The organism is Pseudomonas sp. ASL4 (genome assembly GCF_056680395.1).
This window is the reverse complement of record NZ_CM155280.1, coordinates 4,227,147-4,284,817: the sequence shown is the minus strand read 5'-3', so window position 1 is coordinate 4,284,817 and position 57,671 is coordinate 4,227,147. Positions and strand designations below refer to the sequence as shown.

The 57,671-nt window shown below is 57.2% G+C and carries 47 protein-coding genes and 4 pseudogenes; 30 read left to right on the top strand and 21 right to left on the bottom strand.

The window, feature by feature from the left end:
* Nucleotides 1-315: 315 nt before the first annotated feature.
* The 3 genes from AC1MEW_RS19220 (at nt 316) to AC1MEW_RS19210 (ending at nt 3,983) form a co-directional block, all read left to right on the top strand.
* Nucleotides 316-1,560 (top strand): malic enzyme-like NAD(P)-binding protein, encoded by a 1,245-nt coding sequence (locus AC1MEW_RS19220; RefSeq protein WP_201257466.1) that lies wholly within the window; start codon nt 316-318, stop codon nt 1,558-1,560.
* A gap of 302 nt (nt 1,561-1,862) precedes the next feature.
* Entirely contained in the window at nt 1,863-2,624 is a 762-nt protein-coding gene (locus tag AC1MEW_RS19215; protein ID WP_201257465.1) for a YoaK family protein, read from the top strand.
* A 345-nt stretch (nt 2,625-2,969) separates the two neighbouring features.
* Nucleotides 2,970-3,983, top strand: coding sequence for an isocitrate dehydrogenase (locus tag AC1MEW_RS19210; RefSeq protein ID WP_201257464.1), 1,014 nt, complete (start codon nt 2,970-2,972; stop codon nt 3,981-3,983).
* 190 nt (nt 3,984-4,173) lie between these two features.
* On the opposite strand, the gene map is transcribed toward AC1MEW_RS19210, so the two are convergent.
* Both map and AC1MEW_RS19200 read right to left on the bottom strand, forming a co-directional pair.
* On the bottom strand, nt 4,174-4,965 hold the full coding sequence (map, locus tag AC1MEW_RS19205; RefSeq protein WP_201257463.1) for a type I methionyl aminopeptidase: 792 nt from the start codon (nt 4,963-4,965) through the stop codon (nt 4,174-4,176).
* A gap of 390 nt (nt 4,966-5,355) precedes the next feature.
* Nucleotides 5,356-5,586, bottom strand: a complete 231-nt coding sequence (locus AC1MEW_RS19200) for a hypothetical protein (RefSeq protein ID WP_045060682.1) — start codon at nt 5,584-5,586, stop codon at nt 5,356-5,358.
* A 428-nt stretch (nt 5,587-6,014) separates the two neighbouring features.
* Between AC1MEW_RS19200 and AC1MEW_RS19195 the strand changes: the two genes are divergently transcribed.
* Nucleotides 6,015-6,281, top strand: a complete 267-nt coding sequence (locus AC1MEW_RS19195; protein ID WP_322268603.1) for a hypothetical protein — start codon at nt 6,015-6,017, stop codon at nt 6,279-6,281.
* Between the two features lie 286 nt (nt 6,282-6,567).
* A pseudogene (locus AC1MEW_RS19190) lies at nt 6,568-6,882 on the top strand (transposase); the annotation flags it as partial.
* A 56-nt stretch (nt 6,883-6,938) separates the two neighbouring features.
* Here the strand turns inward: AC1MEW_RS19190 and AC1MEW_RS19185 are convergent.
* Complete coding sequence (locus AC1MEW_RS19185) at nt 6,939-7,853, bottom strand: LysR substrate-binding domain-containing protein (protein ID WP_480423190.1); 915 nt, start codon at nt 7,851-7,853, stop codon at nt 6,939-6,941.
* Between the two features lie 106 nt (nt 7,854-7,959).
* On the opposite strand from AC1MEW_RS19185, the gene AC1MEW_RS19180 reads away from it, so the two are divergent.
* Both AC1MEW_RS19180 and AC1MEW_RS19175 read left to right on the top strand, forming a co-directional pair.
* On the top strand, nt 7,960-8,748 hold the full coding sequence (locus AC1MEW_RS19180; protein ID WP_480423189.1) for a HalD/BesD family halogenase: 789 nt from the start codon (nt 7,960-7,962) through the stop codon (nt 8,746-8,748).
* 94 nt (nt 8,749-8,842) lie between these two features.
* Nucleotides 8,843-9,700 carry a transporter substrate-binding domain-containing protein gene (locus AC1MEW_RS19175; protein ID WP_201257459.1) on the top strand — a complete coding sequence of 286 codons (858 nt, stop codon included), beginning with the start codon at nt 8,843-8,845 and terminating at the stop codon, nt 9,698-9,700.
* A 120-nt stretch (nt 9,701-9,820) separates the two neighbouring features.
* Here the strand turns inward: AC1MEW_RS19175 and AC1MEW_RS19170 are convergent.
* Nucleotides 9,821-9,907: pseudogene (locus tag AC1MEW_RS19170) on the bottom strand (CBS domain-containing protein); the annotation flags it as partial.
* Nucleotides 9,908-10,412: 505 nt separating this feature from the next.
* Between AC1MEW_RS19170 and AC1MEW_RS19165 the strand changes: the two are divergent.
* From AC1MEW_RS19165 to potE, 5 genes and pseudogenes are all read left to right on the top strand, one after another.
* On the top strand, nt 10,413-11,843 hold the full coding sequence (locus AC1MEW_RS19165; RefSeq protein WP_480423187.1) for a GGDEF domain-containing protein: 1,431 nt from the start codon (nt 10,413-10,415) through the stop codon (nt 11,841-11,843).
* 218 nt (nt 11,844-12,061) lie between these two features.
* Nucleotides 12,062-12,312: pseudogene (locus AC1MEW_RS19160) on the top strand (alpha/beta fold hydrolase); the annotation flags it as partial.
* A gap of 235 nt (nt 12,313-12,547) precedes the next feature.
* On the top strand, nt 12,548-14,863 hold the full coding sequence (locus tag AC1MEW_RS19155; RefSeq protein ID WP_480423186.1) for an Orn/Lys/Arg family decarboxylase: 2,316 nt from the start codon (nt 12,548-12,550) through the stop codon (nt 14,861-14,863).
* 32 nt (nt 14,864-14,895) lie between these two features.
* The gene (speF, locus tag AC1MEW_RS19150; RefSeq protein ID WP_480423183.1) at nt 14,896-17,079 is read left to right on the top strand and encodes an ornithine decarboxylase SpeF; all 2,184 of its coding nucleotides are present in this window, start codon (nt 14,896-14,898) and stop codon (nt 17,077-17,079) included.
* A 90-nt stretch (nt 17,080-17,169) separates the two neighbouring features.
* A complete protein-coding gene (gene potE / locus AC1MEW_RS19145; RefSeq protein WP_480423182.1) occupies nt 17,170-18,504 on the top strand; it encodes a putrescine-ornithine antiporter in 1,335 nt (444 codons plus the stop codon).
* A 208-nt stretch (nt 18,505-18,712) separates the two neighbouring features.
* Here the strand turns inward: potE and AC1MEW_RS19140 are convergent, their stop codons facing one another.
* The gene (locus AC1MEW_RS19140; protein ID WP_201255133.1) at nt 18,713-19,648 is read right to left on the bottom strand and encodes an AraC-like ligand-binding domain-containing protein; all 936 of its coding nucleotides are present in this window, start codon (nt 19,646-19,648) and stop codon (nt 18,713-18,715) included.
* Between the two features lie 383 nt (nt 19,649-20,031).
* Here AC1MEW_RS19140 and AC1MEW_RS19135 point away from each other — a divergent pair, with 383 nt between their 5' ends.
* The 7 genes from AC1MEW_RS19135 (at nt 20,032) to AC1MEW_RS19105 (ending at nt 26,639) form a co-directional block, all read left to right on the top strand.
* On the top strand, nt 20,032-20,193 hold the full coding sequence (locus tag AC1MEW_RS19135) for a hypothetical protein (protein WP_201255134.1): 162 nt from the start codon (nt 20,032-20,034) through the stop codon (nt 20,191-20,193).
* Nucleotides 20,194-20,236: 43 nt separating this feature from the next.
* Entirely contained in the window at nt 20,237-21,295 is a 1,059-nt protein-coding gene (gene oxdA, locus AC1MEW_RS19130) for an aliphatic aldoxime dehydratase (protein WP_201255135.1), read from the top strand.
* Nucleotides 21,296-21,383: 88 nt separating this feature from the next.
* The gene (locus AC1MEW_RS19125) at nt 21,384-22,250 is read left to right on the top strand and encodes a transporter (RefSeq protein ID WP_201255136.1); all 867 of its coding nucleotides are present in this window, start codon (nt 21,384-21,386) and stop codon (nt 22,248-22,250) included.
* A gap of 260 nt (nt 22,251-22,510) precedes the next feature.
* Complete coding sequence (locus AC1MEW_RS19120; protein ID WP_201255137.1) at nt 22,511-24,025, top strand: amidase; 1,515 nt, start codon at nt 22,511-22,513, stop codon at nt 24,023-24,025.
* A 93-nt stretch (nt 24,026-24,118) separates the two neighbouring features.
* Nucleotides 24,119-24,718: a nitrile hydratase subunit alpha gene (gene nthA, locus AC1MEW_RS19115; protein ID WP_201255138.1), complete on the top strand. Its 600-nt coding sequence runs from the start codon at nt 24,119-24,121 to the stop codon at nt 24,716-24,718.
* A 41-nt stretch (nt 24,719-24,759) separates the two neighbouring features.
* Nucleotides 24,760-25,422, top strand: a complete 663-nt coding sequence (nthB, locus tag AC1MEW_RS19110) for a nitrile hydratase subunit beta (RefSeq protein ID WP_322268611.1) — start codon at nt 24,760-24,762, stop codon at nt 25,420-25,422.
* Nucleotides 25,419-26,639, top strand: coding sequence for a GTP-binding protein (locus AC1MEW_RS19105; protein WP_201255140.1), 1,221 nt, complete (start codon nt 25,419-25,421; stop codon nt 26,637-26,639). The genes nthB and AC1MEW_RS19105 overlap by 4 nt, the downstream gene beginning before the upstream one ends.
* A 96-nt stretch (nt 26,640-26,735) precedes the next feature.
* On the opposite strand, the gene AC1MEW_RS19100 is transcribed toward AC1MEW_RS19105, so the two are convergent.
* The 11 genes from AC1MEW_RS19100 to AC1MEW_RS19050 form a co-directional block, all read right to left on the bottom strand.
* Nucleotides 26,736-26,819 carry a hypothetical protein gene (locus AC1MEW_RS19100; protein WP_480427290.1) on the bottom strand — a complete coding sequence of 28 codons (84 nt, stop codon included), beginning with the start codon at nt 26,817-26,819 and terminating at the stop codon, nt 26,736-26,738.
* A 720-nt stretch (nt 26,820-27,539) separates the two neighbouring features.
* Nucleotides 27,540-28,193: a dTMP kinase gene (locus tag AC1MEW_RS19095; RefSeq protein WP_323570017.1), complete on the bottom strand. Its 654-nt coding sequence runs from the start codon at nt 28,191-28,193 to the stop codon at nt 27,540-27,542.
* 244 nt (nt 28,194-28,437) lie between these two features.
* Nucleotides 28,438-29,571 (bottom strand): alpha/beta hydrolase family protein, encoded by a 1,134-nt coding sequence (locus tag AC1MEW_RS19090; RefSeq protein ID WP_480423178.1) that lies wholly within the window; start codon nt 29,569-29,571, stop codon nt 28,438-28,440.
* Nucleotides 29,572-29,789: 218 nt separating this feature from the next.
* Complete coding sequence (locus AC1MEW_RS19085; RefSeq protein ID WP_480427287.1) at nt 29,790-29,924, bottom strand: hypothetical protein; 135 nt, start codon at nt 29,922-29,924, stop codon at nt 29,790-29,792.
* Between the two features lie 48 nt (nt 29,925-29,972).
* Nucleotides 29,973-30,722, bottom strand: a complete 750-nt coding sequence (locus AC1MEW_RS19080) for a proteasome-type protease (RefSeq protein ID WP_322268613.1) — start codon at nt 30,720-30,722, stop codon at nt 29,973-29,975.
* Between the two features lie 84 nt (nt 30,723-30,806).
* Nucleotides 30,807-31,604 carry a transglutaminase family protein gene (locus AC1MEW_RS19075; RefSeq protein ID WP_201255144.1) on the bottom strand — a complete coding sequence of 266 codons (798 nt, stop codon included), beginning with the start codon at nt 31,602-31,604 and terminating at the stop codon, nt 30,807-30,809.
* Nucleotides 31,601-32,551: an alpha-E domain-containing protein gene (locus AC1MEW_RS19070; protein WP_322268615.1), complete on the bottom strand. Its 951-nt coding sequence runs from the start codon at nt 32,549-32,551 to the stop codon at nt 31,601-31,603. Before AC1MEW_RS19070 ends, AC1MEW_RS19075 begins: the two co-directional genes overlap by 4 nt.
* Before the next feature lie 3 nt (nt 32,552-32,554).
* Nucleotides 32,555-33,964, bottom strand: coding sequence for a circularly permuted type 2 ATP-grasp protein (locus AC1MEW_RS19065; protein ID WP_201255146.1), 1,410 nt, complete (start codon nt 33,962-33,964; stop codon nt 32,555-32,557).
* A gap of 712 nt (nt 33,965-34,676) precedes the next feature.
* Nucleotides 34,677-36,164 (bottom strand): L-asparagine permease, encoded by a 1,488-nt coding sequence (ansP, locus tag AC1MEW_RS19060; RefSeq protein WP_322268618.1) that lies wholly within the window; start codon nt 36,162-36,164, stop codon nt 34,677-34,679.
* Between the two features lie 593 nt (nt 36,165-36,757).
* Complete coding sequence (locus tag AC1MEW_RS19055; RefSeq protein ID WP_480423174.1) at nt 36,758-38,059, bottom strand: MFS transporter; 1,302 nt, start codon at nt 38,057-38,059, stop codon at nt 36,758-36,760.
* Nucleotides 38,060-38,113: 54 nt separating this feature from the next.
* A complete protein-coding gene (locus AC1MEW_RS19050) occupies nt 38,114-38,395 on the bottom strand; it encodes an ectoine synthase (protein WP_480423173.1) in 282 nt (93 codons plus the stop codon).
* A 302-nt stretch (nt 38,396-38,697) separates the two neighbouring features.
* Between AC1MEW_RS19050 and AC1MEW_RS19045 the strand changes: the two genes are divergently transcribed.
* Nucleotides 38,698-39,357, top strand: coding sequence for an MliC family protein (locus tag AC1MEW_RS19045; protein WP_201255150.1), 660 nt, complete (start codon nt 38,698-38,700; stop codon nt 39,355-39,357).
* 41 nt (nt 39,358-39,398) lie between these two features.
* On the opposite strand, the gene AC1MEW_RS19040 is transcribed toward AC1MEW_RS19045, so the two are convergent.
* The gene (locus tag AC1MEW_RS19040) at nt 39,399-40,052 is read right to left on the bottom strand and encodes a peroxiredoxin (protein ID WP_480423171.1); all 654 of its coding nucleotides are present in this window, start codon (nt 40,050-40,052) and stop codon (nt 39,399-39,401) included.
* Nucleotides 40,053-40,147: 95 nt separating this feature from the next.
* Nucleotides 40,148-40,663, bottom strand: a pseudogene (locus AC1MEW_RS19035) (response regulator transcription factor); the annotation flags it as partial.
* 182 nt (nt 40,664-40,845) lie between these two features.
* Here AC1MEW_RS19035 and phaR point away from each other — a divergent pair.
* Nucleotides 40,846-41,367 carry a polyhydroxyalkanoate synthesis repressor PhaR gene (gene phaR, locus AC1MEW_RS19030; RefSeq protein WP_201255152.1) on the top strand — a complete coding sequence of 174 codons (522 nt, stop codon included), beginning with the start codon at nt 40,846-40,848 and terminating at the stop codon, nt 41,365-41,367.
* A gap of 35 nt (nt 41,368-41,402) precedes the next feature.
* On the opposite strand, the gene phaP is transcribed toward phaR, so the two are convergent.
* On the bottom strand, nt 41,403-41,972 hold the full coding sequence (phaP, locus tag AC1MEW_RS19025; RefSeq protein WP_480423170.1) for a TIGR01841 family phasin: 570 nt from the start codon (nt 41,970-41,972) through the stop codon (nt 41,403-41,405).
* Between the two features lie 242 nt (nt 41,973-42,214).
* On the opposite strand from phaP, the gene AC1MEW_RS19020 reads away from it, so the two are divergent.
* Entirely contained in the window at nt 42,215-44,596 is a 2,382-nt protein-coding gene (locus tag AC1MEW_RS19020) for a DUF3141 domain-containing protein (protein WP_480423169.1), read from the top strand.
* A gap of 100 nt (nt 44,597-44,696) precedes the next feature.
* On the opposite strand, the gene AC1MEW_RS19015 is transcribed toward AC1MEW_RS19020, so the two are convergent.
* Nucleotides 44,697-45,734: an AraC family transcriptional regulator ligand-binding domain-containing protein gene (locus AC1MEW_RS19015; protein ID WP_201255155.1), complete on the bottom strand. Its 1,038-nt coding sequence runs from the start codon at nt 45,732-45,734 to the stop codon at nt 44,697-44,699.
* A 241-nt stretch (nt 45,735-45,975) separates the two neighbouring features.
* Here AC1MEW_RS19015 and phbB point away from each other — a divergent pair, with 241 nt between their 5' ends.
* The 5 genes from phbB to AC1MEW_RS18990 all read left to right on the top strand — a co-directional run bounded on the left by phbB (nt 45,976) and on the right by AC1MEW_RS18990 (nt 51,933).
* Nucleotides 45,976-46,722, top strand: a complete 747-nt coding sequence (gene phbB / locus AC1MEW_RS19010; RefSeq protein ID WP_201255156.1) for an acetoacetyl-CoA reductase — start codon at nt 45,976-45,978, stop codon at nt 46,720-46,722.
* Nucleotides 46,723-46,779: 57 nt separating this feature from the next.
* Nucleotides 46,780-47,958: an acetyl-CoA C-acetyltransferase gene (locus AC1MEW_RS19005; RefSeq protein WP_201255157.1), complete on the top strand. Its 1,179-nt coding sequence runs from the start codon at nt 46,780-46,782 to the stop codon at nt 47,956-47,958.
* 95 nt (nt 47,959-48,053) lie between these two features.
* Nucleotides 48,054-49,757, top strand: coding sequence for a class I poly(R)-hydroxyalkanoic acid synthase (phaC, locus tag AC1MEW_RS19000; protein ID WP_480423167.1), 1,704 nt, complete (start codon nt 48,054-48,056; stop codon nt 49,755-49,757).
* Between the two features lie 143 nt (nt 49,758-49,900).
* Nucleotides 49,901-50,554 carry a hydrolase gene (locus AC1MEW_RS18995; RefSeq protein WP_201255159.1) on the top strand — a complete coding sequence of 218 codons (654 nt, stop codon included), beginning with the start codon at nt 49,901-49,903 and terminating at the stop codon, nt 50,552-50,554.
* Nucleotides 50,555-50,646: 92 nt separating this feature from the next.
* Entirely contained in the window at nt 50,647-51,933 is a 1,287-nt protein-coding gene (locus AC1MEW_RS18990) for an OprD family porin (RefSeq protein WP_480427285.1), read from the top strand.
* A 154-nt stretch (nt 51,934-52,087) separates the two neighbouring features.
* On the opposite strand, the gene AC1MEW_RS18985 is transcribed toward AC1MEW_RS18990, so the two are convergent.
* Nucleotides 52,088-53,053, bottom strand: coding sequence for an isopenicillin N synthase family dioxygenase (locus AC1MEW_RS18985; RefSeq protein ID WP_201255161.1), 966 nt, complete (start codon nt 53,051-53,053; stop codon nt 52,088-52,090).
* A 411-nt stretch (nt 53,054-53,464) separates the two neighbouring features.
* Here AC1MEW_RS18985 and hutH point away from each other — a divergent pair, with 411 nt between their 5' ends.
* From hutH to AC1MEW_RS18970, 3 genes are read left to right on the top strand one after another with little or no spacing between them, the layout of a single operon-like run.
* Nucleotides 53,465-54,994 (top strand): histidine ammonia-lyase, encoded by a 1,530-nt coding sequence (hutH, locus tag AC1MEW_RS18980; protein ID WP_201255162.1) that lies wholly within the window; start codon nt 53,465-53,467, stop codon nt 54,992-54,994.
* A 58-nt stretch (nt 54,995-55,052) separates the two neighbouring features.
* Nucleotides 55,053-56,255 carry an alpha-hydroxy acid oxidase gene (locus AC1MEW_RS18975; RefSeq protein WP_480423164.1) on the top strand — a complete coding sequence of 401 codons (1,203 nt, stop codon included), beginning with the start codon at nt 55,053-55,055 and terminating at the stop codon, nt 56,253-56,255.
* Nucleotides 56,255-57,631, top strand: coding sequence for an FAD-binding oxidoreductase (locus AC1MEW_RS18970; RefSeq protein ID WP_480423163.1), 1,377 nt, complete (start codon nt 56,255-56,257; stop codon nt 57,629-57,631). Before AC1MEW_RS18975 ends, AC1MEW_RS18970 begins: the two co-directional genes overlap by 1 nt.
* Nucleotides 57,632-57,671 lie beyond the last annotated feature (40 nt).

The following is a 57,671-nucleotide window of genomic DNA, read 5'->3' as shown; positions in this document are numbered from 1 at the left end:
TTTTGATTACCGCGATCACTTGAGCCACGCCCATAACTTCAGCATCTTGACGCTGGGGACATTCGAGCGCGCAAAAAAATGGCCACACGAGGTGGCCTAAGACGGGTTCAAGCATAGGAGGATCTCTATTGACCACCAGATACAGGCCCGCCCTGAAGTCTTAGGGTCAATAGAGTGGGTCCGCTGGCTGACAAACCCCTTCATCAGCAGCGTTCAGCCGGCAATTTGTGCCTGGTCTCGGGGGCAGGACTTCGTTGCCTTGCATTATAATAATGTTAACATGCAGTTGTAATCAACGTCTAATTAGGGGCTCGCATGACTACCGACTTCAAGAAGGCTGCACTGGATTACCACGAATTCCCGACTCCTGGGAAAATCAGCATCGCGCTGACCAAGCCTGCCGACACAGCCGCCCAACTCGCGCTGGCCTACAGCCCGGGCGTAGCGGAGCCCGTACGCGAAATTGCGAAGAATCCAGAGAATGCCTACCGCTTCACCGGTAAAGGAAATCTGGTGGCCGTAATCACCAACGGCACGGCCATTCTGGGCCTCGGCAATCTAGGCCCCTTAGCCAGCAAGCCGGTCATGGAAGGCAAAGCATTGCTGTTCAAGCGTTTTGCCGGAATCGATTCGATCGATATCGAAGTCAATGCCGAGAGCTCCCAAGCCTTTATCGATACAGTCGTGCGCATTGCCGACACCTTTGGCGGCATCAACCTGGAAGACATCAAAGCGCCTGAGTGCTTTGAAATCGAAGAAGCACTGATCGAACAGTGCAGCATCCCAGTCTTCCATGACGACCAACACGGTACTGCCATCGTCACTGCCGCCGGCATGCTCAATGCACTGGAGATTCAGGGCAAAACCCTGGGGAATGCGAGAATTGTTTGCCTCGGCGCCGGTGCAGCCGCCACTGCCTGCATGCGCCTGCTGCTTAGTCTTGGCGCTCAAAAAAGCAACCTATACATGGTCGATCGTGTCGGTGTTATCCACTCCGCTCGGGAAGGCCTCAATCAATACAAGGCACAGTTCGTTAACGACGGTGGCCCTCGTACGCTGATGGAAGCCATGACCGGTGCTGACGTGTTTGTCGGCCTGTCTGGAGCCAATCTCCTCCCGGCAGAAGCACTGGCAGCGATGGCACCTAACCCGATCGTGTTTGCCTGCTCGAACCCGGACCCTGAAATCAGTTACGAGCTGGCCATGGCCACACGTGATGACCTGATCATGGCAACCGGTCGCTCTGATTACCCGAACCAGGTCAATAACGTGCTGGGCTTTCCGTTCATTTTCCGCGGGACGCTGGATGTTCGCGCAACCCGGATCAACGAAGCGATGAAAATTGCTGCGGTGGAGGCTCTGCGCCAATTGGCCAAAGAGCCGACACCGGTGCAAGTGCTGCAAGCGTTCAACGTCGATAAGCTTGAGTTTGGCCGCGATTACATTCTCCCCAAAGCGCTCGATGCTCGCCTGCTCGGAGCAATAGCCGGTGCAGTGGCCAAGGCCGCTATCGACACCGGCGTTGCGAAGCTGCATTACCCGGCGCACTACCCGCTTTAAGCAGACGTCAATCATGCAGATGTGCCGCAGTTGCACGACCTGTTTCACGGTTGGCAGCTGTCGCACCTGGGGTTGTCCAGCCGCTGCACCTCCTGAATATCGACAGTCCGCCTTTTTGCAAAATTACCCGCTTTTGGCCGATCGCCAAGTGAAGCTTTCGCGATCCCCGTCTACTTCCCCGGCAGGTAATCAGCACTCAACTCAACGAGCTGACCCGTCTAAATCGCGAGAACCTGGTGATATCAGATATGCATAATCGGTTGGCTTTTTGCCCCTCCTTCCCTTGGAACAGGGGCGAATAAATGCCGATCAAATATGTCAGGAGCCTCACCGGGCGAAGGCGTACCACAGCCGCAAACCGACATCTTGGGTTTGCCTTGGCCTTCGTCGCGGGAGCAATCAACGCTGGCGGTTTCCTGGCGGTGCATCAGTACACCTCACATATGACAGGCATCGTCTCTTCGATGGCAGACAACAGTGTACTGGGAGCCTACGATCTGGTGCTTGGTGGCGCCGGCGCATTGTTGTCCTTTCTGGTTGGGGCCGCGTGCTCTGCGGTCATGGTCAATTACTCCCGACGCAGACGGTTGCACAGTGAGTTTGCAGTGCCCCTCCTGTTCGAAGCCTTTCTGCTTATCTGCTTTGGCTTTCTGGGTGCTCAACTATCCACAGTGGATGGTTTGTTCGTGTCCGTCACCGTGATGCTGCTGTGTTTCATCATGGGACTACAAAACGCGGTGATCACCAAAATTTCCAAAGCCGAAATCCGAACGACTCACATCACCGGCATCATCACGGATATCGGTATCGAGTTTGGAAAACTGTTTTATTGGAATGCCGTCAGCACATCGACCCATCCAAAAGTTCTCGCCAATCGGACCCGGCTCAAAATACTGATACTGCTGGCGCTGAATTTCTTCTTCGGCGGCGTGATGGGGGCATTTGGGTTCAAGCACATTGGTTACATCTCAACGGTACCGCTCGCGATGGTGCTGGTGACGCTGGCAATTGTGCCTGCCTTTGACGACGTCAGGCTTTTTGTCCGCCGCGTCATGCGAAAGTGAGCCAATGACTTTTGCTGAGCGCGTCTGCCGCATAACAATTAACATTGTATGTTAATGTTATGCGCATACTCGGTGGAGCAGTGACAGCACGCTTGATCCGGTAGCTCGCCCCGTAACAGCAGCATCCTTGAGTAGTTCTGTGCGGCGCGAGACCTGACACCCGTCTCAGGACGCCCGTCATTTGATCCGCGATGACCTGCGCAGTCACGGCGCGGAGGATGAAACACAGCACACTGGCGCGGTGAAAGCCGTCAGACAGTCAATGCCTATCAGCAGACTCGTGACACCAGTCTCAATGACCCAATCAATACAGCAGGCTGACAAAGCTCTGTTAAGGAAGAGACCATGAGCAGAACAATCGCAATCATCAAGGGCGACGGCATCGGCCCCGAGATCATGCAAGCGACGCTACGCGTACTCGACGCCCTTGACTGCAATCTTCGCTACGACTTCGTTGAGGCCGGCCTGGAGGCGTTGCAGCAACATGGACAGCTGATGCCACCCGCCTCTATCGATACGATCGCCAAACATGGCATCGCACTTAAAGGCCCTCTGACGACACCGATCGGCCGTGGGTTTTCATCGATCAACGTTCACCTTCGCCGCCATTTCGATCTCTACGCCAATGTCCGACCGGCGATCAGTTTCCCAGGGACCCGTTCGCGCTTCGAAGATATCGACATCATCACGGTGCGCGAAAATACCGAGGGCGCTTACTTACCCGAAGGACAAAGTATTTCAGAGGACGGCGAAGTCGCTTTGGCGAGCATTCGTGTAACACGCACAGCCTCCGAACGCATCGTGCGATACGCGTTCGAGCTGGCTCGTAGCAAAGGCCGCAAGAAAGTTACCGCGGTGCACAAGGCCAATATCATCAAGTCTTGCTCCGGTTTGTTTCTTGAGGTTGCGCGTGAGGTCGCTGCGGACTATCCGGAAATCGAATTCCACGAAATGATCGTCGATAACGCCTGTATGCAGTTGGTAATGAATCCCCATCAATTCGATGTCATTGTCACCACCAACCTGTTTGGTGACATCCTTTCAGACTTGTGCGCAGGCCTGGTGGGTGGATTGGGCTTGGCGCCCGGGTCTAACATCGGAGCCGATGCGGCGATCTTCGAAGCGGTCCACGGTTCGGCACCGGACATCGCAGGCAAGAACATTGCGAACCCTTGTGCATTGTTGTTGGCTGCCGCGGACATGCTTGATTATCTGGGCATGGTGGACAAGGGGACACGCATTCGTACCGCTATCCGCGTTGTTCTGAAAACCTCCTGCGATCAGGTAACACCGGATATGGGGGGAACCGGAACGACCGAGTCCTTCGCTGACGCCTTGGTGGCCTACTTGCGTGACTAGATAGACGTAATCGCCAGCTCAGTCAGAGCTGGCGTTTTATATCCTGAGGCCCCGCCTACCGACCTTCTTTGATTGAAGAGAAATCAAAATGCCCAAGAGCGGGAGATCTTTACCCATCAGCACCGACTCCAGGCAAAAACGCACAGGAATCACTGGCGCCCGCTGCGCAAAAGGAAGACTGGCCACGCGATTAAAAAATCTCCTGGTACTCTTCTGATTGGTCTGGCCAGGGAGTCAAAACCTCGAAACCATCATTAGTGACCAGGACCATATGCTCCCACTGGGCCGAGAGCGAAAGGTCCTTGGTGATCACCGTCCAGCCATCACCAAGCGTTCTTACATCGTGTTTTCCAGCATTGAGTATTGGCTCAATGGTGAAAATCATGCCCGGTTTCAGATTCAGACCTTCACCAGGGTTCCCATAATGAAGGACCTGCGGCTCATCGTGGTAAACCTTGCCGATGCCATGTCCGCAGTATTCGCGCACAACGCTGTAGCCCTCACGGTGCGCCACAGTTTGAATGGCATGCCCGACATCACCGAGCGTGGCACCAGGACCTACTGCATAAATGCCGGCACACATTGCCTCATAGGTGGTGTCCACTATCCGGCGAGCCTCAGCGCTTGGCTCACCCACAAAGTACATGCGACTTGTGTCACCGAACCAACCATCCTTGAGAACTGCGATGTCGATATTGATGATATCGCCATCCCGAAGCTTTTTATCCGATGGAATTCCGTGGCACACCACATGATTGACAGAGGTGTACAAGGTTTTAGGGAAACCGTGATATCCGACATTGGCTGGAATGGCCTTCTGCACGTTGACTATGTAGTCATGGCACAGCCTATCAAGCTCATCGGTAGAAACACCTGGCTTGACATGCGGCGCGATCATGCTCAAAACCTCCGCAGCCAGTTTGCCAGCAGCCCGTGACAGGGCAATTTCCGCTGGCTTTTTAGCGGGCACTTTCACCCTCATTATGCGACTCCAGATACTGAATGAACGGGCATTCACTTGTCGAATAGATTCGACATAAGTTCAAAGATGTTTACTTATAGCTCGCCGACTCATGCATCGCCCGCAAGCAGGGTATTTTGTTATTTTTGTTATGTTTCAATCTTTATAATAAAACAAGGGCAACACATTTAATTACTTGCGGCAATTTCTGTCACCGGTTGCCGGCACTGCATACGGGTATATATGCGGAGCTTCTATACGCTCTTTCAGCTTTGCTGCGTAGTCCTTTGCACCCTGCTCATTGCGGAACTGAATTCGCCGGGCACCTACACACACGGACCATAGATCTTCACTCTGACTAGACAGATGTTCGACCCTGACAGACATGACGACACTCCAAGGGAAAAGAATTCAAAAATGAATTTCAGCCACCTTGATGCCGATTTCACGCAGTTCATGAATCAAATCATCAAGGTGTCGGAAGGGTTCAATCTCTTCGTTGTCATTGACCAGGAAAAAGCTTCGTCCTGCTTCCTTTTTAAAGAAGGCAATCCACTCCTGGGTGTTGGCCGGATTGGCAATTAAATGGGTGTCAAACTGAATGCCTTCAGCGTGTTTGATTTTTACGTCCTCACGTTTCATGCAGCTCTCCAAGCGCTCACGTATTTCCGTTCTCATGCGTGATTTTGCCTCCCGGCAATTGAGCAAAAAACTTCGCCCCTGCCTGAGGCAAGGGCGAGCAGACTGCCCTTTTATTATCACTGCATGATAATATTATGCACATATGAACCCTCCGAGGCTAGTCATGAGCAGAACCACCGAACCCCATGAGGTACGCAGGCCCGAGCGCCCCCGCCCACTGCTTTGTCTTTGAAAGCACACAACCTTGCGGGTGAGCGTCAGTGATAAAAGGCTCTGACGGCCAGATCGAGAACAAAACCGAACCCAAAAAGCTCTCGCGATCAGCAATGAGCTATCAGCTCCACGCCGATGAGTCCCTCGCCGCAACGGATCGCCTTTGCTTTTGATTTGACGCGTACGGTTTCTGAATTTTAAGGACGAAAGTCATCATGCGAAAAACAGAAATTAAGATGTGTGTCCCGCTCAATGCGCCAACACTGGAGCCCGGGCAGCGATTGTTGGTTTGCCTTGAGCAATGCGTCGTCGTCCAGCAGCGAGAAACAAAAATCTATCAGGTTGTTTTTGACTGCAAAGCACCTAAAACAACACGAATTCTTTGGACAGAGGACGAGTGGATTTTCATCGGCAGGCACAAACAAAATGCTGAAAAAGATCCGTCGCTGGCAGCATTTGTATTCACACTAAAAACTGAATAGAGGGTTTCGTACATAGTTAAAAATTACTTTCGGCGCAGAGTATTAACTGCTTCAAGCTGCTCAGCGCCGAGTACTTACATGGGGTCCTCCTTTAAATATCCCTCTCTAACGTGTTTTCGCCCATCAACACTCGATCACTTTGGGGGAAATGACTATTTTCAAAAGAATCGGTCGATTGCCGCCCATCGCTCGGCAGCTCTCGGCACACTTACTCCAATAAGGGAAACTCTGAAGAAGACTTCCAGATTTTGGCAAAATACCCAGATTCCACCCGACGAGTTTTCCGATAAAGCAGATGACCTTCGCCGATGCCGAGTACGCCGGCAAGCGTAAGCAGACCCGCAAAGAGTTGTTCCTGATCGAGATGGATCGGGTGGTGCCCTGGAAGGGACTGATTACTCTGATCGAGCCGTACTACCCGAAGGGTGATGGCGGTCGTCCGGCCTATCCGCTGATGGCGATGCTACGTGTTCATCTGATGCAAAACTGATTCGGTTACAGCGATCCAGCGATGGAAGAGGCACTGTACGATACGACTATTCTGCGCCAGTTTGCGGGGCTGAGTCTGGAGCGCATTCCCGACGAAACCACCATCCTCAACGAACCTAGCGCGATGTTTCAGATACACCGCGTTGGATTTCGCTGATACATCCGCTCCTACAGGCCCGCCTCAACTTTTGAAAGCTGCAACAACCCAATCAGCCTCTGCACATCCACCCGCCCCCGCTTGGCCGCAGGCACAAACGCACAATAAGCATGCCCCAGCTTCAACGACGCAGTAGAAAGCGCAATCAAACGGCCCGCCTCCAAATCCCGCTTCGCAATCACCTTCTGCCCCAAAGCAATCCCCATCCCCAGCTTGGCAAGGGTCACCGATAGGCTCGACAACCCCGAGCGACGGCCATGTGCGGGGTCCGGTGAATAGTCCCCGACTTCGCTGGTGAACCAATCACTCCACGTAGGATGCGACGCATAGTTGGGGCCCCATTGAGTATGGATAAACAAACTTTCGTGAATCTGTGTGAGATCGAAGTCCTTGTTGCCGTGCCGATACCAAATTTCCGGCGCACAAACCGGCAGCACTTCGTCATGGAACAAGGGAATGGCCTCAAACGAGGGGTAGTGATAACTCCCATAGCTGACCCGAAGATCCACGTCATGCCGGGCGAGGTCGACCGGGTCATCTTCCACACGAACATCCACCGACAGTTGTGGGTAGATCTCCAGCAGCTCTGAGAGCTTTGGGGCTAGCCAGCATTCGGCCAGGGAAAACGGAACGCTGACAATAAGCCGTGTGCGCATTTCACCTTCGAGTATGCGCACGGTCATCGCGGCGATGTCACCCAGCGCCCGAGAGGTTTGTGGATAGACCGCCAGGCCGGCGTCGGTGAGGGCCAAACGGTTGCCGTTGCGTACGAAGAGTTTCTTGCCGAAGTAGTCTTCCAAATGGCGAATCTGCTGGCTGACGGCCGCCGATGACACGCCCAGTTCTGCACCCGCCAGCACAAAGCTGCCCAGCCGTGCGGCGACTTCGAAGGTCCGAACGGCATTGAGGGGCGGCAACCGTTGCATGAGCGCGTCTCCCATAAGTTTTACTAGGGGGATCCTAACAATTTATGCCGTTGTTGCGAAGATTTTCATGGGATACGTTGGAGCCATCTACAACGAGAGGGTCATCATGAACAACGTCATTGATCTTGAGCGCTATCCACTCGACCGTGAAGGCAGCGATGAATGGAACCGCCTGGTTGAGAAGTCCCGCAACGAGCTGAACCTGAACGGCATGTTCAATCTGGAAGGCTTTATCGCAGCGGACAAAGTACGCCTGGCGGCCAAGCAAATTCAGCCGACCATGAACAGCGAATCCCATACCCACAGCCGCACGCACAATATCTACTTCAAACTGCAGATCGAGGGCTTGGCGGCGGATCATCCGGCATTACGCAACGTCGAGACGGTCAGTCATACCCTGTGCGCAGACCAACTCAAGGGCAGCCTAGTCAGTGACATCTACGAGTACCCTCCCCTGGCGGCCTTTCTGGCTTCCGTCATGGAGAAGCCAAACTTGCACGTGATGGCTGACCCCTTAGCCCGCGTCAATGTGATGAGTTACCGCCAGGGCGAGACCTTGAATTGGCACTTCGATCGGTCCGAATTCACCACCACGCTTATGCTGCAGGCCCCCGAAGAAGGTGGCGAATTCCAGTACCGCAGCGACTTGCGAACTAGTGATGATCCCAACTACGCCGGTGTGGCCGAACTGCTTGAGGGGCGTGATCCCCAGGTGCAGACTCTGAAGTTACGCGCCGGCACGCTCAATGTGTTTCGCGGTAAAAACACGGCGCACCGCGTCACCCCAGTCAAGGGTAGCCGCGAACGGATGGTGGCTGTTTTCTCGTACTACGAAAAACCCGGCGTGCTGTTCAGCGCTGAGGAACAACTGGGCTTTTACGGCCGAACGGCCTGACTCGTACGCAACACTCTAATAAAAAGGCCCTCGACTCGCCTTGGCTGTCATTGCTTGCCCCTGCCGATCCTTTTCGAACTCTTTGGGGAAACACATGCATTCCATCACTCGCTTTACCCGAAACCTGCTCGCCTGTACCGCCTTAGGCGGCAGTCTGTTGTTTACTGGCATGGCCGCTGCGAAGGACTGGACAACGGTTCGTGTGGCCACCGAAGGGGCTTACGAACCCTGGAATACCACACTACCCAACGGCGAGATTTCCGGTTTCGAACCTGAACTGCTGAAGGACCTGTGCTCGAGGATCCAGCTTGAGTGCAAGCTTCAAGCTCAGGACTGGGATGGGATGATCGCGGGGCTTAATGCCAACAAATTCGACATGCTGATGGATGCCATCGTGATTACCCCGGAGCGTGAGGCCATCGTCGCTTTCTCAACGCCGTATGCGGCCACGCAGGGTGTGTTTGTCAGCTCAACGCCAGCGGTGATTTCAAGCACCCCGAGCGATGAAGTGATCAAGCTCAGCGGTGATCAGAACAACGACCAAACCACCATCGATCAGCTGCGCTCGCTGGTCAAAGATAAGGTCATTGGTATTCAGTCCGGCACTGCTTACACAGACTTTGTGGAGAAAAACTTTAAAAATGTCGCAACCATCCGGACCTATAAAAAGTCCGGTGAGCACATGATGGACCTGAACGCAGGCCGCATTGATTTTGCTTTCGATGACGTGACGTTTTTCTCCTCCGCGCTGCAAAACCCGGAAAACCAGACGGTGCACATGGTCGGCCCCAAGATAGGTGGGCCCATCTGGGGCCCGGGCGAGGCCCTGGCGTTCAGGAAGGGGGATACTGACTTAAAGGAAAAATTCAACCATGCCCTGAGCGCAGCCCTGATGGATGGGACGGTCAAACGGCTTTCGGAGAAGTGGTTTAAGGCTGACATAGCACCTTAAGGAAGGCCGTTCGCCACGGAGTGACGATCCGTGGCGCACTAATGGTCACCGCGAGCTCCGCTTCCTTGGGCCAACGTTTCAGCGCATTTGCTTTCAGGATTTAGTCTCCGCGAATACCTATATCACTGGCGAACTCATAATCTCCCTAACGGGCGTACCTGCTGAGGAGCGCCCCTGTAGCACCATCTTCCGCGCGTAGTCTCGCTCACCCTACATGTACATAAACACGCGGACGCAGGGTGATATATGCAGACTGCCCGCCATTTTTTGGCGAGCATCAAAGTACCTCAGGCATTACTGCATGGAGGTTGCCTTGAGCGATTAGCTTCGTTTCGAGGGCCAACGGAGCATCGGAAAGCTACTCATATTCGCCGATCCTACGAGCGCGGAATATTGATCTCCGTGTTCGAAATAATAGAGCTTAGTGTGGTGCCCCCCGTGCGTAAGCGTCTGACCGATACCGGCTGACGACGAACGGCACTGAAATGATTTGGGCCATCTGCCGGTCGTATCGACTTCACATGATTTTATAACCTCGGCAGCACAGCAATTGCTCGACTAGGCTATAAATTTCCAAGGAGCCAAAGCCAATGGAAGACCAGAATCCGGCTTATTTCGCACCCTATAATCCAAATCTAACGCAGCGTGTATGCGGTTCCGGAGCCAATACCGGTCCGATTTTGACAAAATAGATTCAAAATTGGAGGGAGCCATGAGCAATATCATCGCCACCGGCGAGCCACCTGAAGCAGTCCGTCTCATCATCAAGGTTTATGCCAGCTTGCTGCTCGCAGGATTTGCGTTTATTCCGGCCTATCTGATTGGCTACTTATTCTTCTTTCAAGACCCCACTCTTTTATTCGAGAACCACGCGTTCCATATAATTGCGATCACGGCAGCCACCTTGGAAGGCTTGTTTGTTACTTACGTAACGTGGCGCTGCTACCAGTCATCGGGAGAACCACTGCTGCGATGGATGACGCTTGGCTTTCTCGGCTTTGTACTGATTTACGCGCTGCATGGTGCGTTCACTGGGCTCGCACACCACAATATCTGGCTCTTTCTCCTGTATGGACCGGCCTCTCGACTGGTCATGGCGATTCTGCTGTTAGTCGGAATACTGTCGTACCACCGCCCACCTGATGCCGCGGACCAACGAACGAAGCCCCGCCCGTGGCTGATCTGGATAGGACTGTTTCTGCTGGTTGACCTGGCAGTGGCATACATCGCCAACTCGTCAATCGCCAGCAATCTCGCGGTGCGCCTCTCGCTGGAAGGTGGCGCCCTTGTTTTTTCCACATTGAACGTTGCAATACTCCTGCTGCGCCGTATCCGTTCGCAATTGATGGTGATCTTTGTCATATCGGTCACGGCGTTCGCGTTGTCATCCCTTGCTTTCATCCTTGCACGTCCTTGGAACCACATGTGGTGGCTCGCTCATGCGATCTTCGCCGCTGGATTCTTCTTGTTGAGCTATGGGGTAGTGCAAGCGTTCCTCACCACACGTTCTTTCTCGACAATTTACAGCCAAGAGGAGCTGATGGTGCGTCTTGCCGAGGCAATGGAGTACACAGAGAACGCCCTGCTGGAGCTTCAGCGCACCAATCAAGAACTCGGACACCTTGCAGCGACCGATCCACTGACAGGAGCTGATAATCGGCGTCGGTTCATGGAGCGGGTCGAAGATGAAATTGGCCGAACCAAACGCGGTGGTCCACCGTTCTCGGTGTTGGCACTTGATCTGGACAATTTCAAATCCATCAATGATCGCTTCGGGCATCAGGTGGGCGATGACATCCTGAAGGAGTTTGTGCAGAAATGCCTCGACTCGATCCGGCCCTATGACGGCGTAGCCCGAGTGGGCGGGGAGGAATTCATGATACTGCTACCTCAGACTTCACTCGAAGGCGCGCATGTAATCGCTGAGCGCCTGCGGACCAACGTTGCAAATACCGCTTTTAATAGCGGCTTTCAGCGGCTAACCGTGGTCACAGTGAGCATCGGTATATCGCAATCTGGCCGAGACGGCGACACCATCGAGGCAATCCTGCATATAGCCGATCAACGCTTGTATCACGCTAAACACCAAGGCCGTAATCGTGTGGTCACTACCATCAAAACCAGCCTTCAACCTCTGCTCTGACCATCATTTCGAAGTCGCTGAAAACGTTGGAACTGAGCCGGTTGTGTTGTCGCAGGCCTTGGAGGGACATCGGCTAACTGACGCCACGAAACTGCTCGGCCTGGGCGACAAAGTCCATCGAAAACGAATTAACCACCCTACCCTACTCGACCCGCATTTTTGCGCCATGACCGTCAGATGGTCGAATCGAGTCCTCCGCAGAGCAGTGTACAGAGCTGATGTCATTCAACGCGGCTCATGCCACAGAGCGTTGGGAAACACTGCCCCCGCTCCGGTAACCAGTGCAAAAGCTGGCTATGCCGACGTCAACGGTATCAAACTTTACTACTCAATCACCGGACATGGATCGCCTGTCATATTGCTTCATGGCGGTCTGGCCAACTCCGATTACTGGGGCAATCAGGTCAAGGCCCTCTCGACGAAGCACACTGTCATCACCTTCGACAGTTGTGGGTATGGTCGCAGCTCGGTTGGCCATCGCTGGTTTCTTTGAAGAAGCTTATTTCGTAGGCAGGACGCTAGATAACCGAACTTTTTCAGATGTCTGGTGCCGCACACTCATTAACCTATGGAATTGCAACGGCTAGTTCTCATCCGCTCTCAACCAGCTCCCTCTCAACATTTACCGGTGCATCCGCGGCATTGACCACGGATTTCGAATTTCAGGTCAATCCGATCCTCATCTATTGAATATGGACGTTACGATGACCTATAAGCAGCAACGACGTCTCGGCATGAAAGCCCTGCTGATCCATGAAGAACTGTCGGCCAAAACCGCCGCGGGCCGCGCGGTGAGAGAATTGGCCGAGGTATTGGAAGGGCGTCAGGTGGAAGTCATATTGGCGCAATCGGCACTGGATGCGATTGCCATCATCCACTCCGACCCGATGGTGCAATGTGTGCTGCTCGATTGGGACCTGGACCTGGACGACAGCCACGAGATAGCAATGAGCGTTCTCGATGCAGTGCGCGAACGCAGTGAAGCGGTGCCGATTTTTCTCCTGGCCGACCGCAGCAGTGCAGCCACCATTGCACTGGACGCCATGCAGAAATCGGATGATTTCATCTGGCTGCTGGAAGACACCAGTGTCTTTATCGGTGGGCGCATCATCGCTGCCATCCAGCGCTATCGAGACGCGGCATTGCCGCCGATGTTCGGCGCGCTGGTACGTTTTTCGCAAGTCTATGAATACTCCTGGCACACCCCGGGGCACACCGGTGGCACGGCCTTTCTGAAGTCGACGGCGGGTCGCGCCTTCTTCGATTTTTTCGGCGAAAACCTGTTCCGTTCCGACCTGTCGATTTCCGTCGGTGAATTGGGCTCGCTGCTCGACCATTCCGGGCCCATCGGCGCCAGTGAAGTGTATGCGGCCAGGGTCTTCGGCGCCCATCGCACCTACCATGTCACCAACGGCTCTTCGACCTCCAATCGGGTGATCCTGATGGCCAGCGTGACCCGCGGCCAGGTCACTCTGTGTGACCGCAACTGCCATAAGTCGGTAGAGCACGCCATGACCATGTCCGGCGCAGTCCCGACGTATCTGGTGCCGTTGCGTAACCATTATGGCCTGATCGGGCCGATACCGCCGCAGCACCTGACCGTCGAGGCGATCCGTGAGAGCATCGCCAACAACCCGCTGGTCAGTGAAGGGATCGACCCGACACCGATGCACGCGATCATCACCAACTCTACTTATGATGGCCTCTGCTACAACGTGTCGCGAGTCGAGGAACTGCTGGGCGCCAGCGTCGACCGGCTGCATTTCGACGAAGCCTGGTTCGGCTATGCACGCTTCAACCCGATTTATCGCGAACGTTTTGCCATGCATGGCGAGCCGGCCGATCACGGCCCGGATCGGCCGACGGTGTTCGCCACCCAGTCCACTCATAAATTGCTGGCGGCGCTGTCCCAGGCCTCGATGATCCATATCCGCGACGGCCGGCGTCCTATCGATCATGCGCGGTTCAATGAGTCGTTCATGATGCATGCCTCGACTTCGCCGAATTACGCGATCATCGCCTCCAACGATGTCAGCGCCGCGATGATGGACGGCCCGGGCGGCAAGGCCCTGACCGGCGATGCGATTCGCGAGGCGATTGCCTTTCGGCGCATGCTCGCGCGGCTCAATGGCGAGTTTTTAGGGCGCGGAGAGTGGTTTTTCAATGTCTGGCAACCAGACACCGTGACCCTTCCCGATACCGGCCAGGCGATACCCTTTTATGCCGCCGTCGAGGAATTGCTGGCGAGCGACCCGGCCTGCTGGATCCTCAAGCCCAACGCGGCCTGGCACGGCTTTGGCGACATCGAGGATGGCTACTGCTTGCTCGACCCGATCAAGGTTTCGATCACCACGCCGGGCATTCTGTCTGGCGGCGGCATGAGCGAGTTGGGTATACCTGCCCAAGTGGTCACGGCCTACCTGGACCGCCAGGGCATCGTGGTCGAGAAAACCACCGATTTCACCATTCTGGTGCTGTTCTCCATCGGCGTGACCAAGGGCAAGTGGGGCACGTTAGTTAATACCCTGCTCGATTTCAAACGCGATTACGACGTCAACGCGCCTTTGGCTCAAGTGCTGCCCGGGCTTTTGGCCGCTCATGCGCAACGTTATAGGGGCATGGGGTTGCGCGATCTCTGTGAAACCATGTTTGCCGCGATGGCCGAGTTGCGTACTACCGAAACCATGTCTCGGGCCTTTTCGACCTTGCCGGTCCCTGATCTGAGCCCGGTCATGGCCTATGAGCAACTGGTGCGAGGCAATGTCGAGATCGTGCCCCTGGAACAGTTGGCCGGGCGTACCGTGGCCACTGGCGTCGTCCCTTATCCACCGGGTATTCCGTTGTTGATGCCGGGCGAGAATGTCGGCGCAGCCGATGGTCCGTTACTCGGTTACCTCAAGGCGCTGGAAGATTTTGACCGACGCTTCTCAGGTTTCACCCATGACACCCATGGCGTCGAAGTGGATGAGGGGCGTTATCTGGTCCGCTGCATTACATCCGATACACAGACAGCGTCATAAGGCGCTCAGGCCTTTCAATGGAGGGAAGATCGGTGAATAAACTGAAAGTGGCTGCAAGCGCGGCTTCACGCAGTAGCTTTTTGACTTCGCGCGAAGTAGTGGAATTTTCCCAAACCGATTTGACGGATGTTGCCGCCGCGGTGATTACCGGAGCGGATGTTCAAAACGGTTTGCTCGATGTCATCAGTCGATCAGGATTCGATATCCCGATCTTCTTTGCCGTTAGCGCCAAGGACGAACTGTCTCGGGAAAACCTGCCAAACATTGAACATGTTCTGCTGCAAATCAGCGGAGTGTTCGACTTGGGCACCGATAAGGCCGAGTACTACGGCGACAAACTGGAAACGGCGGCCAGTCAATACGAGGAAGCATTGCTGCCGCCCTTCTTCGGTGCGCTCAAACACTATGTCGAGCGCGGCAACTCGACGTTTGCCTGCCCGGGGCATCAGGGCGGACAGTTCTTTCGCAAGCATCCGGCGGGTCGACAATTCTTCGACTTCTTTGGCGAGACGCTGTTTCGTGCCGACCGTTGTAACGCCGACGTGGAAATGGGTGATCTGTTGATCCACGAAGGGGCGCCGCTGGAAGCGCAAAAGCGCGCCGCGAAAGTCTACAACGCGGACAAGACCTATTTCGTCCTCAATGGCACCTCGGCGTCGAACAAGGTCGTGACCAACGCCTTGCTGACTCCGGGCGATGTCGTGCTGTTCGATCGCAACAATCACAAATCAATCCATCAGGGCGCGTTGTTCCAGGCCGGCGCTACACCGCTGTACCTGGAAACGGCGCGCAATCCCTACGGCTTCATCGGTGGTATCGATGCGCACTGTTTTGACGAAACCTATCTGCGCGACGAGTTGCGCCGGGTTGCGCCAGACAAGGCCGATCTACCCCGGCCGTTCCGGTTGGCGGTGATCCAGTTGGGCACCTACGACGGCACCATCTACAACGCCCGGCAGGTGGTCGATAGCATCGGCCATCTGTGTGACTACATCCTCTTCGATTCGGCGTGGGTCGGCTATGAGCAGTTCATTCCGATGATGAAAGACTGCTCGCCGATGTTGCTCGAGCTGGGGCCGGACGATCCCGGAATCTTCGTCACGCAGTCGATTCACAAGCAGCAGGCGGGCTTCTCCCAGGCGTCGCAGATCCACAAAAAGGATCGTCACATCAAAGGCCAGGAGCGCTACTGCAATCATCATCGGCTGAACAACGCGTTCATGGCCCAGGCGTCCACCAGCCCGTTTTACCCGCTGTTTGCCTCACTCGATGTCAATGCGCGGATGCACAGCGGTCGCAGTGGTCACCGACTGTGGGACGAATGCGTTCGCGCCGGCATTGAAGCCCGAAAATTAGTAATGGATCACTGCACCTTGATCCGGCCATTCGTGCCGCCGACCATTGATGGCCGTTACTGGCAGGATTATCCAACCGATGAAATCGCCACTAACCGGCGGTTTTTCATGTTCCATCCCGAGGAGCGCTGGCACGCCTTCGAGGGCTATACCGAGAATCAATACTTCATCGATCCATGCAAATTGCTGTTCACCACCCCGGGCATTGATGCGACGACGGGCGAATACACGGAGTTCGGCATCCATACCGGGGTCCTCGCCACGTTCCTGCGCCAGTACGGCATGGTCCCGGAAAAAAGCGACCTGAACTCCATTCTATTCTTGCTCACGCCAGCCGAAAGCCAGGCCAAGATGCAGCACCTGGTCGCGCAGATCGCGCGCTTCGAGCGTTTTATCCACGACGACGCGCCACTGGCCGAGGTATTGCCCGGTGTCTATCGCGACCACGAAGCCCGTTACAAGGACTACAGCATCCGCCAACTGTGCCTGGAAATGCACGAGCTCTACGCCCGACATAACGTCAAACAGCTGCAAAAGGACATGTTCCGCAAGGCGCATATGCCCGCGGTAGTGATGGACCCCCGCGAGGCGAATCTCGAGTTCGTGCGCGGCAAAGTGGAACTGATCGCCCTCGAGGATGCTCAGGGGCGGATCGCCGCCGAGGGTGCCCTGCCTTATCCGCCGGGGGTGCTGTGTGTGGTCCCCGGTGAAGTGTGGTCGGGTGCGGTGCTGAGCTATTTCCTGGCTCTACAGGATGCAATCAATCGCTTGCCTGGATTCAATCCCGAATTGCAGGGTGTCTACCTCAAGACCGAAGAGGACGGTCGCATTCGAGCTTATGGATACGTCATCAAGCAGTAAAACGTTCCTGAAAGGACACTGGAAAATCATCCCGGTATTCGTCTTTCCGCAATGCAGCGCCCCGCGAAGGGGCGTTTTTGGAGTGCAAATATGGGAACTACTGTGAAGAAGATGAGCGTGGTGCAACTCACCGTGCTGACGGCCATCAACATGCTGGGGTCGGGCATCGTCCTGCTGCCGTCGAAGCTGGCGCAAGTGGGCACGATATCGATTTTCTCGTGGATCGTGACGGCACTCGGTTCGCTGGCCTTGGCCTATGCCTTCGCCAAATGCGGGCGTTTCAGCCGCAAGCCTGGCGGCATGGGGGGGTACGCCGAATACGCCTTTGGTCGCTCCGGCAACTTCATGTCCAACTACACCTATGGCGTGTCGCTGCTGATCGCCAACGTGGCCATCGCGATTACCGCCGTAGGGTATTCGACGGAGTTGTTCCATGTGACGTTGACGCCCATCGGCGTCGCGGGGGCGACCGTGGTGCTGCTGTGGTTGACCACCATCGCCAACTTCGGCGGCCCGCAGATTACCGGTCAGATCGGCAATGTCACCATCATGGGTGTCATCATTCCGGTGCTGGGGGTTTCGGTACTGGGCTGGTTCTGGTTCGACTCATCGCTGTACGTCGCCGCCTGGAATCCACACGAAATGCCGATTTTCCAGGCGGTTGGCGCATCGATCTCGATAACCCTGTGGGCCTTTCTCGGCCTCGAATCGGCGTGTGCGAACACTGACGCCGTGGAAAACCCCGAGCGTAACGTGCCGATCGCCGTATTGGGCGGGACCATCGGTGCGGCGGTCATTTATATTGCGTCGACTAACGTGATCGCCGGGATTGTGCCGAACATGGACCTTGCGGCCTCCACCGCACCGTTCGGGCTGGCGTTCGCCACCATGTTCACGCCGCTGGTAGGCAACATTGTCATGGGCCTGATGATCATGGCCTGTATCGGTTCGCTGCTCGGCTGGCAGTTCACCATTGCCCAGGTGTTCAAAAGCTCAGCCGATGTCGGCTATTTCCTGAAGATCTTCGCCAAGACGACCAAGTCCGGCACACCCATCGCCGGCATGCTGGTGCTGGTGGTCTGCCAGACCGCGTTGACGCTGATGACCATCAGCCCGGACCTGAGCAAACAGTTCGACATGATCGTCAACCTGGCAGTAGTGACCAACCTGGTTCCCTACTTGATGTCGATGGCAGCGCTGATGACGATTCAGAAGGCCGCCGGGATCACGCCGCGCAAAGCCCTGTTTGCCAATGGCATCGCCTACATCGCAGCGGCTTACAGCTACTACGCTCTGTATAGCTCCGGTGCCGACGCCATGATGTTGGGCGGCATTGTCACCATGCTCGGATGGACTTTGTACGGGACCGTCAGCCGTCGATTCATGACAGCCGATACCCCAGTCGAGGATGTCGCCAAAGCCTAAAGCTTTGCCGCGTCTCATCGTGCACTTGATTGGCTATTCATACATTCGCAAAGTGCAGTTCATCATCAATGTTCAACAGCGGGACAATGTGAGTCAGGAATGAAGCAATGGGCGCGCTGCGGTCCGGTAGGACGGTAGCGAGTTCGTTGGTTTATTCGCCCTCAACCCCACAAGCCCTAGCGCTGCATCCATTTGAGGCCAGACGTTCTCAATTGCGATGCAGGAGAGTATGAGGAGCAACACCAAAGGCCTTGCGGAAGGCATGGCTGAAATGGGAAAAGTCGGAGAACCCGAAATCCAGTGCTGCTTGAGAAACGCTGCGTACCTGGCCGCGCTCGATGGCTTCGCGGCTGGCATTCAGGCGCTCTTTCCAGATCTCCGAAACTGGGGTTTTCTGGTAGCGGGCGAAAGCACGCGTGACGGTTCGGGTGGACACATGGTGCGCTTGAGCGATGAGTTCGATCGACAGGTTCGGGTCGGTCAAATTCCGGCGGATGTAATTCATGATCCGTCCATAAAGATCCAACTCTTCATGGGTTGTCTTCAAGTCCTGAAGTTCCAGGCTGATGACCAGAAGGTCGAGCAACGCACTGGAATACCGACTAGAGACTCCCCCATCCTGCAAGATTGACGGTGCGCTCGCCGCCTGGCGCAACATCTCGCGTAACGGGATCACGCCTGGACGACGATCGTCCAGAACCATCGCCGTGTAATCCGCTACGCCGGGCAACCGCTCGCTGAGCAACTGTCGTGGAATTCGGATCAAGTGATTTTCGGTACCACCCAGACTGAATCGAAACGTCTGGGATGCATCATAAAGAAACAGATTGCCTGCTGCCAAGGTTGCCTTGCGCCCTCCCTGCTCCAGTTCACCACGACCAATTCGGGTGAAACCCAACCACAAATCTTCGGCGGGACCGCTGCGCAGATGCTGGGCGGAACGCTCCCAATGGTGCAGAGGCGAGGACAAGGTGCAGATATCCAGCGCCCCCATGTCGTGGACCTTTAGCGCCCCCTCGAAATTGCTCTGCGACAAGGTTTTGCTGTCAGCCGCCAGGCAATGACGACACACCACTTCTTTCCAGTAATCAAAGCGACGTGGCTCCGAAACTGCGAGGGTTGAATACTGACTGCTTTGGCTCATGGCATTCACCTCGGTGCGGCGACGTAAAGAAAGCGGGGAGCGCTAACGCAAGCTCATCACTTAGCAATTAATAGGCCATTCGCTCTTTCTGGCGCCGGCCTAATATGGCTCTGAGGAGAGGCGCCTACCAGAAACCTCGTCAGCAAACCCCGCCAGCGTTAAACGTCTGCTGCCATCGCTGATGAGCGTGTTATGCCCATTTTCAAGGCGCGAGCCCTTGCCTTTGGGGCTCAGCGCACCAGTACGGCTCAAGCGCGTACCGGTTTTGTTGGGTCTGTCCTTTCCAACCAAACGGTTGTCTTTGCGAACAAAGCGCACTGACCCGATCCTGCATAACTTCTACCTCACAGCATTCCCTGCAACCACGGCTGATGAGGCATCCCATGCATCTTCAAAAACAGAAACGATTGTCCGACTCATCCTGGTTATTGCAAATGCGCGACCTGGCACCTGAGGAGTTCGTTTGCTGGCTGATCGAGTGGGGAGTTCTGGCGCTGCTCCGACGACAGGAAGGTGCCAACCGCAATCCGTCACCGGGACATTGAACCCAAACCTTACGCCTGAACCAAAAATAAAAAGGAGCCTTTCATGGAATCCGCGATCGACAAACACCTCACATGTCCTCGGACGCTTTCTCGTCGAGTTCCCGAAAATTACCAACCGCCCTTCCCCATGTGGGTCGGACGCGCCGACGAACAATTGAAACAGGTGGTGATGGGCTACTTGGGTGTGCAGTTTCGCGGTGAAGCACAGCGCGAGGCGGCGCTGCAGGCCATGCGGCACATCGTGAGCAGCTTCAGCCTGCCCGATGGTCCGCTAACCCATGACTTGACGCATCACACTGACAACAGCGGCTATGACAACCTGATGATCGTCGGTTACTGGAAAGATCCAGTGGCCCATTGCCGCTGGTTGCGATCACCAGAAGTGAACGACTGGTGGGAGTCACAGGATCGCCTCAGTGACGGCCTCGGGTATTTTCGGGAAATCATCGCTCCGCGTGCCGAGCAGTTCGAAACTTTATACGGCTTCCAGGACAAGCCGCCCGGCATCGGCGCGATCATGGACAACACCAGCGGCGAAATCGAAGAGCACGGCTACTGGGGCTCGATGCGCGACCGCTTCCCGGTTTCCCAGACCGACTGGATGAACCCTTCGGGCGAACTGCAAGTGGTGGCTGGAGACCCGGCTAAAGGTGGGCGCGTCGTAGTGCTGGGTCACGACAACGTAGCGCTGATCCGCTCCGGCCAGGATTGGGCCGACGCCGAGGCAGAGGAACGCTCACTGTATCTTGACGAAATCCTGCCGACGCTGCAGAACGGCATGGATTTTTTGCGTGACAACGGCCAACCCCTGGGCTGCTACAGCAACAGATTCGTGCGCAACATCGACATGGACGGCAACTTCCTCGACCTGAGCTACAACATTGGTCACTGGCGCTCGGTCGAGAAGCTGGAACGCTGGGCAGAATCCCATCCCACCCATCTGCGCATTTTCGTCACGTTCTTCCGCGTGGCTGCCGGGCTGGTGAAGCTGCGGCTTTACCACGAAGTGTCGGTGTCGGATGCCAAAAATCAGGTGTTCGAATACATCAACTGCCATCCGCAAACGGGAATGCTTCGCGACGCATTACCGGCACAAAGCTGAGCGCACCTGCGCTTACACCCAACCAGTGAATAGCCACAGCCTGCCGCCTTGAAAGGCGGTACGGCCTCCTTGTGCCAGGAAATCCATCATGAACAAAATCCGTCTGCTGACGCTCCCTGCTCTGCTGCCCGCATTTCATGCGCAAGCCGTCGAAGTGGCCCCCGGTGATTATGAGCAATATCCGGCGGACGCAACCATCGGCGTCATCTACTACCAGCACGCCACCACCGACTCGGCCTATGCCAAGGGTCACAAGGTCAGTTCTGATTTCAACTTGAGCTCCGACGTTGGCATCTTGCGTCTGCTGCACGTCTACGCGCTGAGTGACACCGTCACCATTGACCCACAATTCCTTTTGCCATTCGGGCACGTCTCCAGCGGCGGCGATGCCTCGACGCTAGGTAGTACGAGCGGCATTGGCGACCTGATCCTGACGGCTCCGGTCAAGTTGCGACTCAACGACGCCCGCGACACCCTCAGCCTCGCGCCCTACCTTTTCGTGCCCACCGGCAGCTACGACAAGGACGCCCCCCTGAATATTGGCGAGAACCGCTGGAAGTTCGAGCTTCAGGGCGCCTACGTCAAACACTTCACGGAAAAATGGGCCATGGACCTGGTCGGCGGCGCCACGTGGTATGGCGACAACGATGACTACAGTGCAAACGCCAACCGGCTTGAGCAGGACGTCTCCTACGCCGCGCAGGTTATGGGCCGCTACATGCCGGATGCCACTACGGCCTTCGGCATAGGTTTCGGACATACCTGGGGCGGAGAAACCAACATCGAACATGTCAATCAGGACAACGAAGCAGACACCACCAACTTCCGTTTGACCGCCACCAAGTTTTTCACCGCTCAAGACCAGATCCAGCTGCAGCTGGGCAAGGATCTCTCGGTAGATAACGGGCCCAAAGAGGACTTCCGGATGAACCTGCGTTACGCACGAGTGTTTTAAGCCCAACAGACCTCGGGACAACGACCGAGCCGAGGCCAGGAAGATAAAAAAAGCGTGTCCGGCTCAACCAAGTGGCTGTCCGGCTCAACCAAGCGACAGCACGGGGACCCGGCTTATCTTAATCCCAGGTCAACTGACACCCAATGAGAGTGTTGCTTTCGCGGAACCAAGAGCACGCACAGCAACCAGCAAAATATTTGTACAACTCATTTACGAAGCGCTCGGTCTCGCCGGGCTTCCAGAAAAAAAAGGATCCCACCATGGCAATCGTTCGCCCCACCCTCGACCAATTACTGGACATCGCGAGCAATCTGCACATGCAGTTGCCCCCTGAGCAGGCCAGTGAATATCTGGCGCTCATGCAGTCGAGTTTCGACGCATACGATCTCATCGACGAGTTACCCGACTTTACTCCGCCAGTGCGGTACGACCGCAGTTCGGGCTATCGCCCATCGAATAAGGAAAACCCGCTCAACGCCTGGTACTACAGGGCCGAAGTGAACGGCGCTCGCAAGGGGAAACTGGCGGGCAAGACCGTAGCGCTCAAGGACAACATTTCGCTGGCCGGCGTCCCGATGATGAACGGTGCTGCGCCGCTGGAAGGCTTCGTGCCCTCATTCGATGCCACCGTAGTGACTCGATTGCTGGACGCTGGGGCCACTATCCTCGGCAAGGCAACCTGCGAACACTACTGCCTCTCTGGTGGCAGTCACACCTCTGACCCGGCGCCGGTACACAACCCACACCGCCACGGTTTTTCCTCCGGTGGCTCCTCCTCCGGCAGCGCGGCGCTGGTGGCCGCAGGCGAGGTGGACATGGCGGTCGGCGGCGACCAGGGCGGCTCTATCCGTATCCCTTCAGCATTCTGCGGCACCTACGGGATGAAGCCGACCCACGGCCTGGTGCCCTACACCGGGATCATGGCGATTGAGGCAACTATCGACCATGCGGGGCCTATCACCGGCAATGTGCGTGATAACGCATTGATGCTGGAAGTCATGGCCGGTGCGGACGGGCTCGACCCACGCCAGGCTTCGCCGCAGGTCGACACCTACAGCGACTACCTGGAGCGCGGTGTCAGCGGGCTCAGGATCGGCATCCTCCAGGAAGGCTTCCAACTGGCCAATCAGGACCCGCGTGTCACCTCCAAGGTACGCAGCGCCATCGCCCGACTTGAGGCGTTAGGCGCTCGTGTTGAAGAAGTATCCATTCCCGAGCACAACCTTGCGGCTTCGCTGTGGCACCCCATTGGCTGCGAAGGTCTGACCATGCAGATGATGCACGGTAATGGTTCGGGCTTTAACTGGAAGGGCCTTTACGACGTCGCGCTGCTGGATAAACAGGCCGGCTGGCGCGAACAGGCGGACGCATTGTCCGCATCGCTCAAGCTGTGCATGTTCGTCGGCCAGTACGGCCTGGAGCGCTACAACGGCCGTTTCTACGCCAAGGCACAGAACCTCGCACGTTACGCACGCGCCGGCTACGACAAGGCACTGGACAGCTATGACCTGCTGGTGATGCCGACGGTACCCATCATTGCCCAGCCACACCCGGAACCCGGTTGCTCAATTACCGAATACGTGGCCCGGGCACTGGAAATGATCGGCAATGCCTCATCCCAGGACATCACCGGCCATCCGGCCATGTCGATCCCTTGCGGCCTGGTAGACGGTCTGCCCGTCGGGCTGATGCTGGTTGGCAAGCACTATGCAGAAGGCACGATCTACCAGGCTGCTGCAGCGTTCGAGGCCGCTGTCGACTGGAAATCCCTTTAAGCCTGTTTGTGCCACTGCAGTCCGAAAAAATAAAAAAGAAGCTCAGCCTTGCTATGAAGTTACAGACCGATTCGAACGATGAGGAGTTACCCAATGAACACACCAACACCCCAACAATCTACTTCGACGCCGGGCGAGAGGGCGCGGGCGCTGTTTCAGGTTCTCAAGAGCAAGGACCTGATCCCCGACGGCTATATCGAGGCAATAACCCAATTGATGGAGCACGAATGGAGCCCAGAAAATGGCGCTCGCGTGGTTGCCAAGGCTTGGGTAGATCCGCAATTTCGCGAATTGTTGCTCAAGGACGGCACCGCGGCATGTGCTCAATTTGGTTACACCGGCCCGCAGGGGGAATACATCGTGGCCCTGGAAGATACGCCCACGTTGAAGAACGTCATTGTTTGCAGTCTGTGTTCTTGCACCAACTGGCCGGTCCTGGGCTTGCCGCCCGAGTGGTACAAGGGCTTCGAGTTCCGCGCACGCCTGGTCCGAGAAGGGCGCACCGTACTGCGTGAATTGGGCACGCCATTGCCTAGTGAGGTAACCGTCAAGGTTTGGGATACCAGCGCTGAAAGCCGATACCTGGTGCTGCCCGTAAGACCCGAAGGCAGCGAGCACATGAATGAAGAAGAGCTTCAGAAACTGATCACCAAGGATGTTCTGATTGGTGTTGCCCTGCCCTGCGTGCCCTAACCAAGACGCTCCATTTTTTTCAATTTAAAGAGGTGTTCAATATGGATGGCTTTCATGATCTTGGTGGCTTTCAGGGGTTTGGCAAGATACCCCACACCATCAACAGCCTGAGCTATAAGACCGTGTTTAAAGAAGATTGGGAGCATCTGGCTTACAGCCTGATGTTCGTCGCGGCAGACCACTTGAAACAGTTCAGCATCGATGAGGCGCGCCATGCCGTCGAGCGCCTTGATGTGCGCCAACACGTTGGCACGACGTATTACGAACGCTACGTCATCGCCACCGCGACGCTGTTGGTCGAAGCTGGAGTTATTACCCAGGACGAACTCGATCAGGCGCTGGGTTCACCATTCAAATTGGCCAACCCGCCCCACTCCCAGGGTCGTCCTGCCATCACCGGTCGGTCGCCATTCGAAGTCGGCGACCGGGTGGTAGTGCGCGACGAGTACGTGGCGGGGCATGTCCGCATGCCGGGCTATGTCCGCGGGAAGGAAGGCGTGATCCGTCATCGCACCACCGAACAATGGCCTTTCCCGGACACCATTGGCCATGGCGACAAGCGTGCAATACATCAACCGAGCTATCACGTCGAATTCCGGGTCAAGGATCTTTGGGGCGATGCCAACGATAATGGCCTGGTGGTCGTAGACCTGTTCGAAAGCTATCTGGACAAAGTTGTAGCCGAGCAAACGGTGACCGCATGATTGATACCGAGTTGAACCGGCTGCCGGTGACGGTCCTTTCGGGCTTCCTCGGTGCTGGCAAGACAACCCTGCTCAACCACATTCTGCGCAATCGCGCCGGCATGAGAGTGGCAGTCATCGTCAATGATATGAGCGAAGTCAACATCGACGCCGAGGAGGTGCAACACAGCATGTCGTTGCACCGCGGCAGCGATGAATTGATTGAGATGAGCAACGGCTGCATCTGCTGCACGCTGCGTGCTGACTTACTCGAGCAAATCAGCCTATTGGCACGTCAGCAGCGTTTTGATTACCTGCTTATCGAGTCCACGGGTATTTCCGAACCCATGCCCGTCGCCGAGACGTTCGCCTTCCTTGACCCCGAAGGTTTCAGCCTCAGCGAACTGGCACAGCTCGATACCTTGGTGACGGTGGTAGATGGCAGCAACTTCCAGGCACTGCTCTCCTCGACAGACACCTTGGCCAGCGAAGACGGAACAGACAAGCCACTGCGCCACTTGGCTGACCTGCTGATCGAACAGGTGGAGTACGCCAACGTCATCCTCGTCAACAAACTGGACCTTATGGGTGAAAGTGACTACTTGGCGTTGCGCGCACTCCTTGCAGAGCTAAATCCGGCAGCGCAAATCCTGCCCATGACCCACGGCGCCATAGACCTGTCGAAGATTCTCGGTACCCGTCTATTCGACTTACCCAGCCTGGCACAGTCGCCCGGCTGGATGAAGAAGATGGAAGATATCGATGAACCACCTTCTGAGTCGGACACCTATGACATGACGTCCTGGGTATACCGCGAACGCGCACCGTTTCACCCACAGCGACTGCTCGATTTTCTCACCAAGCCGTGGCACAACGGCCGACTGCTGCGCAGCAAAGGTTACTTCTGGGTAGCCAGCCGGCATTTGGAAATCGGCATGCTGGCGCAAAGCGGCAGGCAGTTCCGTTGGGACTATGTCGGACGCTGGTGGACCTTCATCGAGCAATCGCAATGGCCCCGTGATGAGTACCGGCGGCAGCGGATCCTGGCCAAATGGGACGACATTGTCGGCGATTGTCGACAGGAACTGGTTTTCATAGGCCAGGGGCTCGACCTGGACGCTTTGAAGGAAGAACTCGACGCCTGCCTGCTGAGTGCCCAAGAGATAATGGCCGGCCCAGAGACGTGGCCGGCCATGCAAGGTGCAACATCCTTCGATAACCACGCATTGTCACCATGACTGCGCGACAACCCGAGATGCGCAGCATGCTCGGCGCGCCGTCACTCACCTGTCGCACAGCCCGAAAGGTGCTCGTGCAAGGTCAGTCATGACCGACTACTTCAGTTCTCCGATCATCGGCACATAGTCCCTGGCAGGCGCATCGAGATCCAGTCGGCCTTCCTCGACCAACTGAAGCACCGCTGTACCGGTTATTGCTTTACTCGCGGAAAATAGGGCGAAAACACTGTCGTCCGCTCGGTTAGAGCTTATGGCGGGGTGTGCAGTGGTAGGACTGATTGCCCGACGTGAAGCAATGAACGTCGGGCCAGATGAGAGTAAGAAAATAAGATGAAAGCGTCTGTCGGCTGCCGGCAGAGGGTGTCGGAATCAGGCACTTATTTAAATATCGCGGAGGTGGACGATGTTTAGTTGTACCGGAAGTGCCATTCAAAAAACCATCTCGGGACCGCAGACCAAATGGCTAAACCGCTTCCAGCGCAAAGCGCTCCTGCTCGGCCTTGAGCCTCAGCGCCTGCATCTCCTTTTGTAACTACATGATCATACCCACCCTACTTTTACATACTGTAGCTGGCGATATAACCAGCCTCGATAGCATTCCTTTATATAAATTTTGGCGGGCATTCAAGTTTGGACTAGCGCAGTCAACACGTGCATGGGCATATTGATTCGCAACAATATTTAATCCATTGAAAATATATTGCTATATAAATATGTATGTGTCACTCAGCAATAAATGTACATTCCCCACTCAATCAAACTTTCCAAGCTTTAGTTCCGGCTGTCCCAGAGAATATTAATTTCGAGTCAAAAGCCTAAACTAAACCACCAAGGCCGTTCACGAACGCCTTCGTAACTGTTTGATTTTTAATATCTATTTCCGTGAGGGAATTCTGCTTTTTAGTTCAGAGCAAGACCGGCGCAGTGAACTTCGCCTACGGGGCATCGAAGAACTCTATAGATCTCAGAAACCACCTGCATCGTTGCTTCTTCGATCGTTCCTTCATTACGGCATAAAACCCAGCCGTGATCTGCAATCGCTCGCTCGAACGCCTTGGTACAAGCGATATGTTCTTCCAGCTTATGGATCACAGTACTGCTCAGCCCACGCCGTCGTGCCGCTGCCCTCGCCCATGAAATCTCAGGGGCGGTGACAACCCCGACATGCAGGTCTGGCACTCGCACGTTTCGATCAATGTTTAACTGTAGAATCTCTGCAAACGGGATTATCCGGCGAAACGCGGCATCAGACGGGTACCAGCGATCGATCAAGATGATGCTGCCTGGTGGCTGTTTAGCCACCACGTGCTGGGAAATCCAGGTACGGCTATCAGCAAAGCGCTCACAAACCCCCAGCTCCAAATCCCGGGTGGGATTCCTGACGAGCTTGTTAACGAGGGCCATTGTTTCCCCCCTATAGGGATCGCTTTTTTTCTCGCAAAGTCGGATCACCTTTTTGTTGTCTGCCCTCAGTACTTTCGTAATGGCCTCCAACAGTGTGGTTTTGCCGGTTCCTTTGGGCCCATCTAGAGAAACAAACAGCGGACGATTCATTCTTCACATAACGATTGATATACGGTTTTTTTTGCCCGGTTCGTTCGCTGGAACCGCTTGGCGCGACTACGCGAATCGAGTGGGGGGCCCTTATGAACAGGCATTGATGAACACTCTAACTTAGTTTCTGGCTAACGGGTCTCAAAATCCATGGATGGTTTTGTGGGGCAGGTGCACGACTTCCCAGCAGCGATAACCAAGGCCGCCAACTGCTGCCGGCAACAGCAGTTGGCCCCACACAAAACTACTTCAACCGCCCCGCTCCATCCAGCCAACCTGGCGCGCCTTTCTGCAACCATTCAGTGGCCGCGGGATTGTGTTTGATGCGGCTATCCAGAAACGCCACACCAATTGCCTGAATCGCAGCAACTTGCTTGGGATCCGGGGCCGGCTCGCCCACCACCGGGCTATGGAAACCGCCGCCGGATTTGGCGCCGCGCTTGTGCCCTTTACCTTTGGGAGCATCGCCGGATGGATTGCTACCCTTATCGGCCTTTTTCACCGGCCGGTTGAACAACTCGGTACCCGACAAGGTCTTGTGCGTAGCGTTGTTCAACTCCAACTGAACGCTTCCCGCCGCCGTCACCGACTCGCCCAACACTTGTCGCTGGCGATAAGAACTGACCCAGTTGAACGGATCTTCATCCTCCTGACCGGTCATCGACAGCACGGGCGCCGATATCTGGGCGAAGACTTCTCGCCGGGCACCGGCTTCCACATAAGGGCTGAGCAGCAACACCGCTTTGGGCTGAATCGCGACGCCCGACGTAGCGCCAGGTTCCAGCGCCCCGGCCAGTGCCTCTGCGGTCTGCGCCCCAAAATCAAAGCCGGCCACCACAACTTGATTCCAGTCGATGGCAGCCAGTTGCGCGTCTCCTTTCGCGGCTCGCGCCCGAACCTCGGTCAGGACTTTCTGCAGTGTGGACAGCCTGTCGCGTAAGGCGGCGGCGGTGTAATGACTGCTCGCCATCCCACGGAAGTCTCCATACAACGCCTGCTGCGACGCAAAAATCGACTGATCATAGGCGTGCCCCTGAACAGACAGCACCGCATAACCGGCCTGCGCCCAAGCCTTGCGCCACTCCACTCCGCCCGAGGCCGGCTCACCCAATCCCGGCAAGTAAATAATCAGCGGCAAACGCTCATGGATAACCGGCGCCAACCACGCAACATCCACCGATTGCTGATCGAGTTGCCAGATTGCGCCCCAGCCGACCGTTTCGTTGTGGGACGGTTGATAGGCGGTAGTCAGCTCTTTATTGACCCGCTCGGTGAATGCGATGCGCGGGTCTGGCGGATCGCCCGCACAACCCGAGATCAATCCCAGGCTGCCCACTAAGGCGCCCACAGCTAGCCAGTACCGAGGTTGAAGGTTCATTCGATTCACAAAGTCGTCCAGATCAAGATGGCTAGCAGCCTAACCGACCCGCAGGCGAACGAGGCGCAAGGCCAGGTAAAGAATGGGTAAAGGGTGATGAAGGCGCCCTCGATCAGACCATGCGTTTCGTGCGCAAGGCAGCCAACGTCTTGGGTGTCCGTAGCTTTCTTTCACCGAACAGCAAGCCGCCCCGGTATAGGGTCAGATCTTGTAGCCGTTCAAATTTCACCGGGTGCTGGCGTTTGTGGGCTGCATCGTTGCCATTCACGTCGAAGGACGCGATCAGCCTCAGCGTCCCACTGGTGCTGGGCCTCTGCCAAGGCTGCCGCATAGGTTTTACCGTGCCCGGATATCTGGGTCAGAATGAAATTCGAAGTGCCATTGACGATGCCTGAAATAAGCTAGTTTTTGTTGGCGGCCGCCGTCATGTAAGCGTCTGGCGGCTCCGGCAGTGCCGCGAGCATGTCGTGCAGTCCGGCAGCCCACTGCATTCGGATACGCATGAAGTACGGGTCGTCGGCCGTGATGCGATAACTTTTCGCACCGGTAAAACTGTCTTTCCTGTACACCAACAGATCCAGCGGCATGCCCACCGACAAGTTGCTGCGCATGGTCGAGTCGAACGAGATCAGCCCACAGCGCAGGCCCTCTTCGAGTGATGTGCGATACGTCAGATTGCGATCGAGTATCGGCCGGCCGTACTTGCTTTCACCCAATTGCAGGAAAGGCGTGTCCTCTGTCGCCTGAATGAAGTTGCCTTGCGGATAAATGCTGTACACATCCATGGGCCCGTCCGCGATCTGCCCACCGACCAGAAAAGAGCAACTCAAGTCGGTCTTGCCGGCCAGCTTCGTACGATCCCGGGCGACGACTTCGCGAACGGTTTCGGCCACCAGCACGGTGGCGTCATAGAGCGTGCGGACACTCAACAAGTGTGGTCCCTGCCCCGTGGAACGCTGCTTGAGCAGGTTGACCACCGATTGCGAGGTGGCCAGGTTGCCCGCCGTTTGCAACACAATCAGTCGCTCGCCCGGCGTGCTGAAAATAAACAACTTACGGAACGTTGATATCTGATCAATGCCCGCATTGGTTCGTGAGTCGGAGATGAACACCAGCCCGTCGGCCAGGTGCATAGCGACGCAATAAGTCATTCGTGTTAACTCGTGAATTTGGGATGAACGACCGTACCGTTTCATAACGGTACGGCCGGTAACGGTTGCAGTTGTGAACCGGGGCTACTGGTGCTGGACCTGGAACATCGAGTTGACCTGAACCCGCGCCAGCATCGACTCGGCCCCGCCACCACGCCGCATGCCGCGTACAGGGCAGGCGTCGAGATAGTCCAGGCCAACCGCCAGTTTCAGATGACGCTCTGGACGGGCCAAGCGGTTGGTCACATCGAAGCTGTACCAACCGTCGTCGAGCCAAGCTTCGGCCCAGGCGTGACTGGCGAGGTGGTTTTCATCTTCGGTGCACAGGTAACCGGAGACGTAACGTGCGGGAATTCCCAGGCTGCGGGCGCAGGCCAGGAAGGCGTGGGTGTGGTCCTGACAGACCCCGGCTCCCCCCGCAAAAGCCTCGGCTGCTGTGGTGTCCACGGTGGTCGCACCCGGGTTGTAGACCATGTGGTCGGCCAGGCCATTCATCAGGTCAATCAGCGCCGTCCGATCCCGTCGCATACCGCAGTGCTGCACGGCGAAGGCATTCAAGGCGTCGTCCGTTTTTGTCAGATGACTGGTGCGCAAAAACGGAAAAGGAGATTGGCTGTCGCGCTCCTGCTCACGGTCCGGGTCGATTTCCACCTGACCATAAGCCGTCAGCACCAGAGCACCGTGGGGCTCGTCCATCGTCAATACATGCAGGATGTTGCCGTAAGGGTCGAACTGGCTACGGACTATGCGCGGCAATTCCAGGTGCCATTCCAGGATGTGCTGGCGTTCGCTGTTCTGCGGCGTCAGGCGCAGGAACTGGATGCTGGTGCAGACTTCATCGGCATAGCTGTAGGTGGTGTCGTGGCGTATGGACAGTTTCATACGACCTCCAGATAGGATTCGTGGACGGTCTGACCGAGATGGCGAACCTGGGAGATGAAATCGGTCAGCCACAGGTGCAGACCGAAGCCGAGAATCTCGTCGATACCGGTGTAGCGCAGCCGAGCATTCAATTCGGCAGCCAAGCGCTGAGCCGCTCGCCCATTACTACCCGGCAGGCTGGCGAGGATATGGTCCAGTTCCTCGATGCAGGCGTGCAATGAGCGCGGCACATCGCCGCGCAACAGCAACATCTCGGACACCTGCTCGGCGCCCGGTGCGTTGCGGTAGATCTCGTTGAATGCCTCAAAGGACGACAAGGCCCGCAACAACGCGCTCCACTGGTAGTAGCCGCGCGCGGAGTTGTCACTGACCTCCTCCGACTCTTCGCCGAACATTTCGTAGCGTGCATCCAGCAGACGCAGGGTGTTATCGGCGCGCTCAAGGAACGTCCCCAAGCGAATGAAGCAGTAGGCATCGTTGCGCATGATCGTGCCCGACGTCGCGCCGCGGAACAGGTGCGAACGCTCCTTGACCCACTCGCAGAAATGGCTGATGCCATAACGCGCCAAGCCGTTGCTGGCGATGTTGCGCATCTCCAGCCACGTGGCGTTGATGTTCTCCCACATGTCGGCGGTGATGCGCCCGCGTACGGCGTGAGCATTGGCCCGAGCGGCCTGCAAACAGCAATAGATGCTCCCGGGGTTGGTTTCGTCCAGCGCAAAGAAGTGCAGCATGCGCTCGGTGTTGAGCTCGCCAAAACGTTCGTTGTAATCATCCAGCGTGCCAGCGGCCAGCAGCGACATCGCCAGCTCGGCGCGGCCATCGGTGCGCCCGGCCTGGGGCATCAGCGACAGCGAGTAACTGACTTCGAGCATGCGCGCCAGGTTTTCGGCGCGCTCCAGGTAACGGGACATCCAGTAGAGGTCCGAAGCGGTTCTTGAAAGCATGTCTTAGTCCTCCACTACCCAAGTGTCTTTGGTGCCACCGCCCTGGGACGAGTTCACCACCAGCGAGCCTTCGCGCAATGCCACGCGGGTCAGGCCGCCGGGCACCAGACGGGTTTCGCTGCCCGACAATACAAACGGGCGCAGATCAATGTGGCGTGGGGCGATGCCGTTTTCGACAAAGGTCGGGCACGTAGATAGGCATAGCGTCGGCTGGGCGATATAGGCTTCGGGGCGTGCCTTGAGCCGCGCGCGGAAGTCCTCGATTTCCGCCGCCGTGGCTGCCGGGCCGACCAGCATGCCGTAGCCACCGGAGCCCTGGGTTTCCTTGACCACCAGCTCGGGAAGATGGGCCAGCACATGGGACAGCTCTTCCGGTTTGCGACATTGCCAGGTCGGCACGTTCTTGAGGATCGGTTCTTCGTCGAGGTAGAAGCGGATCATGTCAGTGACGTACGGGTAAATCGACTTGTCGTCCGCGACCCCGGTGCCCACGGCGTTCGCCAGGACCACATTGCCCGAGCGGTACGCCGCCACCAGCCCGGGCACCCCGAGCATGGAGTCCGGATTGAAGGACAACGGATCGAGGAACGCATCGTCGAGACGGCGATAGATCACATCTACCTGTTTCGGGCCGGAGGTGGTGCGCATATAGACATGATCGTCACGGACAAACAGATCGGCGCCTTCGACCAATTCCACACCCATTTCACGGGCCAGGAATGCATGTTCAAAGTAAGCACTGTTGAAGCGCCCGGGGGTCAGCACCACGGCCGTGGGGTTGTCCAGCGGGCTGGAACTCTTGAGGGTGTCCAGCAGCAGGTTCGGGTAATGATCGATGGGCGCCACGCGCTGGGCGGCGAAGAGTTCAGGGAACAGACGCATCATCATCTTGCGGTCTTCGAGCATGTAGCTGACGCCGCTGGGGGTACGCAGATTGTCTTCCAGTACGTAGTAACTGCCATCGCCGTCTCGGACCAGATCGACCCCGGCGATATGGGCATAGATGCCGCGGTGCAGATTCAGGCCCTGCATGGCGACCTGATAACCCTCGTTCGCCAGGACCTGTTCGGCCGGGATGATGCCTTCCTTGAGAATGCGTTGGCCGTGGTAGATGTCGGCCAGGAACATGTTCAAGGCCTGGACCCGCTGAATGCAGCCACGCTCGACCATTTGCCATTCGCTGGCCTTGATACTGCGCGGAATGATGTCGAACGGAATCAACCGTTCGGTGCCCTGCTCGTCCCCGTATAAAGTGAAGGTGATGCCGGCTCGGTGGAACAACAGGTCGGCTTCGCGACGACGTTGATCCAGCAACTCCAGAGGCGTGTCCGCCAACCAACGCGCGAACTCCTGGTAATGTGGGCGGCAGCCACCACTCGCATCATACATTTCGTTAAAAAAAGCTCGGGACATACCCTACTCCTTGCCGCGATACATACGGCATTTTCTTATAACTTCGCTATTTCAAATAAGATGAGGCCTTACGTTATTTTAGTGAGTACTGTTTCTGTTAAGCACCTCAGTGTGCGTCGTTAACTTCCTGTTTCATGCGGAAATACATTCCTCATGATTCCGGCAACCTCTTGACGCATTCCCACGCCAGATAATTGGCTATTTTGTTTGATTTCTGACGCCCAATTTATAACGATCTCCATTATCTTTTTTTCGTTTAAACCGCACTTCCGGTGGTTTGAATGTACTTTTGCAAGGGCTGTGCCCAAGTACCGTAAGGAATGATAAAAAGCGGAAAATCCCCCACAAAAGATACTCGCGCGACGTTTTATTTCATTATTGAGACAAAAGTAGGCCAAGCCACTGAAACGATTCTTCCTCTTTTAACTTGCACAACTCTGGAGCGAGCGAAAATGGTGCAATTGGCAACTCCAGTCAGTTTTATGCCCTCTAAACGTGAAAAATTTACTCACCGTTTTTATTGCCCTTGTAATACAACGCGTTCAGCGCGGCATGCCGATTAATATCGACGCACTATTAATGTTCGTAAAAATGCACCACGAACCGGCGGCCAGAACGAAAATGCCAAGTAGTGATGCAAAGAGAATGCGAAGAAAGGACGGCTTGGGTTCTGAGGTCTTGCCGTCCGTGTAACGGAATGACTAACTACGGTTTACTCGAGGAATTTCCGGGTCAGGGTCACCGACGGCATCGTCGGGGTCATCATTACAGCCTTGGGACGACGCAACAGGAGCCAGCCGGCCACCAACAAGAGCGCTACAACGGGTAACGCAGCCACAGTCATTGTTCCGTTTGGATAATCAAAGGCCATCATCCCCAGCACGCCCGCCAAGAACAGCAAAGTCAACCACGAAGTGACCGGAGCTCCCGGCATCCTGTACGACACCGCCTGCGCCTCTCCACGTGCTACGGCATGACGGAACTTCATCTGACAGACAACAATGAATCCCCAAGTACTGATCACACCCAGCGAGGAGATGTTCAGCACAATTTCGAACACCCGAGACGGCACCAGGTAGTTCAGTACAACCCCGACTATGTAAATGGCAACAGTCACCAGAATCCCCGCGTAAGGCACCGATTGCGCACTCATGCGCGACATGAAGGTTGGCGCCGAACCACCCATTGCCAATGCCCGCAGCACGCGTCCAGTCGAGTACAGCCCCGAATTGAGGCTGGACAGGGCTGCGGTCAATACAACCACGTTCATCACCGAACCGATCCATGGGATACCGAGGGCCGCAAAGAAGGTAACGAACGGACTTTCACCTGCTTTATAGGCAGTCCAAGGCAACAGGCACACCAGCAAAATCACTGCGCCCACATAGAAAATTGCAATCCGCCAGATAACGCTGTTGATGGCTTTGGGCAGTACAGCTTTGGCGTCCTGACATTCTCCCGCGGCAACGCCGATCAATTCGATACCGGCGTACGCGAATACCACGCCTTGCACCAACACCAGGGCCGCCAGCATTCCATGGGGAAAGAAGCCCCCGTTTTCGGTAATCAGGTGCAGCCCCGTAGGATGACCGCCCACAGCAATTCCGCCACCTAGAATGATCGAACCGACCACCAGGAACAGCGTCAGAGCGGCGACCTTGATCAAGGCAAACCAAAACTCCATTTCACCGAACCACTTAACGCCAATCAGGTTCATCACGGTGACGATAGCCAGCGCCACCAGGGCTGAGACCCATTGCGGTACAGAAGCGAACGCATCCCAATATTGCATGTAGAGCGCCACAGCGGTGATATCAACAATCCCGGCCATGGCCCAATTCAGGAAGTACATCCAGCCAGCGACGTAGGAAGCCTTTTCTCCCATGAACTCTCGTGAATAGGACACGAAGCTGCCGCTGGTAGGCCGATGCATCACCAACTCCCCCAGCGCGCGCAAAATGAGAAACGCAAATAAACCGCACACCAGATAAACGATGGCCAACGAAGGCCCGGCTATTTGTAATCGCGCACCAGCCCCGAGGAAAAGCCCCGTACCGATCGCGCCTCCTAACGCAATCATTTGTACATGGCGCTTGCTTAAATTCTGGTGATACCCCGCCTCATGTGAGGCTAACCATGCATTCTTATCACCCTGTTGTGAGTGTTCAACCGACAGCCGTCCTTCTGCTTTCATCGACATGGATGGATCTCCATAACTTCTAAATTTATTACGGTGCGTTTCAGGGATGCCCGACTCAGCGTCGAAGCGCTTGAACAAGGCTTTGGATTGGCCTGCTTTCTCTTTACTGATGACAGTGAAGAAACTGCCAGAAGGGGCGTTGCAATGGAGGTGCCGGGAACACGGAGGACCGGCAGAAATAACGTCATTTATATAAAAGCAATCACCCTTGGGTGGTTTTCTTTATTAATGGCGACATAAATACTCAAAAATAAGATGAATCGTTTCATCAGCAAGATGCAACTGCATTCGCTGCACAACACTGGAGCGATTCAAAAAAGTGCATAGATTGATTTTTTGATGTTCATCGAACCAATACAGGGATATTTAAAGGAACGATATTTCGGACATGCCAGTTTGCAAGGGCGGAGAACCGAAATCGAAACGCACCGAATAAGAGCCAGTAACCGCACCCATTCAGCGCCGGCTGCACCCGTTTGAGACCTATTCATATTCGTCCAACGCTCTGTAAGTGATCTCTCGACCACTGATGGTCAGTGCCATGTTGTCCGGCGTTCGCTCGGCGTGGTCTTTTACATAGTCATGAAACTCTTTCATCTGGCCACCTCGCTACCATCCGCCAAGGATGACGACGACACACTGCCTTCTTCCTTGTTCGCCTGTACGGCTTCGTCATCCGCGGGGACGAACAGCACAATTGCCCCGACGATCACTTCAAAAACCCCGGCGCCGACAATAACCAGGCCGGTTTCAAAGTGGGCATACAGCGCAGCACCGCAGGCACCGGCTATCAGAATCGACGCACCCAACGCCGCAAAGCGCAGCCTGGCCAACCCGGCGATCTCGCTTTGCTTGAACTTGGTTTGAATGAGCAGAATGAATGAGATATCGATCAGCGGCCCACCGAGTGCAGCAAGACCTGCGCCGATCATCATCCCCGCCAGAACATGCTCTGGAGGCAGATACATTACGGCGGCACCGATGGTCGCGATACCCAGGCCGTTGACCACGGAACCAAAGGTAAACCCGTGATACAAACTGCGGATTTGTAGATTGCCCACGACAAAAATGGAGATCAGGTTTCCTGCTCCATAGGCGCCCATGATCAAGCCGTAGGCAGCAAAATCCTGGACACCAAAACCCTGGATGTCGTATTTGACGACAGCCAGCGCCATGCCGATCGAAATCCCGACGCTCCAGGCAACATTGCCCAGTCCCGCACACACATACACCGCCTGCATTTGCCTGCGCCTCACAAGGCTTCGCCAACCGGCAGTAAAGCCGGCACGTCGACTTGTCGCCTTGACAGGTTGTCGCGGCAACGCTTTACCCAGCTTCATGACTGCCCACGCGGAGATCAGAAACGTGACGCTGTTGAGGGTAAAAAGATGTTCGATCGGAATCAGCAACGTAATAGCCGCAGCCAGCATCGGTCCAATCACTCGGGCAACCCGGATGATGGCATCGAACAGCGCGTTGACCGATTGCAACTGGTCCGGCGTCGCGACAATGCGCGGCAGACTGGCACGCAGCGCCGGCTCGAAGAGCGAGTTGACGATCATCATAAGCATGAGCGGCACCGCCAGCATCCACAGACTCATGATGCCAAGCCCCCAAGCGATCACCGGAATCAAGGCAAGACCGGCCCGCACCAAATCGGCACCGATCATCGTGCGACGATGATCCCACCGCTCCGCCCATATTCCACCCAGCAACGCGCCTGCCAACGCGGCAGCACCGCGTAAAGCACTGAGCCAGCTCGCATCGGTGCCAGCGATTTGCACCGCCATCCAGGCGATGGCAATCGCAAAGAGCTCGTCACCAATTGAGGACAGCGCCAATCCTCCCCACAGCAAGGCTACGGGCCGCTGCAGTAGCGGCCGGAACAATTTCATATCTCAACTCCACACAATCACTCGACAGAGTCTGATAAAAGCCCTGTCGTCTCGCTACTCGTAGATTAGAAACGACTGGCCCCGTCGAAGAGGAGGATTGAAAACGCTGACCAGGATCAGATCCGTGAACTTGCCGCCGTGCAGATAGTGACGATCATGTTTGTCCAGTACATACATATCTCCCGGACGAATTGCAGGGATGGTGCCGTCCATGTCTTCGATTTTGCCCTCACCGCCAATGCAATAGCAGGCCTCGAGATGATTGCGATAATGAAGTAGCGCTCGCCGAGATCGCTCTGTCTTTGCCGCAAAAAACAAGACAAATCCTTCAGGCATACCATACCCGTCATAGGGCAAACGTCAGTGCTGCGGTGGCAATCGGCATAGACACATTAGTCACACTGTGACGTCAGGATATGCCAGTTTCGGAACGTCACCGCTAATGCATTGCACTGACGTCAGCTGGCGGCGTCGGATGCATCGGCTTTGCGTCCTTCACAGTACAGAAGCTCTCCCAAGGTGCCGCCAGGCGTTTATGAGCATCTGACGTCGCCCGGTAGTTAAATCATATGTCTGGGTGGAACTTCTCCCGCTTGAGGATATAGTCCCACTCAGTAAATGATCTGGGTGAAGCCAATATGAAAACGGTCACGGCCCTTTTCACCGGTCTACTCGCTACCAGCCTGTGCACGGCGATAAGCCTCTGTGCAAATGCTGCGTCGCCTCCGCCACCCCTCAAGACCAGTTTCGACTGTGCCAGCGCACGTGCATCCATCGAAAAGCTGATCTGTCGCGATCCGCAACTGACGCAAATGGATATCGAGCTGACGCGTCTTTATCACCTGGCGCTCACGGATGAACGCTCAGTACCGCCTCCAGACAAAGTCACGATCGACCAGCAGTTCTGGATCGAATCCCGCAATCAGTGTGGCTCCGGGCCTGAGCCCAAAGCGTGCGCGATCCGAAGTTATGCCGAGCGCGCCCACCAGCTACGCCAAGGCTCGGCCATTGTCAGGACCAAGGACCCAGACAGACTCACCGAAGGCCCCCTGGCTTTTCGTTGTACTGGGTTTAACCCGCTGATTGCCGCCACCTTCTTCAACACGCAGCCAGGTGTCGTGTACCTGAAATGGGCGAACACTTCGATCACCCTGAGCCAGGTGCCGAGCGATTCGGGAGCCCGTTACACCGGCAAGGATAACCAGGGTAACTACAGCTTCTGGCAGAACGGCAACGAGGTCCTTTTCCAGAAACCAGGCTCAGGGGCAATGAGTTGTACAGCCGAGCCGGTCGGCTGACTGCTCTTTAGCATTGGGCTGGTCACCCAGCCCAGTCGTCTCTACTTTGGCTGCGCCACCGTGCGCAAATAAGGCTTAACCGTCCTGAAGCCATCCGGATATTTTTTCCGGGCGTCTTCATCAGAAACTGAAGTCGGAATGATCACATCCTCTCCCGGGCGCCAGTTCACTGGCGTGGCAACAGTGTGCTTGGCGTTCAATTGCAGCGCATCCAGCAGACGCAGCACTTCATCGAAATTGCGACCGGCGCTCATGGGGTAGATCAGCATCGCCTTGACCTTTTTGTCCGGCCCGATGATGAACACGGAGCGCACCGTGGCGTTGTCTACAGCAGTCCGGGCAACGCCGCTGGCGTTCGGATGAATCATGTCGTAGAGCTTGGCCACCACCAGGTTTTCGTCGCCTATCATCGGATAGTTGACCGCATGCCCCTGGGTTTCTTCGATGTCTTTGGCCCAGGTTTGGTGGTTGCTGACGGGGTCGACGCTGAGCCCGACGACCTTGGTGTTGCGTTTATCGAACTCTGGCTTGAGCTTTGCCATGTAGCCGAGTTCAGTGGTGCACACCGGGGTGAAGTCCTTGGGATGCGAGAACAGAATCGCCCACTTGTCGCCGATCCACTCGTGGAAATGCAGCGTGCCCTCGGTGCTTTCGACGGTAAAGTCCGGCGCTTCGTCGCCAATGCGGATTGTCATGTTCGTTCTCCTTACTGTGAGTTCGTAGGGGGAAACTCTCTGCGTTGAACGGGTCAACGCGGATCAAGTATAGGAGACGCTTCAAGACATCGCGGTTACCGCAGCCTCAACGGATCAACCAACCCCGCCGCAATCGCCATGCCCACCAGATCCGGCAAGGTATTGGCCTGCATGCGTTTCATCACCCGCGATCGATACAGGTCGACGGTTTTTGCACTGACGCCCAGTTGCTCGGCGATTTCGCGGGTGGTGTAACCCTGCACCAGCAGCAGCAATACATCGCGCTCGCGTGGGGTCAGCGTCAGCATGCGTTCCTGCAATTGTTCGTGACCCAGATTGCCTGAGCGATTGGCCGCGCAGTTACTCAGCGCCTGTTGCACGCTGTCGAGCAGCAACTGTTCGTTGTAGGGTTTTTCGATGAAGTCATGGGCGCCGGCCTTGAATGCGCGGACCACGATTGGCACATCGGCGTGGCCGCTGACGAAGATGATCGGCAAGTCGAGTTCGCGTTCACGCATGGCTTCCTGAACGTTCAAACCGCCCATGCCAGGCATGCGCACGTCCAGCAACACGCAGGCATTGAGCCGTGCATCGCAGGCTTCGAGAAACTCGGAGTGGCCCGCTAAATAACGTCGGCACATTCAACATTGATATTGACCGGCACAATCTCTTCGCGGGCAAGCCTCGCGCCTACAGGGACTCGGATAGTCAGACCTCCTCCGACACCAACCCGCGACACTGGCGATAGTAGGTTAAGATGCCTTTAAATCAGGCTCGCCACGAGACGCCCCGCATGACAGATAACAGTCGGAACACTCCCCGCCTGATCAAGAAATACCCCAATCGCCGCCTGTACGACACCCACACCAGCAGCCACTTGACCCTGGCCGATATTCGTCAATTGGTGGTCGATAAAGTCCCGTTTCAGGTGGTCGATGCTAAAAGTGGCGAGGACCTGACCCGCAGTATTCTGCTGCAGGTGATTCTCGAAGCCGAAAGCGGTGGTGAGCCGATCTTCAGCAGCGAAATGCTGATGGGCATCATCCAGTTCTACGGCCCGTATCAAGGCGTGCTCGGCAGCTACCTGGATAAAAGCATCCAGACCGTCATCGACATCCAGTCCCAGACTGGCGCCCAGTCGACCGAGGCCTGGAGCACCTTCATGCACCAGCAGGCGCCGGTGATGCAGGACTTGATGCGCCAGTATGTCGACCAGTCCAAGGCGTTGTACCTCAATACCCAGAACATGTTCGGCATGTTCGGCGCCAAACCTGCCCCCGATAGCGACCCGAAAAAAAATGGCGATGGGGAATAATCCCATCGCCATCGGTGCCGCCAGCCTGATTTGACTTACTTGTTACCGCTGGTGGCCTTAGCGCCCGCTTCTGGAGCGGCTTTGCCGGCGGCAGCAGTCGCTGCGTCGAAACCGCTCTGAGCCACATCAGACGCCTGTTTTACGGCTTTCTGTGCGCTCTCAAACACAGTGCTGGCATTCGCCAGACCCGACTTGAACGCTGCGACCACTGGCTCGGAGCCAGCCGGGGCATTCTTGCTGATCGACTCAACAAACTCATTCACCTGCTGAGTGCCGGCCTCGACCTGACGTTCGGTCAGTTTGGCGATGTCCGACTGGGTGCCGACGATCAGTGCTTGTACCTGGCGATTGAATTCGGCCAGACGCTCAGTTTGCGCACTCGGTTGAGTGAACGATGCCTGCAAATCAGCGAAGCCCTGTGGATCACGTACCGCCAGCAGCTTGCGCACACCTTCGAAGTGTTCTTCGGTGGAGTCGCGCAGTGCCTTGAACTGCAACTGGCTCAGTTGCTCAACGCTGGCGGAGACTTTGCCGCTGATTTGCTGCAACAGGTCGAGGTTGGCTTTCTGAGTGGCTTGCAGTTTTTCCGAGTTGAAAAAAGACATGCTGAAATCTCCTGGTACTGGAAGGCCCATTCAGGCCTGAGGACGCGACAGCAATCCGGGCAGTCATCGCGATAGCCTTGATATTGCAGTGCACAAAACCGTTTGGCAACGGATATTTTGTGCACTGCAAAATAAACGGTATTCCCTGCGCGGTGATTCGCTATAGACTCGTGAAATCCGATGATCGGCCTAGCCATTGCTAGTCTGGCTGACGACTCCCCGCACAGTCTCAGGAGATCACCATGGGCCAGGAAGCAATTATTGCATCGCAAGAAGAAGCACTTCCCACGGCAGACGGGTTGTTCGAGCACCTGAATCACCTGCAACGGCTCAACACTCGCAACGTGCTCGACGCCGTGCACCAGCGCCAGGCAAAAACCTTCGCGCCGCTAAGTCAGGGTCAGCTCAAACAACCCACTGCAGCGCACTGGCAGGAATACTTCACTGACCTGAGCCAACGCAGCCTGTTGTTCTGGGACACCTTGCGCCAGCGCGGCGACAACACCCTGGCCCATGAACGCGCAGGCTTTCCGCTGTTGCTCAAGTTCGACCATGAAACCCTGCTCAACGGCGCGAACCTGGCGCGCCCGGTCAACTATTCGCTATTACGCATCCTCAGCAGCCCCGAGCAATCGGTCGACAACCAGCAACCGGTGATCATCATTGACCCGCGCGGCGGCCATGGCTCTGGGATCGGCGGCTTCAAACAGGATTCGGTCATCGGCGAAAGCCTGCGCGCCGGTCATCCCACCTACTTCATAAGCTTCAGTCACTCGCCAAGCCCCGGGCAAACCCTGGCGGATATCGTCGAGGCACAGGCGCAGTTCATCGAAGTGGTCAGCGCCCGGCATCCCGCCAGTGCCAAACCGGTGGTGATCGGCAACTGCCAGGCTGGCTGGGCGTTGATGGGGTTGGCGGCAACCCGGCCAGAGCTGCCGGGGCTGATCATTGTCAACGGCGCGCCGTTGTCGTACTGGGCCGGGGTCAACGGGCGCAATCCGATGCGCTACACCGGCGGTTTGCTGGGCGGTGGCTGGATGGCGCGTCTGGGCAGTGACTTGGGCAACGATCGGTTCGACGGCGCCTGGCTGGTCAGTAATTTCGAAACCCTCGACCCGGCCAACACCTACTGGGGCAAGTATTACCACCTGTTCAGCGAAGTCGACACGGAAGCGGCACGGTTTCTCGATTTCGAACGTTGGTGGGGTAGCCCGACGCTGCTCAACAGCGAAGAAATCGAGATGATTGTCGACGATCTGTTCATCGGTAATCAGCTGTCCGGCGGCTTGGGCCGCAAGAGCAGCGGGCTCGACCTCAAGCGCATCGAAGTGCCGGTGGTGGTGTTTTGTTCCTTTGGCGACAACATCACCTCGCCGCAACAGGCGCTGGACTGGATCGCCGATGTGTACCCCAGCGACCTCGCCCTGCAAAACGCCGGGCGCACCATCGTCTACCTGCGTCACGCCAGCATCGGCCATCTCGGCATCTTCGTCTCCGGCGAAGTCGCCCGACGTGAGCACCGTGAGTTGCTGGGCGCAGTCGAAACCATCAACGCCCTGCCCGCCGGGCTCTATGAAATGCTGATCGAGGATCTGCCTGACACGCAATACACCGTGCGTTTCGAGCCCCGGCACATTGCCGACATCCATGGCGATGTGCAGCCGCCCCGCGATGATGATCGCGAATTCGCCTTGGTCGAGCGTGCCTCAAGCATCAACAACAGCCTCTACGACGGTTTTGTTCGTCCGTGGTTGCGCCCGTTGATCAACGAGCCAAGCGCCGAGTTGATGCGCAAAACCCATCCCTTCCATCAGCAGCAGGTGCTCTGGAGCAGTTTGAACCCGGCGCTGTGGTGGCTGGCCGGCAGCGCCGCGCAAGTGCGCAAGGATCGTCGCCCCGCTGCCACGGACAATCCGTTGCTGGCCTGGCAGGCATTGTTCGCCAACCAGATTCAGGACGCGCTGAACGGCTACCGCGATCTGCGCGATGCGACTCAGGAACTGTGTTTCTACGGCGTGTATGGCGCACTCAATAGCCTTGGTGGCAACACACCGACGCGCGATCTTCAGGCCCACGCCGAGCAGCACGACAAACAGCTGCTCGAACACCTTAAAACCGCCCTGCCCCTTGGCGGGCTGATGGAAGCGTTGATCCGCATCCTGTTCCTGCTGGGGCGCGACAACGACGTGCCGGGCAAGGCCAACATCGAGAAACTGCTTGAGCAATTTCAGGTGTTGCTGCAAGACCACAGTGCCGAACCGCTGGACCTTCGCGAAACCCTGCAAACCCAGAAAATGCTGGTACTGACTCACCCGCAAGAAGCACTGCACAGCTTGCCGCTGTTACTGCCCGAAACTGAGGAGCGCCAACAGGTATTGGCCGCCGTCGCCAACCTGTTGCCAGCGTTGCTGAGCGATACCGCGACCGGGTACGCCTACTGGTGCGAACTCCATACCCTGCTTGAAGTGCCCCTGCCCGGTTTCAACCTGACCCAACCGCCGGGCGAAGCGGATGTCCCTGTGGAAGCAGCGCCTCCAGTGCCTGCGCCCGTCGCCAAGGTCGAAGTCCCAACGCACCAACCCGCCAAGCCCCGAAAAAAGGCCAAAAAACCAACCACCAAATAAACCCCGCCACGGCGCTTCTACAGACAGAAACCATCCTCTGTACGAGCTGCCGAAGGCTCGGGCCGCGTTCGGACGATCTTTTGATCTTAAAAAGCCAAACTCAAACCGGCGCGGCTACTTCGACCTCGAAGGATTCATCCGCCCGATACTGCCCCGGCGTCATCCCAAACCAGCGGCTGCAAGCCTTGTTAAAACTGCTGTGGTCATGAAAACCAAGGAGATACGCCACATGCTTCATGTTGAAATGAGAATGGCGCAGATAGAAGTCGGCCAATTGCCGGCGCACCGCGTTCTGCACGTCCTTGAATTGCGTCCCGTCTTTTTCCAGCGCTCGTTGCAAGGTGCGCTTACTGATATTCAACTCCCCAGCGATCGACTCCATATCCCATTGCCCTTGGCCCTGGCTCAACCGCTCGGTAATCAACGCCCGAATCCTGCCGACAATCGAGAAACCAAACAGCAGGTCCAGTTGCGCTTCGGCAAAATTCTCGTGCAGCACCGCCAGTGCCTCGTTGGCCATGCTCAACGGACGCAACACCTCCTGGCCGTCGAACAGAATGCTGTCGTAGGCCGCGTCAAACTGCAGGTTGCAGCCAAACAAACGCCGATGTTCGGAGGTGTCTTCCGGTTCGGGATAGCTGAACTCCACATTCAGCGGTTGCGGCGATTTACCGCCCGCCAGCCAACGGCAAAAACCCATCAAAGACGCCAGGCCAGCGTCGACATATTGCCGGGGCTTGACCGAGCCGGCCTGCTGATGATCAAGCGCGGCCAATCGGTAGTTCTGCTGCTCGGCCATAAAGAACAGGCTGAATCCGGTGCCGATCAACGGGCTGAAACGCACCAACCGTTCAAGGGCTTTTTTCAGGTTCAGACTGGACATCATGGTGTAGCCGACAATCTGAAAACTGCCGGGATGGAAGTTGCCATAGGCCTTCAAGCCGATGTCGGGATCACCGCTGGCCTGTGCGGCCAGCTCCCACAATTGATAGATCGCACGTCGCTCGCAAAACGCTCCGGGTTGGTTGGCGAGATTAATATCCAGTCCAGCCTCAAGGCACAGACTGGCGACATCCAGCCCTTGAGCCGAGAGCGTATTGACCAGCACGCTGGCATAGCCTGAACTCATTCTATACATGGCGTCCTCAATGACCTGTGGAACCGAACATCCTGTCCGGAGCCATAACCGATCTGCACTGAATCAAATAATAACGGGGCGCTCGGTTGTGAGTGTTGATCCCAGTATAGGTACTCCTCGTTTTTAGCCAGCCGTGGCGCCGTTGGACACCAGACAGTCACCTCACAACACTTCCGCAGCCCCCGCCAATACCGAACAATCCTCCTATCTTGCAACGCAAAAGAAAAAAGGAAAGGAGTCTATGAAGTCGCTTGGTCGTATTGCATTGGTAACCGGTGGTATGGGTGGGATTGGTACGGCGATCAGCCAGCGTCTTTACAAGGAGGGTTTCAAGGTTGTGGTGGGTTGCAGCGCCAACTCCAGCCGCAAGAACGAGTGGGCCGCGAGCCAGTTGGCGGCGGGCTATGAATTCGAGTTTGTGTACGGCGACATCACCGACTGGGAGTCGACCCGCAAGGCTTTCGAGCTGGTCAGGGAGACGTTCGGCCCGGTCGACGTGCTGGTCAACAACGCCGGCATTACCCGGGACGCCTCGTTTCGCAAACTCACCCCCGAAGACTGGAACGCCGTGATCGGCACCAACCTCAGCGGCTTGTTCAACACCACCAAACAGGTGATTGAAGGCATGTTGAGCAAGGGCTGGGGACGAGTGATCAACATCTCTTCCATCAACGGTCAGCGCGGCCAGTTCGGCCAAACCAACTACAGCGCGGCCAAGGCCGGCATCCACGGTTTCACCATGGCCCTGGCGCGGGAAGTGTCGGGCAAGGGCGTGACCGTCAATACGGTTTCGCCGGGCTACATCCAGACCAGCATGACCGCGGCCATTCGCCCGGACATCCTCGACAGCATGATCGCCGCCACCCCGGTCGGGCGCCTGGGCCAACCGGAAGAAATCGCCTCCATCGTCGCCTGGCTGGCGTCTGATGAATCGGCCTACAGCACCGGTGCCGACTTCTCGGTCAACGGCGGCATGAACATGCAGTAGGCCTGTCAGGGCATGGATGCCCTGCTCCCGCTCGACAAAATTCTAATGAGGTCACGCATGAACGAAGTCGTAATCGTTGCCGCCACTCGTACCGCCATCGGCAGCTTCCAGGGTGCCTTGTCCGCGATACCGGCCACTGAGCTGGGCGCGGCGCTGATTCGCCGCGTGCTGGAACAGACGGGCATCAGCGGTGAACAAATCGATGAAGTGATCCTCGGCCAGGTGCTCAGCGCCGGTTCAGGGCAAAACCCGGCACGCCAGACCGCGATCAAGGCCGGCCTGCCCTTCACCACCCCCGCGATGACCCTGAACAAAGTCTGCGGCTCGGGCCTCAAGGCTGTGCAACTGGCGGTCCAGGCGATCCGCTGTGGTGACGCCGAACTGGTGATTGCCGGCGGTCAGGAAAACATGAGCCTGGCGCCCTACGTATTGCCCAAGGCCCGAACCGGTTTGCGCCTGGGCCATGCACAACTGCAAGACAGCGTGATTCAGGACGGTTTGTGGGATGCGTTCAACGACTACCACATGGGCATTACTGCGGAGAATCTGGCGCAGAAGTACAGCCTGACTCGCGAGCAACAAGATAACTTCGCCGCCGCCTCGCAACAGAAAGCCGCTGCGGCCATCGAGGCCGGTTACTTCAAGCGTGAAATCACCCCGATCCTGATTCCCCAGCGCAAGGGTGAGCCGCTGGCCTTCGACACCGATGAACAGCCACGACCGGACAGCAGCCTCCAGTCCCTGGGCAAACTCAAACCGGCGTTCCAGAAAGACGGCAGCGTCACCGCCGGCAATTCGTCGACCCTCAATGATGGCGCCGCGGTGCTGTTGCTGGCCAGCGCCGCCAAGGCTCAGGCGTTGGGGTTACCGATTCTGGCGCGGATCAAGGCTTACGCCAGCGCCGGCGTGGACCCATCGATCATGGGTATCGGCCCGGTCCCGGCGACCCGCCTGGTACTGGAGAAGGCCGGTTGGAATCTCACCGACCTGGACCTGATCGAAGCCAACGAAGCCTTCGCCGCCCAGTCACTGGCGGTCGGCAAGGAACTGGGCTGGGACACCAGCAAGGTCAACGTCAATGGCGGTGCAATTGCCCTCGGTCATCCGATTGGCGCATCGGGTGCGCGGATTCTGGTCTCGCTGTTGTTTGAGCTGATCCGTCGCGATGGCCACAAAGGCCTGGCCACGTTGTGCATCGGCGGCGGGCAAGGCGTCAGCCTGGTCATCGAGCGCTAGTCACACCGAACTGCTTGCCTTAGCTACTGACGCGGCACCGCACCGCGGTGTCGCGCTTTTTTCTGCCCGGTTTATCTTTGTGGGCAAGGAGTTCCATGGATAACAACGCGCACACCTTCAACACCTACTGGTCTGGCCAGGTTCCGTTCATTGCCTCCTTTGCAGTGCAACAATTACGCCTGTGGGTCAGCACCAATCCATGGTTTACAGGGCATGAATACAACGACTGGTTCGACCTGCCTCACAGCACCCTCGACAGCCTGCAATCGGACTACCAACTGCAATGGGGCGACCTCGGCCAACGTCTGATGACCGGCCAGCCGTTTACCTTCGAAGACCGACGATTTGCCAGCGGCAACTGGAGTCAACCGCTGTTCGGTTCCCTCGCCGCGTTTTACCTGCTCAACGCCGGGTTCCTGTTGAAGCTGCTGGACAAGCTGCCGATCAAGGAAAAGAAACCGCGCCAGCGCCTGCTGTATCTGGTGGAGCAAGCCATCGCCGCCGGTGCCCCGAGCAACTTCCTGGCGAGTAATCCGGATGCCTTGCAACGGGCAGTCGAGACCCAGGGCGCCAGCCTGCTCACAGGGTTGCTGCACCTGGCCAGCGACCTGAAAGAAGGCAAGATGCGCCAGTGCGACAGCAACGCCTTCAAGGTCGGGGGCGACCTGGCCACCACTCCCGGCGAGGTGGTGTTCGAGAACGAACTGTTCCAGCTGATTCAGTACTACCCGCAAACCGAAACCCAGTACCGCCGCCCAGTGTTCGTCGTGCCGCCGTCGATCAACAAGTACTACATCCTCGACCTGCGCCCCGACAACTCGATGATCCGCCACCTCTTGCAGCAAGGGCACCCGGTGTTTCTGATGTCCTGGCGCAACTTCGACCAGGCGCACGCCAACACCACCTGGGATGACTTGATCGAAACCGGCATCATCAAGGGCCTGCAAGTGACCCGCGAAATCAGCGGCGAACAACGCCCCAACTGCGTCGGTTTCTGTATCGGCGGCACGTTATTAAGCACGGCGCTGGCGGTCCTGGCCGCGCGCGGTGATAAAGAAATCGCCAGCGTCAGCCTGCTGACCACTTTCCTCGATTACCTCGACACCGGCCCCATCGACATCTTCGTCGACGAACAACTGGTGGCTTACCGCGAGCGCACCATTGGCGGAAAGGACGGCCCCATCGGCCTGTTCAAGGGCGAGGACATGGGCAACACCTTCTCGCTGCTGCGCCCCAATGACCTGTGGTGGAACTACAACGTCGACAAGTACCTCAAGGGCCTGAAGCCAATCGCGTTGGACCTGTTGTTCTGGAACAACGACAGCACCAACCTGCCCGGCCCGATGTATTGCTGGTACTTGCGCCACACCTACCTGCAAAACGACCTGAAATCCGGCGAACTGAATTGCTGCGGGGTCAAACTCGACCTGCGAGCCATCGAGGCGCCGGCGTACATCCTCGCCACCCATGACGACAACATCGTGCCGTGGCGCAGCGCCTACGCCAGCACCAACCTGCTGGGCGGGACCAAGCGCTTTGTGCTCGGAGCCTCGGGGCATATCGCCGGGGTGATCAACCCGCCGGCCAACCACAAGCGTCATTACTGGACCAACAATCGCGTCAGCAAAAACCCGGACACCTGGTTCAAAAATGCAGATCAGCACCCGGGGAGCTGGTGGAATGACTGGTGCGTCTGGCTGGCCAGTCACGCCGGGGAGCGCCAACCTTCGGTGCTGCATACCGGCAATACCCGTTACCCGGCAATCGAATCGGCGCCGGGGCGCTATGTGAAGCAATGATGTGAAGCCCGGCGCGATGAATGAGCATCGCGCAGGGCTGACTGCCTTATCCCGCAAAAAACCAAACACAGCACACCGACTCAATATCCCCGCCCAAATCTGCGCAACCATGGCCCTTCACTAACCCCCGTAAGGACCTCGTGATGGCCATTGCAAAAGCAGCGCCCGGTAAAACCCTGCTGACCCCAACCGACCACACCCTGATCATGATCGACCACCAGTCGCAGATGTCCTTTGCGACCAAGTCCATCGATGCCGTGACCCTGCGCAACAACGCCGCACTGGTGGCCAAGGCTGCTCGTGGTTTCAAGGTCTCGACCATCCTCACCACCGTCGCCGAGAAGAGTTTTTCCGGGCCGATCTTCGACGAAATCAAGTCGGTGTTTCCGGAACACCACGTGATCGACCGCACCAGCATGAACACCTGGGAAGACGAGCGCATCGCCGTTGAAGTCAACAAGTTCGGCAAGCAGAAAATCGTCCTGGCCGGCCTGTGGACTTCGGTGTGCATCGTCGGCCCGGCCCTGTCGGCCATCGACCAGGGTTTCGAGGTGTATTTCATCGCCGATGCTTGCGGCGATGTTTCCATCGAAGCCCATGAAATGGCCATACAGCGCATGGTCCAGCTCGGCGCCCGCCCAATGACGTCGCTGCAATACCTGCTGGAACTGCAACGTGACTGGGCGCGTACCGAGACTTACGAAGAAACCGTGAAAACCTCGATCGCCAATGGTGGTTCTTATGGCTTGGGCTTGATCTACGCCAAAACCATGTTCGGCGCGTCCGAAGGCCATTAAGCAACAACAGCGACTGCGGGTCCCGCGCAGTCGCTGCCTCGTGGTGATCGCCCATGACCTTTTCTACACAACACTGTAAATCCCTTGCCGCCATGACGATTCTGTTCGCCGGCACCGTCCTGGCCGATGAACCGGCACCCACCGCGCAAGGTTTCCTGGACGGCGCGACGCTGGGTGTATTGAGTCGAAACTTCTACCTCAACAGCGACTACCGCTCACCCTCGCCCTCCGGAAAAAGCTACAAACAGGAGTGGGCTCAAGGGTTTATCAGCTCTTTTGAATCCGGTTTCACCGACGGCACGATTGGCTTTGGCCTCGACGCCCACGCGTTTCTCGGGCTCAAGCTCGACGGCGGCAAAGGACATTCAGGCACCGGATTACTGCCGGTTGATGATGATGGCCGCAGCGAAAGCAACTACTCCAGTGGCGGCGGCGCGATCAAGCTCAAGGCGTCCCGCACCACCCTGGCCTTCGGTGAAATGACCGTGGAAACCCCGGTGTTCGACACCTCGGACAAACGCCTGCAACCGGAGTACGCCACGGGTTTTCTGATGAACAGCCGGGAAATCGACGGAATGAACCTGGTGGCCGGGCACTTCACGGCGTTCAAGAACCAGGACAGTTCATCAAGCAAGGGCGACTTTTACGGTTACGGTGCCAACACTGAGGCGGGCGGCATTAGCTTTCTCGGCGCCGACCTGTTCACCAACAGCCCGCTGGGCGGCGCGTTGTACGCCTCCGAACTGAGCGACACCTGGCACCAGTACTACGGCAATCTGCACCTGAAGCAATCGGATGTTTTCCTCGACGCCAATCTCTATCACACGCAAGACACCGGCCGGGCACTGGCGGGAGCAATCGACAACACGGCCTACAGCCTGTCGGGCAAGTACACCCTTGGCGCGCATGGATTCACCCTGGCCTATCAGCAAATCAATGGCGACACCCCGTTCGATTTCGTCGGCGGCGACTCCATTTACCTCGCGAACTCGATCAAGTACGCCGACTTCAACGGCGCCCACGAGCGCTCCTGGCAAGCTCGCTACGACCTCGATTTGGGAGCATTCGGCATTCCCGGGCTGAAGTTCATGACCCGTTACGTGACCGGCCGCGACATCGACGGCACCCATGCGCCCAAGGGCGGTGCCTACAACCCGTTCGACGCAGCGACCGGCGAGTACGACCCCCAGCAAGGCGATGGCGGACGGCACTGGGAGCGCGACATCGATTTGCGCTACGTCGTGCAATCCGGCCCGGCTAAGGACTTATCTCTGCAACTGTCCCATGTGTCGCATCGGGCCAACACCGCCCAGGCGGGCGATGACATCGACAGGGTTTATGTCGTGGTTCAGTACCCGCTGAACTTCGGTCACCTTTGATTGGCGCTATGCCAAACGTCAGTCAGTTAAGGCGCACAACCTGTGGGAGCGGGCTTGCTCGCGAAAGCGGTGGTTCAGTGAGCATTGATGTCGACTGACACGCCCTCTTCGCGAGCAAGCCCGCTCCCACAGGAGTGCATTTCAATCCTCAGGCTTATGCCTGCTTTTTGCGATACGCCATCGAGTCATCGATCCGCTTGAGGATGTAATCCCCCGCCGCCACCGGTGGATACAGGCTCTGCGCCGGGTCGATGCCCAAGTCGCAAGGATCGACGTTGGCGCCATAGGTCGGGTCGTAGAACGTGGCGATGGAGTAGCGCTCGTGGCCCGAGGTGTTGATTACCCGATGCAGCGTTGAGCGAAAACGATCGTTGGACCAGTGCGCCAACAGGTCACCGACGTTCACCACCAGGCTGCCGGGGATCGGCGTGGCATCGATCCAGCGGTTGGAGCCCAGTTCACGGACCTGCAAACCACCACTGTTGTCCTGATACAGCAACGTGATGCAACCGTAGTCAGTGTGCGGCGCTACCCCGAACTGATCCGCTTCAGCCTGGGGCGGTTGCGGTGGGTAATAGACCATCTGGGTGCGCTGCAAGGGCTTGGTGTATTTGTCGGTGAAAAAATCTTCGTCAATGCCCAGCCCCACTGCCACCACCCTCAACAGATCGGCTCCGGCCATGGCGACTTCCCGGTAATAATCGGCCAAAGCCTCACGCAGCGATGGCATGAACTCCGGCCACTGGTTCGGCCCACGCAGCGCCTCACCGGCGAGCACGCTGGGATCATCCTCGTCCAGTTCGAGCCCGATACTGAAAAATTCCTTGTGATCGGGTTTGGTGGCTTCGTACATGGTCGCCCCGCCCAACGCGTGCCAGCCACGATGCCGTTTGTTGACCGCTACCTGACGCTTGACCTCGGCCGGGTAGGCAAAGAATTCTCCGGCGGCCGACATTGCCCGGTCGATCACCGGCTGCGGCACCCCGTGATTGATGATGTAGAAGAAGCCGATGTCGCAGCAGGCAGTTCGAATCGCGTCGGCGGCTCGACGAATACTCGCCTTGTCACCTTCGCGAACACCGGACATATCGATCAGAGGCAGATGAATAGTAGAAGACATGCTCACTCCTGGGGTCATGGTGCTGGGTGGTTGATCAGGTATCTGACTCAACAGCGAGCTACCTGTATATACAGCTAAAAGCATTTACTGTGCCGTTCCACGATTCCGTTTCACCAATCCCCATACGCCAAGGCCCGCGTTGGTTGTTCAATAATCCAGACTCGATCTAATCTCCAGTGTTCATTGGTTTCCATACGCCCCAACAGTGTGCGCCGAGCGCGCATTTGGTGCAGCTTTCGGTTACACATTCAAAGGTTGGCAAGCCGACGGGCTCTTTTAAAACCTGCACAGCGCGTGTCTGAAACGCGCATCTCTGACGGTAACGGTAATTTTGGCCCGCATATTGCTCTACCTGTATATACAGGATGATATAGCTGCCTATTCCACCCACCACTGCCCCAGGACATTGCAATGCACACACCTCTGCTGCTCAAACCCGGTCAACTCACGCTCGATCAATTGCGCGTCATCTATCAGAAGCAATGCGCCATTGAACTGGACCCGCAGGCCCGCGAAACCGTGGAGGCCAGCACCCGCACCGTGAACCAGATCATTGCCAACGAACGCACGGTGTACGGCATCAATACTGGTTTTGGCCTGCTGGCCAGAACGAAGATCCCGACCGAGTCGCTGACCAAGTTGCAGCGCAATCTGTTGCTCTCGCACTGCACCGGCACCGGTCCGCTGCTCGATGACGCCAGTGTCGGCCTGATCATGGCGTTGAAGGTTGGGTCCCTGGCCCGGGGTTTTTCCGGCATCCGTTGGGAAGTGATTCAAGCACTGGTTCAGCTGTATGTCGCCAAGGTCTATCCGTGCATTCCGTCTCAGGGTTCGGTCGGCGCCTCGGGTGACCTGGCCCCGTTGGCGCATATGTCGGCGGTGCTGATTGGTGTCGGCCGCGTCCGTCATAACGGGCGTGAGATGGACGCCATCGAAGGCCTGGCGATTGCCGGTCTGGAACCACTGGTGCTGGGGCCGAAGGAAGGTCTGGCGCTGATCAATGGCACCCAGGTGTCCACGGCTCTGGCGCTGCGCGGGTTGTTTGCCGCCGAGAAACTGTTCACCGCGGCCGTAGTGGCCGGCAGTCTGAGCGTGGAAGCCTTGAAAGGCTCCGATGTGCCGTTCGACCCACGCATCCAGGCCGTACGCGGTCAGCCGGGGCAAATCGATGTGGCGCTGTACTACCGCGAACTGCTGGCGAACAGTGAGATTCGTCAATCGCATATCGATTGCACACGGGTTCAAGACCCGTATTCGCTGCGCTGCCAGCCACAAGTCATGGGCGCCTGCCTGGACCATTTGCGCTTTGCTGCGGGTGTGTTCCTGCGTGAATCCAACGCAGTTTCGGATAACCCGCTGGTGTTCAGCGCTGACGGCGACGTGCTGTCGGGTGGCAACTTTCACGCCGAACCGGTGGCGATGGCCGCCGATGTACTGGCCTTGGCGATTTCCGAAATCGGTGCGCTCTCGGAACGCCGGATTGCCCAACTGGTTGACCCGGCGCTCTCCGGCCTACCGGCCTTTCTGGTGCGCGAAGGTGGCCTGAACTCGGGTTTCATGATCGCTCAAGTGACCGCTGCCGCGCTGGCGTCGGAAAACAAAACCCTGGCGCACCCGGCGTCGGTCGACAGTCTGCCGACCTCGGCCAACCAGGAAGACCACGTGTCGATGGCAACCTTCGCGGCCCGTCGCCTACTGGATATGGCCGGTAACAGCAGCGCCGTGGTGGCGATCGAACTGCTCGGTGCAGCTCAGGGCGTGGATTTGCATGCCCCGCTCAAGACCTCGGAAAAACTTGGTGAAGTCCTGGCGATGATCCGCAGCGAAGTCGCGCACTACGACGAAGACCGTTACTTCGCCCCGGACATCGTGGCCGCTCGCGCCTGGGTGGAAGGTGCCGGGTTCGAGCGTTGGTTGCCTGCCGAACGCCTGTACGCCTGATCGCAAACTCGTCGGCGCAGCCTGTCTGCGCCGCTTTCATCACGCCAAAGGGATCGCCATGCGTCGCTACTATTCAGGGTCGGATATTCATCGGGCACAGAGCATTGCCGAACTGGCTGCAATGGCACGGCGACGCTTGCCGCATTTCGCCTGGGAATACCTGGAAGGCGGCGCCGAGGAAGAACTGACGTTGCGGCGAAACCGCCAGGTCTTCGCCGACATCGCTTTGCTGCCCCGCACCTTGATGCCTTGCGCGACCACGCAAACCCGGTGTTCGCTGTTCGGGCGAGACCTGCCGCTGCCAATGGCCATCGGTCCGACTGGCTACAACGCCATGCTTTATCGCGACGCCGATATTCACTTGGCCTGGGCCGCAACGGAGCGTGGCCTGCCCTTCACCCTCAGCACCGTCTCCACCAGTTCCCTCGAGGATGTGGTAGCGGCAGTGCCCGAGGTGAATCTCTGGTTTCAACTGTATTGCCTGCGCGACCCCGCCGTGCGTGAAGACCTGTTGCAACGTGCCGATGCGGTCGGTTGCAAAACCCTGCTGCTGACCAGCGACGCGGTGTTGCTGGGCAATCGGGAATGGGATCGACGCAATTTCGTCCGCCCCCGGCAACTGAGCCTGCGCAACAAGCTCGACGTGCTCTGTCATCCACGCTGGATGGCCCAAGCGTTGTGGCCGCACGGTCTGCCGACTCTCGGCAACATCGAACGTTATCTACCACCCGGACAACGCACCATCGAAGGCGCCGCACAGTTCATCGGTAGCCAGATGGACACCGGGCTCGACTGGGACGCCCTCGCCCGATTGCGCGAACGCTGGCCGCACAAGCTGTTACTCAAAGGCGTGCTGCACCCGGCAGATGCCGAGAAAGCCGTGGCCCTGGGGCTCGATGGATTAGTGGTGAGTAACCATGGCGGCCGGCAACTGGACGGTGTTCCCGCCAGCCTCGACTGCCTGCCAGCGATTGCCGCCGTGGCCAAAGGCAAACTCGCTTTGCTGCTCGACAGCGGTATACGTCGCGGCACCGACATTCTGAAAGCCTGTGCACTCGGCGCCGATGCGGTGTTGCTGGGGCGATCTACGCTTTATGGAGTCGCCGTCGGCGGACAGGCAGGTGCAGGTCATGCCCTCGATCTGCTGGCGCAAGAGCTGCGCCTGGCCTTGTCTTTGCTGGGCACTCCGGACCTTGAGCAACTTGATCGTCGTGCACTGATCACGACAACCGCCACTTCCCCTGACCGTGAGTTGAACTGATGACCGATCTACAACACACCCTCGAACAATTGCGTCAGGCACTGGGTGACGACGCGGTAATCACTGGCGCCGATATCAGTCAACGCCACTACAGCGACTGGACCGGTCATGCCCCGGCCTGCCCCGCTGCGCTGTTGTTACCCCGGACCACCGCGCACGTCGCCAGCGCCCTGCGAATTTGCAACGAGGCCAAACAAGCGGTGGTTCCCCAGGGCGGCATGACCGGGCTGGCTGGCGGCGCGGTGCCTCGGGCCAGCGACATCGCCTTGTCCCTGGAACGCTTGCGCGGCATTGAAGAGATTGACCCGGCGGCGGCCACCATCAGCGTGTGGGCCGGCACCACGCTGGAGGAGATCCAGCAAGCTGCGCTCAACGCAGGGTTTGTCTTCCCACTGGATCTGGGTGCCCGAGGCTCGTGCCAGATCGGCGGCAACATCGCCACCAATGCCGGTGGCAACGCGGTGATTCGCTACGGCATGACCCGCGATCTGGTGCTCGGGCTGGAGGTGGTTCTGGCCGATGGCCGGGTACTCGATTTGCGCAACAAAATGATCAAGAACAACTGCGGTTATGACCTGAAACAGTGCTTCATCGGCAGTGAAGGCACCTTGGGCGTGATTACCCGCGCGGTGTTGAAGCTGGCGCCGCAACCGGGCCAGACCAGCACTTTGCTCTGCGCCCTACCCGACTACGCCAGTGCCGTCAGCCTGTTGCGGCAGATTCAGCGCAGCGTCGGCACGCCGCAAGCCTATGAACTGATGTGGCAAGACTTCTTCCGTCTCGGAGTGAGTTGGCTGGAAAACGCAACCGCCCCGATGTCGCTGGACCATCCGCTGTACGTGCTGCTCGAATCGGCCGGCCCGCAGAATCAACTCGAAGCGTCGCTGGAAGAAGCGTTCGGCGCCGGTGAGGTGCTCGATGCAGTGCTCGCCAGCTCCCAGACCCAAGCCCGTGGGCTTTGGAAAATCCGTGAAGCCACCGGTGAATTCCCGACCCGCATGACCCCGCTGAACTTCGACGTCAGCCTGCCCATCGGCCTTATCGGCGACTTTGTCGAGCGTTGCCGCGCACGTCTGGAAGAACGCTGGCCGGGCAACCGCAGCGTGTATTTCGGACACATCGGTGACAGCAACCTGCACCTGACCGTGGACTGCCAGTCTTTGCCGCAGCCGGCGCCGATTCTGGAAATAGAAGAGCTGGTTTATAGCGCCGTCGGCGAGCTGGGTGGTTCGGTCTCGGCCGAGCATGGCATCGGCCTGCTCAAGCGCGAGTTTCTTCATCACTCGGTCGGCCCCGAAGCCCTCGCGGTGATGCGCCAACTCAAGGACTGCTTTGACCCCAACGGCATTCTCAACCCGGGAAAAATCCTCGGCTGAGAGCCTGTATATACCGGAGTGGCACGTTAACTGCTGTTGC

Excerpts from the sequence above, each read along its gene's own strand:
- AC1MEW_RS19135 (WP_201255134.1), top strand. The coding sequence starts at position 20,032 with ATGCATCTTCAAAAACAGAAACGATTGTCCGACTCATCCTGGTTATTG.
- AC1MEW_RS19155 (WP_480423186.1), top strand. The coding sequence starts at position 12,548 with ATGACCTATAAGCAGCAACGACGTCTCGGCATGAAAGCCCTGCTGATC.
- AC1MEW_RS18995 (WP_201255159.1), top strand. The coding sequence starts at position 49,901 with ATGGCCATTGCAAAAGCAGCGCCCGGTAAAACCCTGCTGACCCCAACC.
- AC1MEW_RS19045 (WP_201255150.1), top strand. The coding sequence starts at position 38,698 with ATGAAAACGGTCACGGCCCTTTTCACCGGTCTACTCGCTACCAGCCTG.
- AC1MEW_RS19015 (WP_201255155.1), bottom strand. The coding sequence starts at position 45,734 with ATGTATAGAATGAGTTCAGGCTATGCCAGCGTGCTGGTCAATACGCTC.
- map (WP_201257463.1), bottom strand. The coding sequence starts at position 4,965 with ATGAGGGTGAAAGTGCCCGCTAAAAAGCCAGCGGAAATTGCCCTGTCA.
- AC1MEW_RS19065 (WP_201255146.1), bottom strand. The coding sequence starts at position 33,964 with ATGTCCCGAGCTTTTTTTAACGAAATGTATGATGCGAGTGGTGGCTGC.
- AC1MEW_RS19020 (WP_480423169.1), top strand. The coding sequence starts at position 42,215 with ATGGGCCAGGAAGCAATTATTGCATCGCAAGAAGAAGCACTTCCCACG.
- AC1MEW_RS19125 (WP_201255136.1), top strand. The coding sequence starts at position 21,384 with ATGAACAAAATCCGTCTGCTGACGCTCCCTGCTCTGCTGCCCGCATTT.
- AC1MEW_RS18990 (WP_480427285.1), top strand. The coding sequence starts at position 50,647 with ATGACGATTCTGTTCGCCGGCACCGTCCTGGCCGATGAACCGGCACCC.
- AC1MEW_RS19090 (WP_480423178.1), bottom strand. The coding sequence starts at position 29,571 with ATGAACCTTCAACCTCGGTACTGGCTAGCTGTGGGCGCCTTAGTGGGC.
- AC1MEW_RS19175 (WP_201257459.1), top strand. The coding sequence starts at position 8,843 with ATGCATTCCATCACTCGCTTTACCCGAAACCTGCTCGCCTGTACCGCC.
- AC1MEW_RS18985 (WP_201255161.1), bottom strand. The coding sequence starts at position 53,053 with ATGTCTTCTACTATTCATCTGCCTCTGATCGATATGTCCGGTGTTCGC.
- hutH (WP_201255162.1), top strand. The coding sequence starts at position 53,465 with ATGCACACACCTCTGCTGCTCAAACCCGGTCAACTCACGCTCGATCAA.
- AC1MEW_RS19210 (WP_201257464.1), top strand. The coding sequence starts at position 2,970 with ATGAGCAGAACAATCGCAATCATCAAGGGCGACGGCATCGGCCCCGAG.
- AC1MEW_RS19165 (WP_480423187.1), top strand. The coding sequence starts at position 10,413 with ATGAGCAATATCATCGCCACCGGCGAGCCACCTGAAGCAGTCCGTCTC.
- AC1MEW_RS19180 (WP_480423189.1), top strand. The coding sequence starts at position 7,960 with ATGAACAACGTCATTGATCTTGAGCGCTATCCACTCGACCGTGAAGGC.
- AC1MEW_RS19050 (WP_480423173.1), bottom strand. The coding sequence starts at position 38,395 with ATGCCTGAAGGATTTGTCTTGTTTTTTGCGGCAAAGACAGAGCGATCT.
- AC1MEW_RS19075 (WP_201255144.1), bottom strand. The coding sequence starts at position 31,604 with ATGAAACTGTCCATACGCCACGACACCACCTACAGCTATGCCGATGAA.
- AC1MEW_RS19105 (WP_201255140.1), top strand. The coding sequence starts at position 25,419 with ATGATTGATACCGAGTTGAACCGGCTGCCGGTGACGGTCCTTTCGGGC.
- AC1MEW_RS19055 (WP_480423174.1), bottom strand. The coding sequence starts at position 38,059 with ATGAAATTGTTCCGGCCGCTACTGCAGCGGCCCGTAGCCTTGCTGTGG.
- ansP (WP_322268618.1), bottom strand. The coding sequence starts at position 36,164 with ATGTCGATGAAAGCAGAAGGACGGCTGTCGGTTGAACACTCACAACAG.
- AC1MEW_RS19200 (WP_045060682.1), bottom strand. The coding sequence starts at position 5,586 with ATGAAACGTGAGGACGTAAAAATCAAACACGCTGAAGGCATTCAGTTT.
- nthA (WP_201255138.1), top strand. The coding sequence starts at position 24,119 with ATGAACACACCAACACCCCAACAATCTACTTCGACGCCGGGCGAGAGG.
- oxdA (WP_201255135.1), top strand. The coding sequence starts at position 20,237 with ATGGAATCCGCGATCGACAAACACCTCACATGTCCTCGGACGCTTTCT.
- AC1MEW_RS18970 (WP_480423163.1), top strand. The coding sequence starts at position 56,255 with ATGACCGATCTACAACACACCCTCGAACAATTGCGTCAGGCACTGGGT.
- nthB (WP_322268611.1), top strand. The coding sequence starts at position 24,760 with ATGGATGGCTTTCATGATCTTGGTGGCTTTCAGGGGTTTGGCAAGATA.
- AC1MEW_RS19140 (WP_201255133.1), bottom strand. The coding sequence starts at position 19,648 with ATGAGCCAAAGCAGTCAGTATTCAACCCTCGCAGTTTCGGAGCCACGT.
- AC1MEW_RS19040 (WP_480423171.1), bottom strand. The coding sequence starts at position 40,052 with ATGACAATCCGCATTGGCGACGAAGCGCCGGACTTTACCGTCGAAAGC.
- AC1MEW_RS18975 (WP_480423164.1), top strand. The coding sequence starts at position 55,053 with ATGCGTCGCTACTATTCAGGGTCGGATATTCATCGGGCACAGAGCATT.
- AC1MEW_RS19070 (WP_322268615.1), bottom strand. The coding sequence starts at position 32,551 with ATGCTTTCAAGAACCGCTTCGGACCTCTACTGGATGTCCCGTTACCTG.
- AC1MEW_RS19005 (WP_201255157.1), top strand. The coding sequence starts at position 46,780 with ATGAACGAAGTCGTAATCGTTGCCGCCACTCGTACCGCCATCGGCAGC.
- AC1MEW_RS19220 (WP_201257466.1), top strand. The coding sequence starts at position 316 with ATGACTACCGACTTCAAGAAGGCTGCACTGGATTACCACGAATTCCCG.
- phbB (WP_201255156.1), top strand. The coding sequence starts at position 45,976 with ATGAAGTCGCTTGGTCGTATTGCATTGGTAACCGGTGGTATGGGTGGG.
- AC1MEW_RS19120 (WP_201255137.1), top strand. The coding sequence starts at position 22,511 with ATGGCAATCGTTCGCCCCACCCTCGACCAATTACTGGACATCGCGAGC.
- phaP (WP_480423170.1), bottom strand. The coding sequence starts at position 41,972 with ATGTCTTTTTTCAACTCGGAAAAACTGCAAGCCACTCAGAAAGCCAAC.
- potE (WP_480423182.1), top strand. The coding sequence starts at position 17,170 with ATGGGAACTACTGTGAAGAAGATGAGCGTGGTGCAACTCACCGTGCTG.
- AC1MEW_RS19185 (WP_480423190.1), bottom strand. The coding sequence starts at position 7,853 with ATGCAACGGTTGCCGCCCCTCAATGCCGTTCGGACCTTCGAAGTCGCC.
- AC1MEW_RS19195 (WP_322268603.1), top strand. The coding sequence starts at position 6,015 with ATGCGAAAAACAGAAATTAAGATGTGTGTCCCGCTCAATGCGCCAACA.
- phaC (WP_480423167.1), top strand. The coding sequence starts at position 48,054 with ATGGATAACAACGCGCACACCTTCAACACCTACTGGTCTGGCCAGGTT.
- AC1MEW_RS19080 (WP_322268613.1), bottom strand. The coding sequence starts at position 30,722 with ATGACTTATTGCGTCGCTATGCACCTGGCCGACGGGCTGGTGTTCATC.
- AC1MEW_RS19215 (WP_201257465.1), top strand. The coding sequence starts at position 1,863 with ATGCCGATCAAATATGTCAGGAGCCTCACCGGGCGAAGGCGTACCACA.
- phaR (WP_201255152.1), top strand. The coding sequence starts at position 40,846 with ATGACAGATAACAGTCGGAACACTCCCCGCCTGATCAAGAAATACCCC.
- AC1MEW_RS19095 (WP_323570017.1), bottom strand. The coding sequence starts at position 28,193 with ATGAATCGTCCGCTGTTTGTTTCTCTAGATGGGCCCAAAGGAACCGGC.